This is a genomic window from Ferdinandcohnia jepli, assembly GCF_047246645.1.
Lineage (GTDB): Bacteria > Bacillota > Bacilli > Bacillales > Bacillaceae_L > Ferdinandcohnia.
Window position 1 is genome coordinate 1 of record NZ_JBFOKR010000002.1, and the last position, 57,671, is coordinate 57,671.

The following is a 57,671-nucleotide window of genomic DNA, read 5'->3' on the forward strand; positions in this document are numbered from 1 at the left end:
GCTACGCATCGTCGCCTTGGTGAGCCGTTACCTCACCAACTAGCTAATGCGCCGCGGGCCCATCTGTAAGTGATAGCTAAAAGCCATCTTTTAATAGGAGACCATGTGGTCTCTTATGTTATCCGGTATTAGCTCCGGTTTCCCGAAGTTATCCCAGTCTTACAGGCAGGTTGCCCACGTGTTACTCACCCGTCCGCCGCTAACCTTTGGGAGCAAGCTCCCAAAGATCCGCTCGACTTGCATGTATTAGGCACGCCGCCAGCGTTCATCCTGAGCCAGGATCAAACTCTCCGAAGAAAGTATTGATTGCTCAATAGTTTGTTACTTGAATTAAACGTTGACGCTTGTATTGTGTTCAGTTTTCAAAGAACTTTTTAGTCACTTCTCAAAAGCGACTTTATTAATATAACATTTTCTAATACCTCAAGTCAACATCTATTTTTAAAAGATGTTATTCAATGAAACATTGTTTCTTAGTCAATCACTTTGTCGCGATGACTTAACCTATAATACCAGTCCCATATAAAAGTTTCAAGGTTTTATACCTAGGTAATTATTGGAAAACAGTAGATAATAAATTTCTAATATAATTTTTAACCAAGCATTAATAAACCCTTCACTTTCAAACCACAAGTTCCATAGCAGTTCTATAACTCCAATGCTTATCTTCAATCTTTCATTCAACAAAAAAAGAGATTCACCTGAAATAAGATGAATCTCTTCTATAATAATAAGTTTTTACTTTTGATAACGTAATACTGGCTTTCTTGCAGCCAACGTTTCGTCAAGTCGTTTAACCACAGTTGTATGCGGAGCCTCTTGAACGATTTCTGGATTTTCTTCTGCTTCTTTTGCAATTTGGATCATTGCATCGATAAAATCATCCAATGTTTCTTTAGATTCAGTTTCTGTTGGCTCGATCATCATACATTCCTCTACATTAAGTGGGAAGTAGATTGTTGGTGGATGATAGCCAAAGTCTAGTAAACGTTTCGCTATATCTAACGTACGAACACCTAATTTCTTTTGACGTCTTCCAGAAAGTACGAATTCATGTTTACAATGCTTATCGTACGGAAGGTCGAAATGTGGTGCAAGACGACGCATCATGTAGTTCGCATTTAACACAGCATATTCTGTAACAGCCTTAAGTCCATCTGGACCCATTGAACGAATGTAAGTGTAGGCACGGACATTGATACCAAAGTTTCCATAGTATGGTTTCACGCGTCCAATTGATTGTGGACGATTATAGTCGAAGTGATAACCTTCTTCTGTTTTTACAAGAACTGGTTTTGGAAGGTAAGGAATTAAGTCAGCCTTTACTCCTACAGGACCAGAACCTGGGCCTCCACCACCGTGTGGACCAGTAAATGTTTTATGCAAGTTAAGATGTACTACATCAAAGCCCATATCTCCTGGGCGCGCCTTACTAAGAACTGCATTTAGGTTCGCACCATCATAGTAAACCTTACCGCCAGCTTCATGGATGATCTTTGTCATTTCGAGAATGTTTTCTTCAAATAATCCAAGTGTATTTGGATTAGTAAGCATGAGAGCAGCTGTATCAGGACCAACAACACGGCGTAAATCTTCAAGGTCAACTAGACCATTTTCATCAGATTGAACTGTGATCGTTTCGAAGCCTGCTACAGTTGCTGATGCTGGGTTTGTTCCATGTGCGGAGTCTGGAACAATTACTTTTGTACGTGCAGTATCATTATTAGCCTCATGGTAAGCACGAATCATCATTAATCCAGTCCATTCACCATGTGCACCTGCAGCTGGTTGAAGAGTTACTTCATCCATACCAGTAATTTCCTTTAGATGCTCTTGCAGGTCATACATAAGTTCCATTGCACCTTGTACTGTTTCTTCTTCTTGTAATGGATGTATATGAGCAAATCCACTATAACGAGCTACATTCTCATTAATTTTCGGATTGTATTTCATCGTACATGAACCAAGTGGATAAAATCCAGAGTCTACTCCATGGTTACGCTTTGATAATGCTGTATAGTGACGCATAATATCTAACTCAGAAACCTCTGGTAGTTCAGGTTCTTCTACACGTATATAGTCTGCAGGGATAACTTCATTAATATTTACTTCAGGTATGTCTAATTCTGGCAAGCTATAACCAATTCGACCCGGCTTGGATAGTTCAAAAATTAATGGTTGATCTTGCTTATTCATTGCCATCCCCCAATTCTTTTACAAGTGTGTCAATTTCTTCTTTTGTGCGAAGTTCAGTTACAGCCACTAACATATGACCTTCTAATTCTGGATAATCACGGCCTAAATCGTATCCGCCAATAATTCCTTTTTGAATAAGATGAGCATTTGCTTCTTTTACAGACTTACCTAAGTTAACCACAAATTCATTAAAGAACGGTCCATCAAAAGCAACGTTAATGCCATTGTTAACAAATTGAGTTTTTGCGTAATGAGCTTTTTGAATATTGTTTGTAGATATTTCTTTTATACCTTTTTTACCTAGAGCAGTCATTGCTACTGATGCAGCAAGTGCATTTAAGGCTTGGTTTGAACAGATATTTGATGTCGCTTTGTCTCGACGAATATGTTGTTCACGTGCTTGTAGTGTTAATACAAATCCGCGCTTTCCATCTTCATCAACTGTTTGACCTACTAAACGACCAGGAACTTTCCGCATTAATTTAGTTGTTACAGCAAAATATCCACAGTGAGGTCCACCAAATGCAGCTGGAATACCAAATGGTTGCGCATCCCCTACTACGATGTCAGCACCAAATTTCCCAGGAGGTGTTAACGCCCCTAATGCTAGCGGATTGCTTGATACAATAAACATGCTCTTACCAGTATGAGCAACTGCTTCAATTTCTTTTAGTGGTTCAATCTGGCCAAGGAAGTTTGGATATTGAACAATAATAGATGCTACATTTTCATCCATTAAATCTTTTAAAGCTTCGATATCTGTTACCCCATTTTTAGTTGGGATTTCAACAACTTCGATATATTGTCCTTTTGCATATGTTTCTAATACTAAACGGGATTCAGGATGAACCGCCTTTGAAACAAGAACTTTTTTATTTTTTGTATGTCCTGTTGATAGCATCGCTGCTTCTGCAAGTGCAGTACCACCGTCATACATGGAAGAGTTTGCAACATCCATACCTGTTAGTTCACAAATCATCGTTTGGAATTCAAAGATCGCTTGAAGCTCTCCTTGAGAAATTTCCGGCTGATAAGGTGTATAAGCTGTATAGAATTCAGAACGAGATAGAACATGGTCGACGATAACCGGCATGTAATGGTCATATACACCAGCACCTAGAAATGATGCATGTGAACGAAGATCAGCATTTTTAGAAGCAAGTACTGATAGTTCTTTCATTAATTCAGGCTCTGACTTAGCTTTCTTAATGTTGTATTCTCCTTTGAATCGAACACTTTCAGGAATATCATTAAAAAGTTCATCAACAGTGGATACTCCGATTGCTTGAAGCATTTCATTTTTGTCTTGTTCCGTCATTGGTAAATAACGATGTTTCATGAATGTACCCCTTCCCTAAATAGGATATTAGTAAACCATTATTTTTTTGGACGTTTGTAAAATGGCGTTGCCACTACTACAGCTTTAAGACGCTTTTTACGAACCTGTACTTCAACTTCAGTACCAAGCTCTGCATGCTCTGCTTTTAGTAAGACTAAACCAATATTCTTTTGTAGCGTTGGAGATTGAGTACCAGTTGTTACTTCTCCCACTTGTTCTTCGCCTACAAACACTTCATAGCCGTGACGAGGAATCCCTTTGTCGATCATTTCAATACCGACAAGCTTCCTAGGAGCACCTTCTTCTTTTTGTTGCTTAAGAACAGCCTTACCGAAAAAGTCATCCTCTTTGTTAGGTTTTACAGCAAATCCAATACCAGCTTCGATCGGAGTGATATCCTTTGATAATTCTTGGCCATAAAGTGCAAGATTTGCTTCAAAACGAAGTGTGTCACGTGCACCTAAACCACATGGTAAAATTCCTTCTTGCTTCCCAGCTTCTAAAATCGCATTCCAAATTGTCACAACATCTTCTGCTGCGCAATATATTTCAAAACCATCTTCACCTGTATACCCTGTTCTAGACACCAGTGAACTTTTTCCGGCAACTTCTACTTCATCATTAAATTTAAAGAACTTGATTTCACTAAGGTCTGTTGTTGTAAGCTTTTGTAAAACGGTTTGGGCTAAAGGACCTTGGATAGCAACTTGGGCAATTTCATTGGAGATATTAACAACTTCTACATCTCCAAACACATGCTGCGTCATCCACTCAAAGTCTTTCTCAATATTTGAAGCATTTACAACTAATAGGTAGTCGTTGTCTGCTTTTTTATAGATTAATAAGTCATCAACAGTTCCACCATTTTCATAACACATTGCGGTGTATTGAGCTCCGCCGTCTTTTAAAAGCGAAACATCATTTGTCATCATTTTTTGTAAATATGCTAAGCTACCAGTTCCCTTTACTGTGATTTCTCCCATATGAGAAACATCAAAAAGACCTGCTTTGGTACGAACTGCTTCATGCTCTTCTTTAATACTAGAAAACTGAACAGGAAGATCCCATCCACCAAAATCAATCGTTTTTGCACCAAGCTTTTGATACTCATTAAATAAAGGTGTTCGTTTTAATTCAGACAATCTGATTCCCCCTTACATGATTGTTAAAAAATTCAGACTACACAAAAAAGGACAGATAGACTCCACATATGTGAAGTCTCTGTCCTTGCACCTGAAAGTTTACCTCGTGTTATGTATGATGAGGCTTTCCCCTTTGGTGGCCAACACTTTAAATGAGTGGCTCTCTCCAGAGTTGCGTCGAACAAGAGTCTTTTTGCCTGAGAGATTCACAGTTACTGCTTGCTCCTTCGGCGCTACAAATTGTAGTCTCTCCCCTTGTTGTCATTCGCGATATTCATATATTTCATTTTTTTGGTAATACTAACGAAACAGCTATTGAAAATGACCCATACTAAGCTTATTCGCTCGGTATTTAACAAATTAAAGCGGTTTCGAAACTACTATCATCCTACCATTTACGAGCGGTTTCGGCAATAAATTATTTAGCTAACATTACTGTATTTTTATAGTCAAACGTTCGTATTTTGGAATCACTTATATTTTTTACTACACTCAACGAGGAAAGGACTGTGAAAGTATGAATGTCGATTTTGAATTTGATCACTCGTGGAAAGGTGACTTTTTACAGAGAATTGACGAAGACGGTCCTTGGGCAAACTGGGAGCTTTTTAAGCTTGCTTATGAAGTGGAAAAGCATCAGACCATACCTGAATTTGAAGGGTTACAAGCGCCTAAGCATTTACCACAACTTACACCACTTCCACATCAACTTGAAGTTGCAAAGCAAGTCGTTGAAAAAATGAATGGAAAAGCTATTCTGGCTGATGAAGTTGGGCTTGGAAAAACAATAGAAGCTGGCCTCATTTTAAAAGAATACATGATTAGGGGATTGGTAAAAAAGGTTTTAATCCTTGTACCAGCATCCCTTGTTTCACAATGGGCAATGGAATTAAATCAAAAGTTCTATATACCTGCTGTCCAACAAAAGAAAAGTTATATGTGGGAGCAGTATGATGTAGTTGTTTCTTCTATTGATACTGCAAAACGCAGCCCACACCGAGAAATCGTATATGAACAGGATTATGACCTCATTATTATCGATGAAGCTCATAAGTTAAAAAATAACAAAACCAAAAACTATGAATTTGTTCAAAATCTAAAAAAGAAGTTTTGCTTATTGTTAACAGCAACTCCTATTCAAAACAAAATTGAAGAGATTTTTAATCTTGTATCCTTACTTAAGCCAGGTCACTTAGGGAATCAGTCTTATTTTGATGAACTATATGGAAAGAAAAAGAAATCCATTGAAGACCATGAGCATTTAAAGGAATTAGTGAATAAGGTGATGATTCGAAATCGCCGTGATGATACAGGGATTGAGTGGACGAAACGTAGGGTTGAAACTGTACCGATTGAATTCTCTGAAACTGAACAGGAATTATATGACGCAATTACAGCCTATCGTTCAAGCTTTTCACCATTTGCTTCAAGCATGTTCTCTATTTTAACTCTACAAAGAGAAGCGTGTAGTAGTCGTGAAGCCGTTTATTTCACACTGAAAAAGATGCTAGAAAAAAAGAATGAAGACGGTGTTCAGGTCCCTCAGGATTTGGTTATGGGACTTATGAAAAAAGTAGAACAGGTGTCTCAAAATTCTAAGGCAGAAAAAGCAGTTGAATTAATTAAACAAATTAATGATAAGGTTATTATTTTTACAGAATATCGGGCTACACAGATGTATTTACAATGGTTCCTTCAACAGAACGGAATATCATCGGTCCCTTTCCGTGGTGGCTTTAAGCGTGGAAAGAAAGACTGGATGAGAGAATTATTTAAAGGGAAATTTCAAGTGTTAATTGCAACTGAAGCAGGCGGTGAAGGTATTAACCTGCAATTCTGTAATCATATTATTAATTATGATTTACCTTGGAATCCGATGAGACTTGAGCAACGGATTGGTCGTATTCACCGTCTTGGACAGGAAAAGGATGTTCATATTTATAACTTCGCCACAAAAAATACAGTTGAAGAACATATTCTGAAGCTTTTATATGAAAAAATTAATTTATTTGAACGAGTTATTGGTCAGCTAGACGAAATTTTAACGAGATTAGATATTGGAAACATTGAAGACCATATCCAAGATATCCTTCTACGGTCTCGTAGTGAAGGAGAAATGAAAATTAAGATGGAAAACTTAACTTCAATTATTAGTTACGCTGAAGAAGATGGTGGTGAACAGCATGCAGCAACAGGAAATCGTTAACTTTCTCGAAAAATACTTTGTATCCAACCATTGTGAAATTCTCGAGAGACAACAAGGTTATATGACAGTACAGTTAACAATTGATTTGGATAAACAATTGATGAATCGACCTTTTTATTGGACGTATGTAGAAAAAACAGGTGGAACACCAAATCCAATGAAACTCACTTTAATCACCGACCGAGACAAAACAGCAGATGATGTGAAAGGTGACTTCATTCATTTCGGGGCACCACGCTTGCACCAAATTTTCGAATCAACAAAACAACTTGCAAGCTATATCAGGTTGTATCAACAGACAACCCCAATGATGCAGGGAAATACCCCGCTTTATCCATGGCTAGGCTTAAACGTGAAAGTTTCCTATAAATGTGACCGTAAACGCGATATATTACTGTCACTTGGGATTCAGCTTATTAACGGCAGTATTGTTGAAGAATTCCAAGAAAAGCTTGATAAGCTTGATTTAAAACCAAAGATTCCAGATTTAACATATACAATGTCACCGCTCATAAAACCACAGAGTGGCCTGAATCGTCTGCAACAATATATCCGTGGTTTTGTTGAGAGCCAAGAACATACATGGGCAGATGATGCTCGCAAGCGTTGGGATGAGGACTTGGCCCTATTAAATTCATTTTATGAAGATGTCGAAGAAAAGCCCGAAAGCTACAAAATTGAAAAAGAAGCATTACGTGAGCAGTATGAACCAAAAGTTATTGTCGAAATCATCAATGGTGGATTGTTCTATTTATGTCAAAACGCCATATAAATCTAGCCTATCTCTGTTTTAGGGGATAGGTTACATTTTTTTGTGGGTTATTTTAGAAAAAACGTTCGACAAATCACTTATAAATAGTTGGAAAAGCTACAAAAACAGGCATGACTTTCGACCTGTTTGTTAACTTCTGCTATTCAAAAGTTTACAAAGACTAGGTCGAACCTCCTTCATTTCGAGGTAATTCTACATAATAGCGGATAATAAACGCTTTTTCTTCAACAGAAATGGGAATTGCCTTAAGTTTTAAAAATATTTTGACATCGACATCCTTCTACAGAATGTTTTTATTTGTTCATTTATACTTCTAAATGTAATACCAAGGTTCTATACATATATAGACTATCGTTTTAGGTCAGTCAGCTGGGTTTCGAACAGACAAAGGCAAACCTATTGAAAGATGGGGACGCAAAGTCACAGGTCTAAGGTTGGAGTTTATTTCAATTACGATGGCTGGACTGCCTGGAATACTAATGTATTTTGGGAGGTTAATGAAAAGTATGATGAAACGAATTAATGAGGAACTAGATCAGGAATGGGTTGACTTAATTTTGGAAGCACTAGAAATGGGAATTAGTGAAAATGAAATTAAAGCGTTCTTTATTGAAAAAGCTGACGGACTAGATACGATGATCGGTTAAGTTTACATCTTGCCACTCCGTTTCTGTTATCACGGTGCCTTTTTCGTGAAAAAATTGTTGAAAATCGTTCGTCATACAAAACAAACTTCTTCATTATATGTTATAATCATATATGAAGGAAGGTGAACGTAATGATTGGCCAACGTATCAAAACATACCGATTACAAAGGAAACTATCTTTATCAGAATTAGCAGAGAGAGCTGGAGTAGCGAAATCATATTTAAGTTCTATTGAGCGCAACCTCCAATCAAATCCTTCTATTCAATTTTTAGAAAAAATCTCTTCCGTACTCGGAGTTTCAGTTAATATACTACTCCATGAAGAAGGTCACGAAGCAAAGATAGAAGAGCTTGATTCTGACTGGGCCCAGCTTGTTCAGGAAGCAATGAAATCAGGAGTCTCAAAGCAAGAATTTAAGGAATTCCTTGAATTTAACAAGTGGAAACAATCTAACAAATAAAATAGCACTTCAGGAAGATGAAATGGGAAGTTCATCTCTTGAGTGCTTTTTTTATTTATAACGGAATGTTAGGCTTTTTCCTTCTAGGGTTATCAGGGATCCGTCTAAGTAATCCTCCAAGTTTAGAGTATATATTTTTGTAATAGCTCCTGTGAATAATATAAGAAATCACGATAATACCTATTGTATTCTTCACCAGGTCAAAAGTAGACGTAGATCTAAATGGCACATAATATTGATGTATCTCATCTAATACGCCATACAGAAAAGCTATCAAAAAGGCTCCGATCTCCTTTTGTATATTTAAATTTCCAAATGTAAGAAACGCAATAATTAACAGGAAATATAGAATTGCAAATTCAAATAAATGGCCTATTTCAAGTATTGCACCAAGAAACAGAAAAACAGGTATGCCAATTTTTGAATGCATACCCTCAAACGAGCTTGGATTAAAGGTACTAGACTGAACCCAGATCCAAAACATATACAAAACAGGTAAAATTCTCAAAACAAAGCAAAGAGCTAATTTTATCATATAATACCTACCTTTAATATCTAAAACATTCAAATAATATAATCATTTTATACATATTTTGTAATGAGCATACATTTAACTTTTTACAAACTCGCCCCCATTTGCTTTCCAAGCAAATGACTAAACATTCCTCGTTTGTCTTTGGCTAATTGGTGAAAACCACCTTGCTGAATCACTTCTCCTTGATCTAATACAATTACCTGATCAGCGTTACGAATAGTAGATAAACGGTGTGCAATAACAATGATTGTCATTTTTCCTTTTAACCGTTCGATTGCCTCTTGTATTTTCGACTCGTTTTCGGTATCTAATGCACTTGTCGCTTCATCCAAGACTAATATAGAAGGATTACGCAAAATTGCTCTAGCTAATACTATTCTTTGGCGTTCTCCGCCAGATAGTCGAATACCACGGTCACCGATAAGAGTATCAAGTCCATTCGGAAGCTTCCGCACAAATTCAGCAGCAGATGAGAACTCAAGTGCCTCCCAAATCTGTTGTTCACTTGCGTTTTGATTAATAATTAATAAATTATCTCTAATGCTTACATTAAATAGGAAAGGGTCTTGAGGAACATAACTAATTGATTTTCTCAATGCCATTACATTTGAACTTGATAATGGTTGACCATCAATCAAAACCTTCCCAGATTCATGTTGGTTCAGCCCCATCAATAAATCAATCAGAGTACTTTTCCCAGCCCCAGATCGCCCAACTACTGCTGTCATTTGGTAGGAAGGGATATAAATATCTATCCCTTTTAATGCATATTTTTGATCACCCTCGCTGTATTTAAAAAACACATTTTTACATTCTATACCTATAGCAATTTTGAGTGGCTCTTGCTCAATATCTTCGACTATTTCTTTAGCTTCCAAACAATCCTGTTGTAGTTTAATAACAGCTTTAAGCGCTGGTGTTATTGTTGCCATTTGCTCCAAACCAGCTTGAATCCCAGTAATACGTGGCCATAACCTAGAGAAAATTGCAACGATCAGTAATAATTGCGCAACTTCGGTATTGAAAAATGTTACTGAAAAGTATATAAATACAGCTATTAGAATGATGGAGGCAACTTTATAATTAAATTGGGATAACGATTTGAGCTTAGAATAATTAATTTGTTCATCATGTAGCTGTTTCGTCATAGAACTATACCAATTAATCCGTGATTCTTCCAAATTGTTGCTCTTAATCTCTTTTATACCGTTAAAACTATCCGTGATTCCAGCAAGGTAACTCTGGCCGAACTGCCAATTCAGTTTACCTAATGCTCTTGATTTTTTAATAAAACTATACGAGCAGAGAGTTAAGAGAAAACCACTTAAAAGAACAAAGAGTGTAATCTTAGGTGAAAGGATAAAAGCTACGATAACTTGTATTGTTGTAAAAATAATAGCAGTTATAAACTGTAGGAATGTATTTGTTCCTGCACTAGCCTGTGCAATCTCGGCTGTTAAAGAATTAATAATATCTGACTTTCTCTTTTTTAAAAAAAAGTTCCAGTTTGAATATAATAATGCACTATACGTTTCAATTCTGAGCTTTCTGAAAAATCCATGTTGAATTTTTGTATTTTGAATGGTTAGATACCGATGGATTAGGTTTTGGAGAATTCCTACCACCACAAAGATTATAAGAATAGAAGTGAAACTTAGTGTTTCTACTATTCTATTCAAATACTCAAAAATAAACGAGGCAGATGAAAGATTACCAAAGTCCATACTTATAAGCCCACTAGAGGTAATTAATGGGATTAGCATGATAATCCCAATACCATCTAGTAAGCTAATAATCATCATAGCTAGGAGGTTTACATAGAGCTTCTTGCCAGCAAATGTACTTAGTTTTTTATAAAAATAGAGAATATGTTCCACTTTTTAACCTCCAATTAATTCAAGGAATACTTCTTTGTTCTCCTCCAAAGTAAGAGAAACGGTCGTAAGACGAAATATAAGAAATGCAATCTATTAGGTAGTGGCAAGGTTTCAACATCAGTATAGTACGGATAGAACGTGCTAAGAGTATGGATTACCTTTTGTCTAAGGGTCATTAATGATAACAAATGTTTTTTATGATAGTCTGAAATTTCTTGGGGTAATGGTTCAGAGTGTAAGTTGACCATTTTTTCAATATAGAAAATGGCCTGTTGCGCTAATGTGAATGGTCGCTTTCCTGTTGTTAAAGGCTCCAGTTGATGAGATAAACCTTTACTACCAAGTAATTGTGCGCTTAAAACCAATGCTTGGCCTGCAATATGGTTACATTTATATTTTCTTACATGGCGAGTTAGTGACACCCAATCTATGTCTTTCTTTACAATTTGTTGAATATCTGTAAGCCATCTAAGACGAGACCAACCATGTCTTGCTCCGTGAGTTACAAGAAATAAAAATAAATCCTCTATTCCTAAAATATAGACAGGAAAACTTGTTGTTGAGTAGATTCTTTTTCTCTTCCATAAGTCGGAAAAGCTGGGTTCCATACTTGGAGCTGGATTTAATCTCCAATGAATTTCAAGTTTGATACCCTTAGATGGATGAAAGTAAGTAAAATGATGGTGTCTCCATTTCCAGTCATTCAAAACCGATTGAATGTATTCATCTTTCTCATATCCAGCTCGTAAGATAAGTTCCTCAGCCTTCTGCAGATCTTCAATTGGAATAAGAACATCTAAATCCCCGGATGTACGCAGGGATAAATCACCATACAAATCTGTAGCAAGAACTGGCCCTTTTAAAAATAGAGGATGTATCTCATTTTTTAGAAATAGTTGACTAACCTGTTCCATCTCACCGCATAATTGCAGCATCTTAAACGTATTATTTCGATAATAATGCGAAAGTTGTTGCATGATATTATCTGGAACAAGCTTTTCTTCAAGACTTTTCAATTTTGGAAAGATGAATGGATATACTCGATGGTGAAGAGCTAATTCCATCAATAGTTCCCAATCAATATTATCAAACAAAGCTCTCTGATTAGGTGGAAGGGTTACCACATCTTCCCACTTACAAATCTCTAAAAGAAGTAGAGTTTCACGTGGTATATTTGTTAAATCAAGTTGATTTTTGATATTCATTGTTTTCTCCCTGTAATCCAGTAGTACTAATTCGTTTCGCAAATTTACCCACTACCGTGAATTTCTCCATACCGTCAGCACCGGAAACATAGAAGGTTCCACTGCGTAACCAAGCGTGTGCGATCATGTTTCCATTCTCATCCCTTGCTGTTCCTAAATAAAGCGTACTTTCAATTTTTCGACGTTCTAACATCTTCATACCTGCAATTGCTTTTACTAAACACTGACTCTCCCAAAATGTATAACCACTCATAATATGAATGGCATTTGATATGTTTTTTAGATTTTTGATATCATCTTGTTTCTTGAAATAAGAGGTTTCCTGCATCGGATCTCCTAATGAAGGAACAACCTTTGAAAAAGGTATTGCTTTTAAAAAACGGGCCCAAGCCAACATAAAATAAGCTTCTATAAATAGAGTTTTCGTACGATTATTAGAAGATAAAAATAGTATTAGACTTTTTAAAAATTTCATATCATATCCTCACATTGTAGAATTCTAATTCGTAATCTCAATTAGACCTTCCTTACTAAGACTCTCTAGAAAATCAACTACTTGTTCCTCACATTCTTTTGAATCTACATCGAAACTAGTAACTAACTGGGTTACTATCTCTTGTACTGATAACGGTTGAGACATTAAATCCCAGATTTCCCCACCAATTTCACCTAGATTAAAATATTTCCCACGGGTAACACTTAACATTACCTTTTCACCACCCATGTCGCTAACGATATTTCCCTTAGCTTGAGTTACCACTGAATTTACAGTAATATCTTGATTTGTAATCATTTAAGTTGACTCCTTTTTAATTGTTGATAATATAAGATCCGCTAAATCGTGTGCAGTGAATTGAGTTGTTGGCCTTTCAAGTCTGTATACATCTACTTTACTCGCAAGATTAGTCGTTGTATGAAAATGCCAATCAAATAACCCTAATGGTTCAAGAAGAAAATTACGATAGGTATGAGTAAACAGGGTTTGTAATCGTGCAAGGTTTTGAACCTTCTCCATTTGAATATTTTCATCAGCTGTTTTTACCAATTCAATAACACCTGCAAGTGGCAGTTGTTCATTACAAAACTGATTAACAACCGGAACCGCAAATTTAGTTTCTCGATCAACTACCGGTCTTAGATTACTAGATTCCATTCCAAAGTTATCCAAGCTCTGCTGCCACAGCTTTTGCTGAGGATAGGCAGGTGTCACCATTGGGATGTTATCCTCGTTAAAGGAAACAGGGATTACATCATCGCTAATTAATTTATATCCCTTGTGTAAAAATGCAGCCGCTAGTGTTGATTTACCTGCACCTGAATCTCCAACGATTGCGTAGGCTTTACCGTTGATTTCGATGGCACTGCCGTGTAAGGATAGGTATTTCCGTTGTGTAAGCAAAGTCCCCATACAAGTACCAAGTAAGTAAAGCCTTAATTGATCTTCATTAACATCTTTAAACTTATTAATAGTAATTTGATTTCCATTTAGAACAGAAAAAATTGCAACATTTGGCACTCGAAAGATAACTAGGTCTTCATTTATTACAAAATTATCACATATTGATGATTCCTGTTCATCAGAAAAACCTAAATCTTTTACTTCGATATCAGTCGAAGTATAATCAAAATCTTCTTTTTGCAATTCAGGGAATGCAATTTCACTTAATATGTTTAAGCCAAAAGCTATATAGCCTATTTTTCCCTTATTATTTGTCATAGTTCCCCCGAGAGTGTAAATATTTTTACCCCTTAGACAACAAAAATCGTATAAGGGGTACCCTTAACATAAACTTCCAAACTAAAAGTGCTTAATCTTAACTTCCTAACAGATCAGGATGAACACATGCCTTGTTTATCTTCCCGTCAGGATTAATGTTCGGATGTTCACTAGTGCAATAGCTATCCGATACTGCATTTCCGTCTCCACCCATTGTTAAACCAATTTCAAGAACCTCTATTGACGGCTTGCTCCACGCTTTTTTCATTCTATCACCCCCTTTCTAGTTTAAACTTTTAATAAAACGATAGAAAACTAGACACCTAGTTAAGGCTCTAAAGTCAGTATTAAAAATATATTCTGGACGAGGTATATTTTCATATTTAGAAACAACATTTTTTACTATAGTTTGATTAATATATTTACCTATTCTATCGTCAGTAGACACTTGATGGAGTTCATCGATAAACTGTTTCCAAACAGGTGTTAGTCTGTGTATCAGATCAGCGGACTGAATACCACGACTTTTATTATTAAATCTTACTTTTTCTGGAAGGACACCCTTAGTTGCTCTTCTAATTAAAGATCGATCCAATCCTCTTTTTGAATATTGGTCCTCCGGGATAGACAAACAATATCGAATCACCCTTAAATCATTAGTGGGATCTCTCTCCCACAATGAGTTTCTTAAAGATAGCTTAGTAGATGCTGTTCCTGTTTTATTCCAAAAAAATAACTTCTCAAAGTGTTCATCTCGAATATTGAATAAGTTATTTCTGTTTCTATGGTCATTATTAAACCCAAATGAATCAAGCTTTTCATAAACATTTGTGCGTTTCTCTAAGGAATTGCTTATTAATTTTGGAAATTCATCTGTACCAAAGGATTTCTCGCTCATAAGAAACATATTTAATATAGGAAAACCTTTTTTTATAACTGCTGGTAATACATTTGATTTCCCTGTGGAGAAGTTTTTACAATATAAATCCAATTCTTTATAAAGATGAATTAATTTCATTTTTCTCAACAATTTCGCGTAATAGTTTAAGTTAATTTCAATTGAACCCCAAGAAATAGAAAAATTACCTCTAGCACCATTTAATAGAATTTTTGTACCATTTTTTGCTGAATACTCATTTATTCCACTTAACCAAAAAGAGTTTTCAAAGAACTTGTATGGCATTTCATTAATTTGCAGAAAACTTTCTATTTCTAAAAAAGCGTTTTTCCCTGGAAAGTCTAAGTAATGATCATTTATATTACCTACAAAATTTACAGTTTCCTTAATAAATGGTCTCTCATCAGATACAAAGTATTTTGATGTCCAATCTTTAAAATTACTTTCAGGAATGAAACTGTATGTATTTAATTTTTTATTACGTTTTTTAAGTGCCCTTGCTGCAAAGCTAACTACTGCCCCAGAATCAAGACCTCCACTTAATTGCGAGCCTACTTCACCGTAAGTTCGAAGTCTATCTGTTACAGATCTGTTAAACACTTCTTTAAATGCTTCTTCGTATTCGGCATCTGTTTTAAACTTTATCTTCTGTCCTACTACGACATTACAATAACGAGAAAGGTTAATTTTATTATTAGTAATTGTTATGGAATGTGAAGGTGGAATTTGTTTGATATGCTTATATACGGTTGAGTTAGTATCGATTGCATCAACCATACTCGGTATCGTAATAAATTCAGCTATCCATTCTTCATTTAGCTCCTTGTCAACATAGGGTAGTGTGAACAAAGATTCGATTGTTGTTGAAAATGCTACTCTTGATTGGTCTGAATAGTAATATAGTGTTCGTGACCCTGAAAAATCTCTTGCACCAAAGAGTTTTCTATTTTTTTCATCCCAAATTATAAAAGCAAAGTCTCCAATTAAGTGTTTCGGTACCTCTTCTTCCCATTTACAATATCCCATTACAATTAATTGGGCATCCGTTATTGTCTTTCTTTTACCTACGTCTATGTTGAGTTTTTCAAAAAGTTCAATTCGGTTATCTATAATAGCATCTGATGTAATATAAATTTGTCGTTCATAGTCATACAAAGGTAATACTTCTCCAATTGACTCCGGAGTAATCCATTGACCATGGCATCCTAAAAAGATATTGTCCTTATGAAATGTATGTATCATGTCTGCGGGATATTGAAGAAATGTTCCCATCATTTTCTTTGTTTGTACTGGAGATATTGGTTCTTCGTTTAGATTGTATATTCCAGCAATTGCACTCATAATTACCTCCAACTAATCAAAATGTCATTATATAAAAGGTTAGAAATAACATTTCAAATCTTTTAATTATTAATAAGAATTGCCATCTCTTCAAATTTATTAAGTTGATATTCTTTTATAAACTCTCTCATATGAACTAAGTGATGTTGATGGTGCTCCACGTTTCTTGTATGAGTTTGTATAATATCTATAACATTATTTAAATTGAATGATTCTTTATATTTAGCCATCATTCCGATGACTAGCATTTTTACAAGTGAATAGTTAGCGATTAACAAACAATAAGCATTAAACACGTCCTTTTCTTTATCAAGAGGAAACAAGCTTTTAAAACAATAATTAACTAAATAATTCTCTAATATATACTCATGTTTAGAAAAGAAGTCTGTATATGTTCCTTGATATATTTGTTTATATAAATCTATACTATCTTCTCCAAGGTTATCATTTGTATAATTAAGACCCTCTAAGGATTCTAGTATGCATGTTAGATACCTCTGATCTTTAAGCCCTGTAAATAGTCCCATATCTATGAATTTTCTTCCAATCTCCATTTGTTTTCTAACAGAAGTTGGCAAACCACTGATTCTTTTTAAAATTCCATCACTATCTATTAAATTCAAATACTCTTCAATTAATCCTTGGATTCCCGATTTATCATTAGTAGCAATGTATTCTTTTACTTGTTCAAAAAACAATCCCAGAATGAGCAGCCTAAAAGATAAAGTTAATTTTCTATTCTGCAGTAGTTCAATTGAAAATGAACGAAGTTCAATAAAATATTGACCAACGTGTGTTGATTTCTGACTCTCAGTATTTAAGTTATAGTAAATTAAATGTCTCACTTCATTTGATTCATCTTTTTCTACAAATGATATTCCGTTTTTATTTAATAGAGCTAATCGAGCAATTTCGGGACATGACAAAGTACCAGAAGTTTCGAAATTTCCATTTATGACGTTAGTAACTCTTGGAAAGGTTGCACAGAGATTTGGTAGGTAACTTTCCCCTCTTTCAATATGGACACTACAAAGTTTATTGTCATTTAATAAAGGGCAGTAGGATTCAGAGTTTAATGAAAGTTCTGCAAATCGCTCTTTGCTAGGTTTCTGATCAATTTTTCTCATATATTGTTTTAGAGAAGCCTTTAAGTCACCATCTTCAAGTTGTTGATACTTTTCATATGTCTTCTGATCAATGGTGATTCTCCAACCTGAGCAACAGGTATCTTCACAATTAGATCCTATACACGAAAATTCTTCTAGATATTGTGGGGTAAGTACAGCTCTTGTTTCCAATTCAATTTTCCTCTCCAAAAAACTTATGTGTTTTTTTAATAATTAGTTTAATATCGAAAAAAGTTCTGTATAAAGAACAATAAGAGTATAAAAAATATTGAAATAATACGATAAAAAACTTAAATATTTTTCTTTATTAAGAACAACTTATATGTAATTTATCATCTTTATACCACTCCGTCAATCCAAAGATTATAAATAGACAACAAAATATTATGTGTCCTCCATTTACTAATACTAGCACACCAATTTTTTTAGGTAATTGTATAAAGTCTAGTATTACTGCTTTCACGTCCTACACAAATATTTTCTTTGAAATCTCGATCTCCTTATAATCAATTATAATTTTTGGCCAGAGTGAAAAAAACGTTGTTCTCCCTGGAAAAGACAAACACACATTATAATGCCTAGATAATTAAATTTATATTGTCCAAACCTGCAGCTATACTATCTACAAAAAGATATATTTGTAGTAAAACGTCGAAGGTTTATTCTTTAAAACGAACAAAATGTGGTATAAAATATAAAAATAGAAGTAAATAGTTAAAATTTCAACATAATAAATTCATTTTCCACGTTCTATAAAAATTACACTGATTCTTAATTTAAAATTATATTTTCAAAGCACTTTTATAGCTTCATGGTTTTTATCCATACCGAAACAATTCTATTTTCAGAAAGGAGTCTGAATGAATAAGTTATATTCAAATTTTGCCAAAGCTGACAAGTTCTTAGAAGGGAATGTATCAATTTATTTAGATTTAATTCGTGGTATTTCAGCAATATTAGTAGTAATGGAACATTTAAGTTCAAGGCTGTTTGTGGGATATGGAAATGTAGAAAATCCAAATTTACTTGTACAAGGTCTATATCTTCTAAATATTCTTGGAGGTCCTTCAGTAATTATATTCTTTGTATTAAGTGGACTGTTTATTTCAAGATCTGTACTTAAAGCAGTTCTTCAGAGTAAATGGACATGGGAATCATATTTGATAAATCGATTATCAAGACTTTTAGTTGTATTAATACCAGCATTAATCCTTACATTTATTTTGGATAGTATTGCTATGAATCTATTTAATTACCAGGGTTATGAAACTCTCTTTGAAAATTCCATAGAATTTGTAGGCAACTTATTTTTTCTCCAAAATATCTTTGTTGGTGTTTATGGATCAAATGCACCTTTATGGAGTTTAAGTTATGAATTTTGGTATTATATGCTTTTTCCTCTGATATTCTTATTGTTTACTAAACAAAAGATAATTTTAAAGGTGTTTTATTTAATGTTAGCGGTGTTAATTATTTCAACAATTGGGACACGTATGAACTCATATTTTGTTATTTGGTTAATTGGTGTAGCAGTTCTTTTCTTCCCAAGAGTATCAATGAACAATCGTAAATTAATTTTAATCTCATCTCTCTTCCTATTGTTAGTATCTATAACTGTTAGACCATTGGTAATGACAGGTAGGTTATTTACCAATGGTTGGACAGAAGATTTATTTTTCGCAGATCTTTTTGTGGGATTAAGTTTTGGCCTATTTATTTACACATTGGTATATGTAATGCCAAATAAGTTAAAAAGAATTGAACTAAAGAGATTTGGAAAATTCTCCAGGATTCTAGCTAGTTTTTCATTTAGTCTTTACTTAATACATTATCCAATTATAAACACGGTTTACGGTTGGGGAGCTATGAAAGGATATAATGGCCTACAGCCCAGTATAGTATCATTTGGGATCGAGCTCGTACTAGTGACAATACTTTGCATTATTGCATATTATTTTTCAAGGTTTACTGAGGCTAAGACTTCAAACATACGAAAATTTGTTATATCACTTTCATTAGGTCTAAGGAAAAAAGTGGAAATAAGAAAAGGGAATATTGCAGGTTAGCACTAAAAGCACCGGGAACGGTGCTTCTTAAATTTTATTTATGTGGAGTAATAGTAATAGAATGGCCATTTGAATTATTATATCATTCATGAATACCCAATTAATTTCATTTACGTCAAATACCATTTAATAATAGTAAAGTATTTTACTTGCCCTTAAGAGTTAAAACATTAATTTCTGGAGTATTCAAAAAACGAAAATTCAAATATGGTCTTGCATTACTACTTCCAAGCCCTGCACTTACATATTGTTTAATATTTTTATACTCCCATAAACCTTTAACCCTATCTTGTGGAGGAAAAAAACCGTTATTTTCATCCCAAGCTTCAGGAACAAATACAGCACCTATAAACGGTAAGCGAATCTGACCACCATGGTAATGTCCAGCAATAATTAAATCGTAATTCATAAGTGTGTTTGCTGAATCTGCCGCAATACTGTCAATCCTTGCGTCAACTATTGGGTAATGATTTAACGCTATTATTACATCCATATCTTTATTATATTTGATTGCTTTTATCTTCTGATACAATTGCAAATAATATTCTAGATGTCCTGTATATGATAAACTCTTTGATTCAATTTTCTTATTGGTAGATTGGATATACGAATCATTAAGAATTGATATTTCGAAGTTAACGAAATGGACTTTTGAATTTCTAATTTCTACAGACTGAAAGGATTCTAATAGTTTTACTCCACGCTTTTCCATCTCTTTTATAAAATCTACTTTTAAAAATTGCCCTTCCTTATTTACATAGTAGCTCTGTGGATCTGTGTTACCGGGCACAAAGTATGCTACTTCTTTATTTTCTATTCCATCCAGCAAATTATAAAAAGTGCTGTAATTTTTACTAGTTTTGCTAACCAACATATCTCCTGTGAATACAATAGCATCGTATGGTACTGAATTTATCTTATCAATTAATCTTGCTTGACTCTTTCCAAACACCTCTTCATGTAAATCTGACACTTGGAGAATCGTATAGCCTTCTAATTCCACTGGTAAATTATCGATTACTATTTCTTGCTCTACTATTTTGATTCGTTTATTATCCCAAATTGTATAAACTGTTATGGCTATAATTGAAATAAAAATAGCAATCAAAAAATACCCTCCTGCCTTTTTCATTGTATTCACCACATTTTCGTATCATTCTTAGAAAATTGTTTTAGAAAAATTAATACTTGAATATGTAATTTATCAAAAAGCCCCGATAACGGGGCTCTTACCTAATGATATTGTACTTTGGTGTATTGTTTGATGCCTTCGTAACCTTAACTATCGACACCCCAGGTTAAATCACTAAATCGGGTATTCGCTGGAAATGAATCATCGATAAAGTCACCCGGATTAGTGTTCGCCATCGTCTTACTTATCTCCAATACTTCTAATTCTGGTTTTTCCCATTCCTTTTTCACTTTTTCACCCCCTTTCAGGTAAATGTGTTTATGAATCGATACAGAACAACGCTTCGCATTAGATTTCTAATATCCGGATCTGTAGCAAATCGAGGAAGAGCTCCTTCTTCTGCTTTTAATAGACCCTGTTTAAATACTCCACCATCTATGTATTCTTGCATTCTATTGTCTAAAGCAAGTTCCCTTGCCTCTTTTAAAAATGAGGTCCAATATGGTTTCATACGATGGACCCAATCAGCACCCTGAACTCCTTTATATCGTTGGTTCAGTCTAACTGTATCCGGTAAATAGTTCTTTGTTGCCCTGCGAATAAGGGCACGGTCTAAGCCATTTTGAACATATTGCTCTTCAGGTATAGACAAACAGTACCGGATTACTCGTATATCATTTGTTGGATCACGTTTCCATACAGAGTAACGTAGTGATAGTTTAGTAGATAAGGTATTTGTCGCATTCCAATGGAACACTTCCTCAAAATGCTTTTTACGGTGCTCAAAAATATTAGTAGTTGAATACCAACCAGTTTCATCTATACCATGTTGCCTAAGCTTATCTAAAACACCGGTCCTCTTAGCGAATTTGGAATTAATTAGACTTGGTACATAATATGGCTTACTAAATAATTGATCAAGGAATGGAAATGCTACTCTTGTAATCACGGGAAGCCTTCGCATTCTTGCTCCACCTACATTTTGACTATAGTAATTTAATTCTTTGATAAGACGACTCCAACGTAGTCCTTTTAAGAGTAAGGAGTAATAATCTAATGCAGAGCCCCAAGAAATACTTAAATTCCCTCTACCGCCACTTAACAAAACACCTACATTCTCTTTGTGAGCTTTTTCGAAAATCCCCTTTATCCAGAAAGAGTTTTCAAAGAACTTATATGGCAGCTCATTTGTCGCGAGAAAATCATCAATTTCCATGTATGGATTACGACCGTCAAAATCTAAATAATGAGATTTAATACCTCCTACATACTCCACGGTTGACTTTATTAAGGGCGTCTCATTAGGTAACAAATACTTTGGAGTATAGTCCTCAAAGTCATTTGACGGAATATAACTAAACGTATTAAGCGCTTTTTCTTGAAGGTCTTTTGCTGCAAAGCTAACTACTGCTCCAGAATCCAAACCACCGCTCAAGTGAGACCCAACACCCCTAAAAGTTCGTAACCTTGAACGGACCGCTTTTTGAAAAACCTCCTGAAAAGCTTCAACATATTCATCGTTTGCTTTTAGCTTTAGCTTTTCTCCTGTAGGAACGTAACAATATCTATTAATAGAAACTTTATTCTCTTTAATTACAATACTATGTGAAGGAGGTACTTGATTAATTCCTTGATAAGCAGTATTGGAAGTATCAACTGTATCTACTACTGTTGTGATAGCTAAAAACTCAGCTAGCCAACTTTCGTTTAACCTCTTATTAACATAAGGCAACATTAATAATGGCTCTATTACAGTACAAAAGGCAAATCTCTTATCGTCGTTATAATAATAAAGAGTTCTACTTCCTGAGAAATCTCTCGCACCAAAAAGCATTTGCTTTTTCTCATCCCAAATCATAAAGGCAAAATCCCCTATCAGGAACTTAGCAGAGTCTTGTCCCCACTTCAAGTAAGCCAATAGAATTAATTGGCTATCTGAAACTGTTTCCCTTTCGTATCTACTTACCTGTAATTTCTCGAATAACTCATCTCGATTGTCAATAATTGCATCAGCAGTTATCGTAACTCTACTTTCTGAATCGTAATATGGTAGCCTTTCATTTATTGATTCTGGAGTAATCCACTGTGCATGACATCCAAGAAATACATTATCCTGGTGCCAAGTTTTAATATCATCTGCTGGAAATCTCTGAAGGTACTTCATTAAAGTACTACCATTCTCAATAACAGATTCGTTAATACCATTATAGATTCCAGCTATTGCACTCATTTGTTTCCTCCTACATTATTCTTCTATTAAAAAATTTGCCTAAAATATGATTTTGGGCTAGTATTCGCAACTTCTTTTCTTTATTAAGAACGACAAAACTTACAAAATAACTACCTTAAATTGATAGCCTAGTGTACCACTTTATTTAAGTTCAACTTGCATTTCAGTAGTTTCATACCCATTTGGATTATTCACTTGCCATCTCCAAGAGTCTTTACACATATCAATTAGTGTCTTTTGTGCTACCCAATTTAGCTCTCTTTTTGCTTTCGATACGTCAGCATAACTTATCGGACTATCTCCGGGTCTCCTGTCTACAATTTCATATGGGATTTTTTTAAAAGAAACCTGTTCAAAGGACTGAATCATTTCTAAAACACTATATCCAGTTCCGGTTCCAAGATTATAGGCGTTGACTCCATTTGTTTCCAAAACCTGCTCCAAAGCCTTTACATGGCCAATAGCTAAATCTACCACGTGAATATAATCTCTAATTCCTGTACCATCATGAGTAGGGTAATCATTACCAAACACTTTTAGCTTTGATCGCTTACCAATAGCCACTTGTGTGATAAATGGTACTAAATTATTAGGTATTCCATTAGGGTCCTCACCGATTCTCCCACTACAATGAGCTCCCACCGGATTAAAATATCTTAGTAATGAAATACTCCAATCATTATTTGAAATATATAGGTCCTGTAAGATCTGTTCTATCATAAGCTTAGTTCTTCCATATGGATTTGTAGCGTGAAGAGGTAAATCTTCTTTAAGTGGTACGATGTCTTGAGATCCATAAACGGTTGCTGATGAACTGAATACCAAATTATATACCTTATATTTCTCCATCAATTCGCATAAGTTTAATGTTCCAACGATATTGTTATTATAATAGTGAAGTGGTATCTGAACAGATTCCCCAACAGCTTTTAGACCAGCAAAATGTATAACTGCTGTAATTTCATTTTCAATAAATACCTTCTCTAAAGATACCTTATTACACAAATTAATATTATAAAATGTAATATCTACCCCGGTAATTTCTCTTATCCGATTTATCGATTCAATTTTACTATTCGAGAGGTTATCCACAATTACCAATTCAAAGCCTGCCTTTACTAATTCTACACAAGCATGACTCCCAATATAACCTGCTCCACCAGTGACCAATATTTTCATAAACAAATCCCCTTTATATTTGCATATCAAAAAAGAGCCACCTATTTAGGCAGCTCTCCGTTTTGTATAATGTTAATTAGTAATTCCTTATTTGGATAATTTGTTTCAGTATATTGCTTCTTAACCTTTTCAACATCATATGGCACTCTTACAATTGTTGCTTGAATAGCTTTGTCTTGTATGTCAATCATAGCATAGGAAGATTGTGCAAGACCGTCAAACGGTAGGCCAACACTTCCTGTATTTATAATGCATTTTCCATTAATAAATTTAATATAAGGCTTATGGATATGAGCATAGATATAAATATCTGCTTCTGTATCCTTTATCAAAGTATTTTGGACAATTTGGTCAGCTTCAGAGGGTAACACAATTTCAAACAGACTATCTGGTGTAGCGTGGAAGGCGTTTATTTTCTTACCCTCAAACTCCAATGAGAGACTAGTTGGAAGTTTCTCCAAATAATCTATATCTTCCTCGCTCAGTTGCGAAAATGCCCAATTACGTTCTAAGTTCATGATCTCAAGTGCCTGATCAGGGACCTCCCCTTTTCTCACCCCTCGGACCAACCATTCATCTGCATTTCCTTTAATAACTTCTGTATGTAAGGATCTAACCAAATCTAGTGAACTCTTTGGTTCCGGCCCTCTAAAACATAAATCACCTAAGACGTACACTTTTTCAATATTTTTCTTTTCAATATCCTGAAGAACAGCCTCAAATGCTACTGCATTTCCATGGATATCCGAAATAAAAGCTAGTTTCACTTGTTACACCTCTTCTTTTTCTCAATAGTTTACATTATGTATGGACACCTTTTATTCACTATACAAATTATGAATTATATATCAGTTTTATCCTATAAAACGTTGGAATACACGCTATTATATTTACAAAAATGCGATTAAAAGCATAAAAATAACCGCATAATGTTACTTAATCAATCGCTTCTTTCCAAGAAATTGTAGGAGTAGCCTAGACCCGCTGACTACTCCCTATAACAGTTCATTATTTCATGGGGATTATAAGTTTACCTCTTTCTCTAAAATAGGGCACCTTCTTGTTCATGAATCACCTTCATTACCTCATCTTCAGTTGTTAACATCGGCTCTCGGTCCATATCCCGAATCCATAATAATCCATCGGGTAATGGGTTTATTTTTTTCTCTAGTGTTGGGAACTTGTTATAAAGAATAATATCCTTATAGATTTCAGGCATATTTAACCCTGCTTCAGTAAAAAAGTAGCAGGTTGTAAAAAAGCGCATATTTATTTCAGTAGGATTTGGAAAATCATTCTGATCATATGTCATATCGACACCATATACACCGTGAGGACGATTATCTATCGCAAGTATTGTATCAAGGGCGACCCTATTCACAATATCATCTGAATATGTCTCGCCAACTCCAGTTATCCCCGTTACCCCCGATAATGTACGATTCCCAAAGCCCCAAGACTTTCGTCTCCGAGTTTGAGCAACAACAAGCTCTCCTTCATACCAAACTGAAAGCCATGTTACAGTTTTATCAGACTGAAGTAATTCTGATGCAGTAAATGTTCCCCATCCGTTATATATATCAATCCAGTTTTTAGCAAACTCATAATCGTTAGTCGGCAATGCTCCTTTTCCACCCGCTCCAACCGTTGATCGTAACCAAATCTTTCCTTCTTGGTTTCCAAGTTGGTGAAAAGCATTTTTTAGATCATCTTGATGATTAATAATCATCGTTTTAGGGACCTTTATCCCGTTTGATTCCCATATACTATAAGATTGATATTTATCTGTGCATGCTTCAATAACACGATGTTCTGGCATAAACAATTTTGTTCCAGTTGAAATGATTTCATCTCTAAACTTTGAAGCTTCCAGTATCTCATGATCATTCATAAAAACTGCTAAACTCGGCTTTTCTTTATTTACTATTTTGAGTAAAGACTGCTTATACTCATTACCAAACGCATATTCATATGGGATGTGCCTTTTTGTTTTTGCTTTGGAGGAAAAAAGATTAAAAGGGTTTCTTGAAATACCAACAATTTCTTCCTTTGTTTTGGATTTATTTAATGATTTAATAACATTTTCTGCTGGAGCCACACCTACATCAGTAATTATGATTTTTTCCATTTTACACCTCTTATTTTGTCTCTACATATTCTTACTAATCCCTTTGTATCGTTCCATACTATAATGTTCCTTTGCGCCAATACCCTCTTTTTTAATTACTTTTTTTATGGTTAACAGTAAGATTTTAATATCAATCCAAATTGATTGATTCTCGACATACCACAAATCCAAATCAAATTTTTGATCCCAATCAATTGAATTTCTACCATTAATTTGTGCCCAACCCGTTATGCCAGGCTTTACCTCATGTCTTCGTGCTTGCTCTTTTGTATATAAAGTTAAATATTCGGTTAGCAATGGTCTAGGACCAACTAGACTTAACTGACCCTTTAAGACATTAAAAAGCTGAGGCAACTCGTCTAAACTGTATTTCCTTAACCAAATTCCAAATCTAGTTAATCGATGCTTACCTGGTAACATTTTTCCAGTAGAATCTCTTTTGTCAATCATTGTTCTAAATTTATAAATCGTAAAAGGTTTTCCATGAAGACCTGGACGGATTTGTTTGAAAAATATAGGTGACCCCATACTTATTAGTATAATAATTGCAGTAGCGATCATAATTGGAGAAAAAAGAAGCAACAAGAAAATCGCTCCAATTATATCTAGGATTCTTTTCATTTTTAAAGTTCACCTCCGAAATACAGCATTTACCTAATATCTGTTATACGATTTAATGGATGATTGTAAAAGAAGAAGTATTGCCTTCTCTTATCAATATAAGTAGGTTCAAGGATTTTGATTGTTTTACCATGTATGGTTTGTGCTGCATTTTTCTCAAGGTACCTTCGATAATTTGAAGAGTAGTGTTGATCAATATAATTATAAGAAGAAATCAATTCAAATTGCCTTCGGCTATGATGATGAGCATCAGACGCAACAAAATGAACGAGCTCATGGTCTAATAAATGAAGAGAAAAATGCTTTAGCCTTTTCCCATATGTCCCATTAATACTCCCTGCAGTAACTTGTATTAATATCCCATTTTTTACCCAGTTATAGATTATTGAAGGATTCTTTCGTAATACTCGATTCCTCTCTGGATGAGCAATGATAGGAATAAAGCCCACTTTCTGCAATTGCTTTAACACTTTATCTGTCCGTTCCGGTAAGTGGTGACATGGTGGTTCAATTAACATATAAACACCGGTACTATTTAATGAAAGAAAGTCCTCAAGTCTCTCCTCAATATCTTGTTGTATTTGCTCATGCAAATGGAATTCAATACCAGGATATATAGTTAAAGGTATAGCATTCTTCTTTAATAACTCATTAGCCTCTTCTACTAGATTCATAATATGTACAGGATTATTTTCATAGAAATGATCTTTATGTTGATGTTTATGGTGTGGTGTTGCAATAACATCCGTAATCCCTGTTTCAACAGCTTGTTTAGCAAGTAGCAGCATCTCGTCCCAGCTTTTAGGACCATCATCTAAGCATGGTAAAATGTGGTTGTGAATATCAACGATCATAGGAAGTCTCCCATCTTAAATTAAAATTACATTTATCAAGTTAAGAAAGAACTTTCAGGAGACGGCATTTTTCTGACCATCTCCTTATAAATACTTAAATATTAATAGGGGCTCTGCTGACAGTCTCATACCAAGCTGATAAAGCTAAACTTTCAGGCAGTTCTACATCTTCAAAGGTAATAATCTCTCCTTCACCTACGTTACGTTTCAATACTGCATGTACAAGCAATCCTATTGGTACATGATTTTGATTCGTAGCAATATTTACTGCTTCTCCTCTTACTTGAAAGCTCCCAATCCCTTTTTCTATTATTTCTCCCGCTTGAAGTGAGCGTTTGGCGACAGCTGCTACACTAACGGTTGGATGTTCTCCATTATTTAATAGAACTCCCCCTCCATTAATGACCCTTCTAATTGTCTTCATGATTTCTAAGTGGCAAAGGTGATAGTTTTGGAGAATGGTATAAAATGGACCATCTCCCATTTTATAATATCGTAATGTATCCTTTTGACGGATATCATGTTCAGCTGTTATGAAAACTCCTGGAGGAGCTTTTGGAGCTAACACAAATTCACAAATTGGATGTCCTAACCGATTTGCTTCTTCAGCTAGCTCTGCCCCTGTTTTATTTAAATCATCTGAGCTAGGTGCTATCAGTCCATCAACAGCAATACCAGCTCCAAGACCATTTGCAACTAATGCCTGTTCGATTTGAACCTTAGTACCATCTGTAAAAGAGGTAGTCATATCAAGCCTTACTCCATTTCTGTTAGACCAATATTGCATATCTTCCAGTTTAGGATCTACATTAAGAAAGCCTTTAATATTACCGTAAACTAGTGGCTTAAAGCCCATCTGCACCACATTTTCATGCAGGGAAGCCAAGCATCCTGGTTGATCACCTTCTGCCTCTGTAATAAATCCTCTCCTAGCAAAATAAGAACCAGTCGTTACTTGAAGTTCAGCATTCATCGTAATCACTGGGATTGACGCCTTGATGGCCTTATCAATCACTTCGGTCCCGTAAATGACATCTCCACTACATTCAACTACCATGTCACAATTCTCAATGAATTCTTCAACTGAATTTGTTAAGACTTCAGTGATAGGATAATCATTCATCGACTGAATATCACGGCGGGTTAGCACCTTTGATAGTTTCAAATCAGGTTGTTTATCAATTTCAATTGCCAATCCTTTACCTATTAAACCTGTGCCTGCTATACCAATTCTCGTTATCTTATCCACTATATTTTCCTCCATTGCAGGTAGAAATTCTTAATAAAGAACAAATGGTTTTAAAAAAGTCCTTCTTACTTTATTGATATTAAATCGTTAAAAACTTCATCTTTTTCTATTTCTAATATACCACCATACATATCAATGTTCTTAATAAGATTATGACACTCAATTAACTTTTTATACCAGTTAAGAGTAATTGTTTGCTCAGTCTTTTGAAGTACTCCTCCTTCAAGCTTTTTAAAGATTTCAAGAGCACCGCCAGCTGCTGTATATTTAGCCTCCCAGTTCAATGTTTGGACTATCTTATCAAAATTTACACGATAAGAACGATGATCCGGATTACCATACCATTCGATCTTCACATCATTGGGAAGCGCTGATGCAATTTCCTCTGCAAGTGGACCTAATTGATAATTATTACGGTTTGAACCAACGTTAAATATTTCACCATTTATTCTATGAGCTTCCGCTTCTAAAAATAGACACATCACATCTGTTGTATCTTCAACGTGTACCATTGGTCTCCATTGTGATCCATCTCTCATTAACGGGATAACTCCTTTTTCCCATGCACCATATGTCATTCCATTTATCGCTAAATCAAATCTCATCCTTGGTGAGTAACCATAAACCGTCGCCTGTCTCATGACAACGACAGTAAACTCATCATCAGCTAAAGGTAGAACTTCTTGTTCGGCTTTTTCATTTGCCTTTGCATAAACTGTTAACGGATTCGTAGGTGATAACTCATCTACACTAGCTTCTTTATCCTGGAATCCATAAATACTACAAGAGGAAGGTAAAATGTAACGCTTTACTCCCATCTTTTTAGCAAAAGTAGCAGTATTCACTCTTGAAACATGATTAATTTCATAAGTAACCTCTTTAAATAGCTCTCCACTTGGGTCATTTGAAATAGCAACTAAATCGATAACTGCATCCACATTAGTAAAATAAGATTCTTCTAATCTTCTGCAATCTTCTTTAATAATTGTTAAATTGGGGTGAGGTTGAAGCTTATCAACTCCAAAAAAGAAACGATCAACTGCCTTAACGTTATATCCCTTTTCTAACAATTTTGGTACTAAAACACTACCAATATATCCTCCAGCACCAGTTACTAGAATTGTTTTCATTCGTATTTTTCCTCCTCACAAAATGTTTTCTTTTATATCTTTCCTTTTACCTTGTTTCTCCATAATCTCGTCAACAACATATCGTGAAAAAGGAAATGCACAGGTGAATCCTGGTGAGACTGCATTTAATACATGAAAGGATCTATGATCACCTTCCACTACAAAATCCTGAACTAGCTCTAAAGTTTCTTTATTTAAAAGCTGTGCTCTTATACCAGGTCTCATGAAGTCTCCAAAACCTTTTTCATCAACCTTTTTTACCATCTTTAAAGAAAGAGCAATAAAATATGATTTCATATACTTCTTCATTTCTTCAAAAGCAAGACTGCGAAAATTAAAAGCATTTTTTATAAATAACTTCGCTTCATAAAATAAAATTTGATAGAACTCATTAAACTTAAAGTTTTTAAAGCCACTATAGTTTTCTCGCCAAAAAGCAGGAATTGCTGTTGGCCCGATTTTAATTGATTCGTCTACAGTTTTTGTAAAATGAACGCCTAAAAAAGGATTAGCAAGATTAGGTACCGGGTAAACATTTGTTTTAACATCAGTTTTGTTTTTTTCGTATTTTAAATAGATTCCCTTAAAAGGAATAATGGTGTACTTCTCTCCAAATTGAAAATCTTTAGCAATTTTATCTGCGTATAGTCCTGCAGCATTAATAAAATAGTTACAAGTAAATATACCATTATTAGTATTAATTCCTTCATTTGATTTCCCTCGGTAATGGGTATTACAAAAGATGTCTACTCCCTTTTTTATTACCTCTGCCTTTATTGTTAGACATACCTCAGTTGGATTTACAGATGAGGTTGTTGGGGAATAAAGAGCTTTTTTATAGGTCTTCACATTTTGGTCTACCAAATGAACTTCGGATTCATCTAACCAACGTAAATCTACACCATTCTTTTCTGCCCTCTTTTTTAATTCGATTAACCCCTGTACCTCAGCTTCATTTGTGGCCACTACCAGCTTCCCACACTTATTTATTTTCAGGCCATTCTCTTCACAGTATTTTGTCATCTCTTGGTTACCATCTCTTGTGAACCTTGCCTTTAAGCTATTAGCAGTATAATAGAATCCAGCATGTAAGACTCCACTATTTCTTCCGCTTGAATGCTGTGCGATATCCGATTCTTTCTCTAAAATACAAATTGATTGATTTGGAAATCTATTTTTTAATTCCCTTGCAATAGATAAACCGATTATGCCTCCACCAATGATAAGGTAATCATAGGATTTCATGACCTGTACCCACTTTATCCTTATAATAAAAATTTACTTCTGCATCATTTAACAACGGTTGTTTTGCGTCCTTATCTGACAAAATAGGATTCTCAGTTGGCCAGTCAATACCCAGTGAAGGATCATTCCAAAGTATTCCTTTATCATGTTCCGGTGAATAATATTCATCAACCTTGTATTGAACATGAGTATTTTCTGTTAGTGTACAAAAACCATGTGCAAAACCTTTAGGAACTAGCAGCATACGGTGATTTTCTTCACTTAATGTAACACCTACCCACTGCCCATATGTTGGTGAACCTTCTCGAATGTCAACAGCTACATCATATATCGCTCCTGTAATTACTCTTACTAACTTTGTCTGACCCTTAGGATTAAGCTGATAATGAAGACCACGTATTACATCCTTATCTACTGATAGAGAATGATTATCTTGGATAAAATTAAATTCTAACCCCAACTCTTTGAATCTTTTAAAATTAAAGCTTTCCATGAAAAAACCACGATTATCCTTAAACACGTTTGGCTCAATAATCTTTACACCATCAAGTTTTGAATCGATTATGTTCATCACGTTTCCCCCAGATATATTTAGTTAACTATAATATTGATTATTTCACTAGTTCGACTTCAGCCTTATTGAAATTATTCATAGCTACTAACCTAAGTAAATATTGACCATATTCACTTTTCTTAAGAGGCTCAGCTAACTCTAGTAGCTTTGCTTCTGAAATATATCCCTTATTAAAAGAGATTTCCTCCAAACAAGCCACCTTTAACAGCTGCCTTTTTTCAATGATTTCGATAAATTGTGAAGCCTCAAGCAATGATTCGTGTGTTCCAGTATCAAGCCATGAAAAGCCACGACCTAACAATTCAACTTTTAATTGTTCTCTTCTTAGATATTCATTTAGAATATCTGTTATTTCTAATTCCCCTCTATTGGATGGCTTTACTTGCTTTGCAATCTCGACAACTTGATTATCAAAGAAATATAAACCTGTTACAGCATAGTTTGATTTTGGAAAACTTGGCTTCTCTTCAATAGACAATACTTTTCCATCGGGATTAAATTCAACTACTCCAAATCGTTCCGGGTCCTTAACATGATAACCAAAAATGGTTGCACCATTTAATTGCGTACTTACTCTTTCAAGAGTTGAAATGAATTCATGGCCATAGAAAATGTTATCACCTAAGATAAGAGTTACATCATCATCACCAATAAATTCCTCTCCAATAAGAAATGCCTCCGCTAACCCATTTGGTTTTTCTTGGATAGCGTAGGATAATTGGATTCCCAACTCCGAACCATCACCCAATAATTGTTTAAAACGTGGTATATCCTCTTGTGTTGAAATTATTAGAATATCCTTAATGCCAGCTAGCAATAAAACTGACATCGGGTAATAAATCATTGGTTTATCATAGATTGGCAATAGTTGCTTAGAGATAGATCTTGTTAATGGATATAACCGTGTACCACTTCCACCTGCTAGTATGATTCCCTTCATCGTAGGACCACCCCAATTTTAAATAATTAAAAAAACACCTCAAATTAACTGAGGTGCTGCTTTTCACTTATTTTTATTTTTGTATCTCGAATAAATTCATACATAGCTGGATGTATTCTAAAACACACACACATAAATTTTTGTCTGGTGCTTATATTTTTTAATTTCATTAAATGTATTAAACTATTATCTAAGGTTTGTTTTAACTTTCTTAACTCTTTATCTATGCCCTTTAAATTAGATTTAGCCACATAGTAATACCAAAAGAATACCTCCATATAATGCTTAAGTGCTTTTTGGTGTAACTCCAATTCATTCTTATTTCTAAAAAATTCCTCTCTGCCTTTTAATGCATACACTCTTCCAAATTTCTTAGTGGAAAAGGGTGAATTTATCTGACTACCTTTTCTTTGAACATAGTAATATAACTCACTTTGAATATAAGTGACTTTGTTGCTCTTATATAAAAGCTTATGAGCTACAGTTTCATCATCATAGATGTTACCATGTTCATATTTTATATCATCAAATAATGATCTTTTGTAAAGTTTATTCCAAGGATAGATAAATGTATCTTTATCCATATTCTCATAAATGAAATGTAAAGCTCCTTTATTACTAAAATTTTGGACACTGTAATTAAAAGAAAACTTCTCTTTATCTACTGACTGTTCTTCTTCGACACTAAGATAATCGCAAACTACGATATCGGATGAAAACTCGATTGCATTTTTATAAAGTTCTTCAAACATATATTTATTAATATAATCATCGTTATCAACAAAACCGATATACTCCCCTTTAGCTATCTCAAGACCAGCATTTCGTGACGAACCAATTCCACCGTTTTCTTTATGAATAACTCTAACCCTGCTATCTAATTTTGCATATTCATCGCAAAGCTCTCCACTTTTATCTGTTGATCCATCGTTGACAAGAATTACTTCGAAATAAGAGAAGGATTGGGATAATATTGATTCAACGCACTTTGGTAAATAGCTCTCAAGATTGTATACTGGTACTATGATGCTTAACTTACTTTTCATATAACACCTTCCTAAGATTGCAAATAAATCTGCTTTTTATAATACCTTATGGAAATTACTCAAATGACATTAAGCTGTATTTTTCACCGATTTTGATTCCTTCAACCTTTTTCTTTCACTAATTTTAGAAGCTACGATTCTTCCATACTTAATAGTAGGAGTTTCAATTAATCTCCATGCAACTGTAGATATTACAATACTTAAAAAAAAGCCAACTAGACATATAATCCATAATGGAAATATTCTATGAAATAAATAGATGGTTACTAAAATTACCGGTAAATGGTATAAGTACAAGCTGTATGATATCTTTCCTAGTAGCAAGATTGGTTTTATTAATAGAAATTTTCCTATTCTAATAGAACCTAATGCACTAATTATTAATCCTATTGATCCTAACGCTATAAGATATTCGACAAAAATATAGAAATACGTTGATAATATATTAATATTTGTAATTCTGTGCAATGAATGAATAATTATTTCTCCAAGGTTATATATTAAATAGGAAGAAATAAGGAAAGTACACTTTATACTAATATGAAGTTTTTTAAAGAATGATATTATTTCCTTTTTATATTTTGCAAGAACACCACCCAATATAAAAAGAGAGGTATAGTGGATAGTAGCAAAGTAAGTAACATTATATCCGTTAGATACTTGTAATTCGAAAATATTATTGATACCCGCTATTGAAGACAACCCAAAACATGTAAAAATACTTATCTTCCAGTTATAACGTCTAATAAATAATACAATAAACGGAAAAATTATTGATATTCTTAGTTCATGAATCAGAGACCAAATTACACCATTGAAAGTGTTAGAGTGAATATTACCTAGAAAATAGATATGCTCTAGTATCAACTTCACAGTAATAGGTGTGCTCCACAACATATCCCAATCTTTTACTAACTCAACTTCATCATCCATAAATATTTGGGATAGAACTATTGCTACTGTGATAGCGAAGATATATGGATTATATATTCTAAAGACCCTCTTAACTAAATATGGCAGGAAAGTTATTTTTCTATGCTTTAAAAATGGCAAAGATAATACAAAACCACTTAAAACAAAGAATAGCATTACCGAGCTATGACCATTATCAATTCCAAGATATCTTATAAGGTAAATAGCTACAGGAGGTAATGTAAGTAAAACAAGCGGTAAATGGTTAAAGACAACTACTAATGCAGCTAAACCCCGAATTGAATCTAATTGTTCGATACGATTGTTCATTATTTTATTCTCCCTAAAAACTTTGAATCAAAATTATTAATCCAGCCAACCTAACATGAAATTAATTCATAGCTATTATCATTGATGGGATAAACATCATTATTTTATAACTTCCTGCTTAGATTATTATTCATAGATAGTAAGTTTAAATTTGGTAATTTTCCTAGTAATCTTAAATCAGTTATATTATTGTTACTGATATCCAATTTCTCTAGACCTAAAAAATACTGTATCCCATCCAAATTTGTTATGTTCTTATTACTTAAATCTAATTCTTTTATGGATATTAAATCTGAAATAAATATACACTGGTCTGGCTCGATAGAGAATAAATCCCTAATATACTTTTCAAAATTCCGATCAATGAAATTTGCAACCCCACTTAGTTCTGCTGTCGTATAAAATTCCAAATCAACTTTCTTTGCTTCGTTAATAATAAATTCGATAATCTCCGGAGATGTACGCCATCTTTGTTCATGCTTTTCCATTTCCCACCCAAACCTTTCCCAACCAACGTCTTCAGGCAAAAGTGAATGACATGTTAAAATTAAATTACTTCCAGATTTTTTTACGAAATTAATTACTTTTTTTATATTTTTTTTGTTAATTAGATAATGACTATCTATACAAATAGATGGGGCAAATCCAGTTAAATTATTTTGAGATAGGTAATTTCCTCTTAAATGACCTCTTGCTATCCGAAAATATGTGGGGACTATTTCCTCTAGTATCGAGTCGTTATAACGGAAATAAGGGAATGCAAAAGTGACAGGCTTTTTAAATTTTTCACCTGTTACAGAGTGTGCTTGTTTATTTAACCAATCAAATAGTGCTATTATTTCATCCTGTATCCACTTTTTTACTCCTAGTTGATTTACATAATCTACAGCATTTCTGTGATTATATCCGTGATGAGCAATTTCATGCCCATAAGATTGTAGATCAATCAATAAATCAATTTCAGATTGAGATAGCTCCCTTTTCCCTTCATAATGATGAAAAGCATTAACATTAAATGTTACTTTTACATCATAAAATCCAAACAATTCCCTTCCATATTTATACCAATCTTGTACACGAAAGCTGTCATCGAAGGAAAAAACAATTCCGGGTTTATTTAAATAAGGGGTAAACTCAGATGCTAATTCTTTACTTCTTACACCATTCTTCTTCATATTACGATACAAGACTTGCCAATATCTCCAGTCTGAGTACTGCCTTTTTAATTTGTTATATATTATCATAAGAATGGTGCACCTCTTCATTTAAAAATGTTACAATCCTTAACTATATGTTTTAAAGATCCAAATAAAAAAACATAGCTTTAAAACTTTAAATAACGGGCATCTAACCCACCCTCACATCACATCATTGACAACTTGTGTCTAAGGTAATCTTACCCACAATATGACCGAGTGCCTCCATAGATATCGGGAAGGAGACATCACCGAATTATTAAGTTTGAATTCTATTCTCAATAAAGAACAATGTTTCAAAAAATAAAACTTACTTTTATATCATCATTTCTAATCCATTTACCAATTAAAGAAGAAATACCGATACGCCTACTTATCCACAACCGTAAAAAGTTCCTCCAGGTTTAATATTATTCGTTTTTGATACCCTTAATATGATTTATGATTCTAGAAAAGTCCCTTGCAAATCGTCTTGTTTCAAATTGCTTTAATTTTAAATTAATATCTTCTAAGTAAAAAATATTCATATATTTTTTACTATCGTTTTGAAAGTATTTGATCAAACTTCTATTTTTTGAAGATATAAGATAATTAATAATTATTTTTTTGATATCTAAAAAAAATATATCTCCATATGATGAAAACCTTCTCTTAAATTTTATGAAATCATACATCGGAGAACGAAAACCACAAAATTCCCAATCTATTAACACAACTTCACCATTCGATTCAAGTAAATTGTCTTGTTTTATGTCTCCATGGCTTAAGGTAAGTTGCATATTCTCTTCTGGTGAATTTCTAATAAATTCTCCATAATTAGATAAAAGGAATGTTTTTACATATTGATATTGCTCATTTGATATTTTTTCAGTATTTCTATTCAGTACATCCAACGAATCATTAAGTTGTTTTTCAACATAACATATAGAGTTTATTTCTTTCACTTTCGATTTTGTTAATAAATTTACAAACAAATCTCCTAGCTTTTGTTTGCAGTATTTGTTGTTTATATTTGTAAGGTTTGGGTGATGCCCATTATAAAATTGACCTTTAATAATCTTGTTTATTTGATCGATTTCGAGTATTTTTTCATACATTAAACTTTCAGTCCTATATTCAAGACTTTCAAAAATAATTGATTCGTTTTCTTCAGTGTAAACTGTATAGATAATATTATCTTTCATGTTTATAACTTTATAATTGTTATAACCCACTCTTAATGCAATTTCTCCATTGACTCCTATTGTTTTTTCATTTGCCCCATTCTTCATATATAGAAGCAGATACTTCATAACAACTCTAAGTCTTTTAAAATGATTTTTTGGCATTAATGGCTTACATCGGTATAAGAGTATTGGTAAAGAAATTACAGAAGTATTTTTATTTATACTTATATTTTTATTCAAAGATAAATATTGGGACATTGTTATTCACCTAATCCATGAAAATATATTAATTACATACTTGAGAACATTCTTGTTTGTTCTAAATTACTAGTAGTTGAAACTAGCTTACCATTACTGATTTTGTATACAATATCACAATTCTCAATCGTACTTATTCTATGAGCAATTATAATAAGAGTTTTTTCGCCTTTTAATCCATCAAATGCTCTCATAATATCTTTTTCAGTATCATTATCTAGAGCTGAGGTTGCTTCATCCATGAATAGAATTTCAGGGTTATTATATAAGGCCCTTGCAATTCCAATTCGTTGTCGCTGGCCCCCTGAGAGTCTAACTCCTCGTTCTCCAACATTCGTTTCTAATTTGTCAGGTAGTGATTCAACATATTCTTTTAACTGGGCTTGTTCCAGAGCTCTCCAGACATCTTCATCCTTTATTTGGGTACTTTCAACTCCAAATGCCACATTTCCTCGAATTGTATCATCTGATAAATAAATTGATTGAGGAATATAACCAATTTTCTGCTGCCATAATGCTCTTTGTTCAAATAAATTCTTACCATCAACCATTACCGATCCCTTTTCTGGCTCGAAAAGCCCCAATATAATATCTACAATTGTTGTTTTCCCTGCACCAGATTCACCAATAAAAGCAACGGACTTACCAATCGGAATACTTAATGATACGTCATTAACTGATAGGTTCTTTTGGTTAGGGTACCGGAAAGATACATTTACCAATTTTATTTCTTTAGTAAATGATCTTTTTCCAAAGACTGATGGTAATTTTGTAATATAATTATCTTTCATTTCTTGGCTAACTATTTGATCTCGATTCATGAATAAGTCCTCATATATTATAGATAAAGCCGGTTCATTATAACGAATATTAGTTATTAATCCAACAACTCTATTTATAGATGGCATGAGTCTAAACGCTGCCATTGCAAATAACGCCATCGTTGATACCAACTCTGTAGTATCAATTTCTTGGAAAACAATCATCATCATCATCAATAACACGATTAAAACTAATACGGTCTCAATAAATAGTCTTGGTACTAACTCTAAGATTCTCATGAATATACTATTTTTAGCCATAATTTGATTCTGTTTTGAATAGGCATTAACGAAAAAGTCTTCTTTTCCGGTTACCTTAACTTCCTTACTAGCTCCTAAACCTTGATTAACCCATTTAATCAAAACAGCCCCAATTTCCCTTTGTTCCTGACCTAACTCACTAATTTTTTTTCGAAAGAATTTAAAGAATAGGAGAACACATCCTCCTAATAAAAATGTTACTATTATAGTTGCTATTGGCGATGTCACTATTAGCAATACTAGTATAAAAGAAATTATTAATATTTCTGTAAGTAAGTGAAAGCCAGACATAACTATTCCGTTAAAAACTTTTGATACCTCTCTATTTACATTCCGAAGTAGGGTAGCGGAATTTCTTTGTAAATGAAATGAGTATGGTTTCGTTAAATATTCTTTAAATAATCTTCCAGACATTTTTACTTGTTGATTTAATATAACTCTGCTTTGTGCATATTGGAATAAAAGTAAGTATAAATTTTTCACAATAAAAACTATAAGTAAGGTCACTACAGCAGATATTATAAAACTAGTGGTTGAATTAAAATTAAACAAGTTATATATATACGATAAACTAGCTTGTTCTTGAATAATTGAAGGATTTGTAACAATTCCTACAAATGGGACTATCAATCCTATTCCTAAAGTTTCGAATAAAGCAGCAATGATCATCATAAATAAGAGGATTACTAATTTTTTCTTTTCGTTTTTATTTATTAACGTTAGCAATTTTATTATTGCATCCTTCATTATTTTCACAACCTTCGTATAAATAAACTCTGTCCAGTTAAGCAATTAATAATAATTTTCTAAATAACCCCAATAATATTTGTTCTTTACAGTATAGTTCTTTATAAAGAACAAATCAACATATTTTTACTAACTTTACGATACTTAACCTACATTGTTCATTACATTTATTTTTTTTCTAACGACCTCAAATAATTAAGAGCTGGTAATAAACAAAAATTAATATTCTGCTCAAATTCTTCACGACTCATTACAACAAACCATACAACAATAAGGAGATATGTAAAGAATAATTTTTCAATAACGTCTAACTTTCCCCCGCTATTTTTGTCTATGAGGAATAACTTATTTACTTTCGAAAAGGAGAATTTGTACCTACCAAAAAAACCAGCTAAATCACTCCATCTCGGACCAACCCTCATGTGTCCCCAATCTATAATAAATAATTTATCCATCGATTTATCATATAAGAAATTCCCAAGACTAAAATCACCGTGTTGTACACTATAATGATGCTCTGGTTTAATCAGGTGATATGCTTGATTATCAACAATTATAGATTCGAGGTCTTTTATTAACATCAAAGATTTACTTGAATATTTAAACTTCAACATATGTTCAAACATGGATTTAAATATTTTTCTATTCATATTTTCTTCGTTAATAAAAAAAGAATTATCAAGAAATGACATCATTTTATTAGGTGTTATTTCCTCTAATCTAGCTGTTGGAATCTCAAATAGTTTATCTAAATCCTTATATGTCATAAGACTGATAGTTTCATTTATTTTAATAACATCTTTTATTATTCTCTCATCGATATGGGGAATAACACCTGAGATTTTTTCCATTGTTATTAAACATAATCTATCTTGTTCTATAAATCGAATATTAATTATTTTTGGCAAAAAATATTGAATTTCTGAATATAACCTGCTAATTTTTGAATAAAACAATAACTCATTTTTACTTGCTTCCAATGAAGCTATCTTGGTGATTAATTTATTACCATTATTACTTTGTGAATGTTCAATAAGACCTAAATTTTGCCATCCCCCTAAATATTGATATTTAGAAGCGATAGGATGGTCTGAATTAAGATCAGTTTCAATCATTTTTATTATTTCTTTCAAATTTATTCTTATCCCCATCCCTCTCTGTAAAGTATAAAATGCCATTTCTCTATTTTCTGTTTGTTGATAACACTTTGCTAATTTTAACCGATAATCAACATTATTTGGATGTAGTTCCACAAGACTTTTAGCTACGTTGACTGCCTTTTCCCATTTTTTTAGTTTTAAAAGTCTATTTAACTTTTTATTTCTTTTCCAAACTAAGATCCTTTTTAAAGAAACTTCTATTCCTTCATTACTTAAAGTTTTATAGGTTTTATATAATAATTGCATTCTTCTCCCTCCAGACTTGGAGACCCATAATGATTACTTGTTTCAATAATTTCAAATATCAGAACTATTAATTTTAAATTTATAGTTAAATATTCGACATACTTAAACTATCAACAATTTCAACCTTTAGATAAGTTATTAATTATGATTTTATACATAATTGGATGAACTTTGGTAGCAGCTAATAAAAGCTTTACTTTATTTGGGTATTCTTTAAGTCTAACCGTTTCACTAAAATGTTTATTTAAAATAGCTGCTACTTTATAATAATTGTCTTTGTACCTATTGAAATCATCACTTTTTACGATTAAATTTAGTACTACCATTGCGCTGTTTGCAAGTTTTAAAGCAACCATCTTTCCTACCTTAGGGTAGTTAGAACTTATAAAGTTTGACATATTCTCATAAATTAAAACTCTATCAATACTTATGTTTTTCAAGGCTCTTTCCATAGTACTGTCTTCACGTTTTATATAATTATACTTTGGAGCTCCTATGCAACAAACTTTCTTACTACGATGAATTAACTTGTATGTAAAGTCGGTATCTTCATACATTATCCCTTCTGTAAATCGTAACTCATTAAATAATTCCCTTTTTATCAACTTTGTCCACACTACTTCATCATATAGATCTCCTTCTATCAAAGCCCTCATTGCTTGATTTCTATTATGAATGATTAACGAGTGCCCTCCATTTGTTATTCGTCTATTAGGATAATGAATTATACTTGAACAGTTTGCAATATCACACTTATTTTCTTGGCAAATAGAATATAATATTTCATACATATCTGGTTCTATCCAATCATCACTATCAACAAATCCTATGTAATCACCTCTAGCTATATCTAGTCCCCTATTTCTTGCAGAAGCCTGCCCACCATTTTCTTTATGAATTACTTTTACTCTAGAATCCATATTTGCAAATTCATCACATATGTCTCCACAATTATCAGGTGAACCATCATTAATAAGTATCAACTCAAAATCTTTAAATGTCTGTGTCAAAATAGAGTCAACACACTTTTGCAAGTACTTTTCAACCTTGTATACTGGAACAATGATACTAATCTTTGGATTCATCTTTCTAGTCCTTTCTAACTTATAAAATTTGAAAAGCTATTGTGCGTTGTTTTAAATACTATATTTTCCTTTGTTACTCGCTCTCTCTCATACTTATTTTCTATTAGATGCTTTAGTTTCTCGTACAGTTTTACTTCATTAAATTCGACAACAAAACCAGTTTGACCATTATCAATTTGTTCACTGGCTCCTGTGAAATTTGTTGTTACAATTGGTTTGTTTAATATTTTTGCTTCTGCTAGAGTTAAACAATACCCTTCGTGTCTAGATGTTTGGACATATATATCTGCATTAGCTATATAAGGATAAGGATTTATCTTTGCACCAATCAGGATGAATTTTCCATTTAAATCATAGGAATTTATCAAGTTTTCATATTCTTGTTTTTCCTTACCATCCCCTACACAATACCAACGAACTTCATAGCCCTCATAATGTAACTTTGCTAAAACTTTAATTGCTAAATCTTGACCTTTTTCTCTCGAAAGCCTTCCAACAGTAACAATTTTTATTCCTTTATAGTCAACATCAAAATCGATACTTTCTTTAGCCATAGTTTCTATCAATTCATTCGAAACAATATTATAAAATACATGTGCTTTTTTATTTAAATTAGGAAATTTTTCAATTAACCGGTTTCTTGCTTCTTTTGAAACAACTAACAACTTATCAAATCGGTGATATAGTTTTTTGTAGAATTTTTCATTGATCTTATGCTTAGAGATGTCGAAGTGTATACATGAGATTTTCTTCATTGCATCAACTTTATTTAAAATGTAAAAATCAATTAAATCGGTTGGTCCTTGAAAAGCCACTGCAATATCGTAAGATTTTTTATAATTGGGTACTTTCCTTAATATTTCTTTGTAATAAAAATATCGATTGTCAAACTTTCTATCGATCAAGTATGAAATAATAAAATGAAGCATTTTTAAATACTTCTTTGATTTAAAATAACCTTTAATTGTTATGTAAGGTGACTGCATTATTATGGGTTTTATTTCATGAAACCAGTTTGTTTCCTCTATTTTTACCCAACTGGGAATAGAATCTAGAAACCCACCTTTTTTCTCTAAAAGCAGTATTGTCACTTCGAATTTATCTCTTGGTATAATTGATAATAAAGAGAGTAATGACTTTTCAACCCCCCCAATATTCATACTTGTGACCATAAATAAAATTTTTTTCATTTTTCCCCCTAGAGTAATAGATTAATTACCAACAATTTTGTAAAGTTTATCTAATTCAGAAACAGTGTCTACAGTTTCTTCTTTTAGATTGTTAGTAAGTTGAATCCTAAAATCCGTATCATCCAATAGGTTTTTTATTGCCCTGTACAACTGTTCTTGATCACACTTAACTATTAAACCAGTTTTTTTATCAGATATTTGTTCCGAACCAACAAAGTCAGTAATTACAATTGGTTTGTTAAATGCTCTTGCTTCTGCAAGAGTAATACAATACCCTTCGAACCTAGATGGTTGAACGTAAAGGTCACACTCTTTAAAATATGGATAAGGATTTTTTATATTTCCTAATAATAAAAGGTGATTTTCTAGATTATATTCATTAATCAATTTCTCAATCTCGAAGCGACTGTTCCCTTCACCAACACAATACCATTTAACATCATATCCTTCTGAAATTAGTCTTGATAATATACCAGGTATTAAATCCTGACCCTTTTGTGCTGTCAATCTTCCAACAGTAAGAATACGAGTACCCTTAAATTGATCGTTAAACCCTTCACCTTTACTTGCCTCCGAAGCCATCAAATTAGAGGAGAGAATGTTAAAGAATACCTCAATCTTTTCTCTTAATTGGGGTAGCACGTTTTCTAATTGCTTCTTCGCTTCTTCTGAAACGACGTATACTTTATTAAAGTTGGGGTATATTTTCTCGGCAAACTCTTTATTAAAATTAATTTTTTCTAAATCGAAATGAATCCATTGAATTTTCTTTTTAGAATTAATCTTATATGCAATAAAATAGCTTATGATGTCCATTGGCCCAGCATAAGCTACAGCTATATCATATTCATTTTTCAAGGTGGGAAAATTTTTAAATATATAATTATAAAATTGAATTCTATTTTTAGTAACTTTTGAAATTAAGTGTAATACAGTAATATAAATCGCGCTTGTAACTTTACCTTTCAACAAAAGATTTTTAGCAGTAATGAGAGGTGGGTTGTTTATTTTGTCTTTTATATTAGCAAAGCCATTTAAGTATTCAACTTTAATTCCACTTGGTATATCATTTAAAAAGACACCATATTTCTCTAACATTAAAACCGTAATATCATATGTTCCATTTGGTATCTCACTTAACATATTTAGTAGAGCCTTTTCTGTTCCACCCAAATTCATATTTTTCACCATAAATAGTAACTTTTTTTTCATTTTGCTATGCACTCTTTCCTAATTTGAATAATCAATCAATTGGTAAAATCTTCCTATTTCTTCAACATTCCCTTTCTGCTCTTTATTCAAATAATTAATAATACTTTCTTTCAATTTGGTATCTTGTATCATTCTTATTATTCCATCTGCTACTGCTTCTGAATCCATATCTACAACAAGACCATTTTTCCCATCCACCATTTGATTATAAACAGCATCAAATCTAGTTGTAACAACAGGTATATTCAGCATCCTAGCCTCAGCTATCGCAAGTCCAAACCCCTCAAATCTAGATGTTTGAACATATATATCCGAGTTCTTTAGATATGGGTATGGATTTGCCTTCACACCTAGTAAAATAAAATTCTTAGATAAATCATTATCGTCAATATAATTTCTAATATCTCTTTCTAAAGGCCCCTTACCTATTGCATACCATTTGAAATTTATTCCTCTTTCCTTGAGCCTCTTACATGCTTCTAATGCAATATCATACCCTTTTTGATTGGCAAGTCTTCCAATTGTAAGAATTCTTATACCATCAAAGTGATCATCATAACTTTCCCCTACATCGGCCATCTTCTTAATAAAGTAAGGATTATTTATATCGTAAATCACCTTCATTTTTTGAGAATAATCAGGAAATGTCTCGATAAATACTTCTTTTGTTGACTCTGATACTGCAATAATATTGTTATATTGATCATAATACTTTTTTTGAAATCTTTTTTCTTGTTCATCTAATCGATAACTTACATTGACCCATGCAAATTTCCTCTTAGCTTTTACTTTTTCAGCAACATAAAACGTTGGAACACCTTGGGCATAACTAATAGCTATATCATATGCTTTTGGATTACTCTCAATTACTTTTGAAACACTTTGCCAATAAATTCTGGCTTTCTGTGAATTACTGTATTGTTTCTTCCTTATTTCAGTGGAATAGTTAGCCCTAGAAGATAACATTTTAAAATCAAATTTCTTAACAGAATGGAACAGAGCCTCTTTTAAGCTTAATTCGGTAAATCTAGTATATTCCAATGGTTTTAAGATGTTTACTTCTTTCGGAACCAATTCCTCTAAAACCTTTCCATGTGCAAATAGCATTAGATCTACTGTATAATTTTTATAATCTAACATTGATAATAGTGTTACTAAACTTTTTTCTGCACCAGCAACATCTAATGAGTCAATTGAAAATAAGAGTTTCTTTTTCAAATTAATCTCCCTATCTTATAATTTATAACTCTAAATCTGGAAAAAGGTTCTAATCCTACCTGCGTTTATTGAGCCTTTTAAGGTAATTATAATTACCAATAATCTTAGGTTATAATTCAATAATGAAATTAGGTATTTATACATTAATGACAATGACTCATTCCTGATAATCTCACCGTAGTATTTTCTAACACAGCTTTGAATCATTTTTAAATATTTTTTCCTCTCGTCCTTATCGACAACTTGATTTAAAACATAATAAACATTATCTACACACCAATAACCAAAACTTGTAAATACAGTCTCGGAAAGCTGCGGATATTTCTGACTCATGTAACGTAAAATCTCATCCCAACCCAAAAAAGCATCCAGTCTTTTTTCATTGAATGTTGAAGTTAATATACTATTTTCTCTTTTTACGTACATATATCCAATGTAGTTTGTGTACACAGCTTTATTGGCATTAGCAAATAATTTATAAGTAGTTGATAGGTCTTCATGAATACGTCCTTCTGGGAATTGGATATTTTTAAAGCAGCTTTTCTTAAAAAGTTTATTGCATAATGAAAACCTATAAAGTGCACCTTTAAAAAGCTCATTCATGGAATCCAAATGATTCAATTCTATTACAAATTCTTTCTCACCACTATTAATTAATGTTCCATTAACTACTCTTCCTAACTTACAAATCGAGATATCGCTATTCATTTTAGTACATATTTCGTATAGACTGCTATACATTTTGGGGTCAATGTAGTCATCCCCATCTATGAATCCAATGTACTCACCTTTGGCTGCATTTATCCCAGCATTTCTTGCAGAGCTAACTCCCCTATACTCCTTATGAATAACTCTTACTCTGTTATCTTTAATTGCATACTCATCACTGATTTTCCCACTACCATCCGTGGAACCATCATTCACAAGAATGACTTCAAAATCGGTAAATGTTTGATCTAGTATACTATCAATACAATCTCTAAGGTATTCTTCCAAATTATATACTGGAACAATAATACTAATAGCAGGTTTCATAAACACCTATCCATTCCCTTATAATTTAATTTTCTCTTTTACAATCGTCGATGACACACCCTTTGTATACGGAAAATAAACAATATCAACTCCAACCTGTTTAAATTGTTCTTCAACTTGTTGAAAGAGATAATTACCTTTCCAATCATCGCCAACGAACATCACATCAAAACCAATATCTTCCCAGGCGGTGAATTTATCTCTGTTTAGCTGAGGTACAACTTGGTCAACATATTTTATACCTTCTACAATCGCAACTCTTTCCTCATGTGGGATAACCGGTTGTTTGTTCTTATAACTCATAACCAATTCATCCGTACTTACTCCAACTATTAGATATTCGCATTGTTCTTTCGCTCTTTTTAAGATATTTAGATGCCCCACATGAAACAAGTCAAAAACCCCAGTCGTATAGCCAATTTTATACTGCTTCATAAACTTCCCTCCCTTGCTTCCTAAAACAAACCTGCTTAATTTCTTTTAAGAGATGTTCACTTGCTTTACCATCTTCAAACGATCCAATATTGATTAAGAAGTTACGTAATTTACTTCTGTATAGGTCGTAGTTAAAATTCTCGATTTTCTTTTCCATTTCCTCATTGCTTGTTGCCGCAATAAAAGGTAGATCATGTATATCAAAATATAACTCTCGGTCGTTTTGTATGTACTCATTCATATCTGGTACATATAAAAAGCACGGACGATTTGTTATCGAAAAGTCGAACATCAGAGAAGAATAATCTGAGATTAATACATCTGAGATTGCTAATAATTCCTGAATATCATCGTATGAAGTAACATCTATCACATTTGATGCTTTCTCAATGAAATCCTTAGAAGTAGCTATTAAATGTGGATGTAGCTTTACTAGTAAGGTCCATTCTCCTTCAAACTTTTTTTGTAAGGATTTTAAAACCCTTTGAAACTCTAAATTATTAACTTCAACACTATTATTCTTTCTAAACGTTGGTGCATATAAAACAATCTTTTGAGCTCCATTGATGTGTAAACTTCTTAGAATTTCATTTTTTTTTACAGAATTTAAAAACAAAGCATCATTACGTGGTGTACCGAATTCAAAGATCTTTCCACTATACCAAAATGCTCTTTTAAAAATATCTGTACTAAACATGCAGCCCGATAATAATAAATCGCATTTTGCTGAATCTCGTTTAGCCATTTTAATATAATCCTGAGGTAGTGAGGTTTCTGCGTCTTTTTCAATTTGCTTTAATCGAAGTGAGCTATGCCAGGTTTGGATGTAATACTGTTGTTTTCTTTTTACATATAAATCAGTTGTTCTAAAATTAGTAATGAGTACTTTTGATGTACATAATTCGTATAAGTATTTAATAGACATCATCTTCACTTTGCGGACACCTAATAAATGATGTTTTGATTTCATATCAGTAAAAGCCCAAACAAGATCAAAGGTATCTGCTGGGTAATGCTTAAGAATATATTCAGTAATATATTTTGGATTGCAGCCATATTGACTTCCGTAATAGCTAAAAAGCATAATTTTATTATGTTTTATAGGAAAACAATTAAAAATATAAATGATGACGAGGCAAATATATTTTTTCAGTTTATTCAAATGCGAATCCTCCTTTCTATTTTGATATTTCAAATCGTTCAAGAGCTCTAGGCTGTGAGATAATATGAAACTTTCGTAGTACCTTTTTCAAAATAAGGTACAGCATTTGCAGTGTAGGATGTATCGAGAACAAAAATAATTGTGTCTTCAATTGGGTATCATCCTCTGCTGCTATTGTGAAACTAGAATAATGCTCCTTTATATAACCTAGAATCTCTTTCCTATGTACTCTGCTATCCTTTTTCCAATTTATTGATAGCAGATTATAGTGTATAAGACTGGTTCGTAGAATGTTTTTATAAGATTCTTTCAATAATTCTTTATAGTGCTTCTCAATGAATGTATGTCGAACCTTTAACCCTTTTAAAATATCTAAATTTCTAGGACTATACGTTGCCACAATGCTATCACTTCGTTGTAAATAGTAGTACATTGGCTGATGAATCATTAGGTACATCTTCACTCTATGCATGACAAGATGCGACCAAAAGACATCCTCAAATAAGACACCCTTTTTAAATGGGAGATCCTTGATTAACTCTGTTTTATAAAGCTTTCCCCATGCAAAATTCTTCACCTTTTCATTTATGACCAATTCTGTCATAAGTGTATGGTTGTCAAGAATAGTAGGCGTATCGTCTTTTGAATAGTACCTGTTATCGTATAGTAAATAATCTTCATAGGCATAATAAAAAGCTGATTGTACAACATCAGCTTTATACCTCACACTATTGGAAACAAGAGTTTCAATGATATTGGTCTCTACCCAATCATCACTATCTATAAAAAACGTATACTCTCCAGTAGCATAGTTCATCCCAAAGTTCCTAGCGTCCGATAACCCACCATTTTCCTTATGTAAGGCAATGATTCGTGAATCACTTTCAGCATAAGAATCTACAATTTCCGCACAACTATCAGGAGATCCATCATCTACTAAGATGATTTCTAAGTTTTTATATGTCTGATTAAGTATGCTATCCACACATCTATGAATATATTTTTCAACCTTATAAACAGGAACAACAACACTAACCTTGGGTAACATGTATTGTTCCCTCCTATAGAATTTGATATAAATTTTCTAATTCTTTAGTATTGGTAAAGTTTGTTTTATTGCAGTTAGTAACAAGCTCACTTCTTAGTCCATTGTCTAAATAAAGCCTTTCAATTCCCTCAGCAATGCCTTCAACTGATAATTCACAAATTAACCCATCATGGCCGTTTCGAACTTGACTATTTGCTGTAGGATAATTAGTAATCATAACCGGCTTAGATAATATCTGCGCCTCTCCTACCGTTACAGCTTTCCCTTCATACCTTGATGGTTGCACATAAAGATCAGCTGCTTTCATGAAAGGAAATGGATTAATTTGTTTTCCTAATAAGATAAAGGAATCCTGGAGTTCATATTTATTAATTAAGTGTCTAATTATCCTTTCGTCTCCACCATAACCTACGACATACCATGCTATGTCATCATATCCTTTGTCTTTTAATAGCTTTAATGCTCTTACTGCATTGTCGATTCCTTTTGCATGAGAAAACCTTGCTACAGTGACTAACTTGAACCGACGATCGTGGATCATAGGATTCTCAATTTCTTCTTGAGCCAACGAGATTACGAGTTCTGGGGACGTTATATTTTCAACAATCTTTACTTTTCGTTTCAATACTGGATACTTTTTAATAAATGAATTCCTACATTCCTGTGAAACCGCAACGATGTAATCAAACTTTTGCCACATTTGTATATCCAATTCTTCATCTGTATTAACAGTTGAGAAGTCAGTATGGATCCATGCTATTTTTGTTTTTGCATTGACTTTTTCTGCAACGAAATAATGTGGCCATAAATAGCTAATAGCAACATCATAGTTTTTTTCTAGCTTTGGTAAAAATGGTAATGAGTACTTCCACATATATTGCATTTGCTTATACCCTTTTTCTGGTGACTTATCAAATATCGCCTTATATTTTGAAAAGAGCCTTGTCATTACAATTGGAAGATGACCCTTTTTCATAATTTGACCGATAGACATTCTAAATGTTTTATATTTTTTTTGCTCATCTAATAATGTAGGTGTATCCGGAAGCAAATTCATAAAATCACCAGAATGACTGTATAACATTAAATCTACCTGATAATTGTTGTAGTCAAAATTATTTAGCATGCTTATTAAGCTTCGTTCTACGCCACCTACCTCCATATCAAATGAAGAAATTAATACGTTCTTCATATGTCCCTCCCAAAAACTAAACCTCATATAGTTTCATTAATTTAAAGATTCCCTTTTCGAATTCGTATCCACTTTTTTTAAAACCATTTATTATTTTTCCTTTTTCTTCTTCCCTTTTTCCAATAATTGAAAGAACTTTATTAGCCCAAACATCAGCACTATCTTCAAGAGAAAGCTTTGAAACTAAATTGATGTTTAGGTCTGCTTCTGGTTGAACTGCTTCAGAAACTATACAAGGCACTCCACTTGCTTGTGCCTCTAACAGTACGAGTCCTAAACCTTCATAAATTGAAGGAAATACAAAAACATCCATACTATGTAACATTGTTGGTATATCACTTCGTACACCAACAAATACGATATGATTTCCTAAACGTTCTGTTTTCGCTCGTTCCTCGATTTGGTCTCTTAAATCTCCATCACCTACTAAAAGAAGCTTCCATTTCGGGTCCTTACTAACTATATGTTTTAAGATGTCTAATAGAAATCTGTGATTCTTCGCTTCAATAAATCTCCCAATGTGGCCAATAACCTTGTATCCCTGTAGTCCTGCTTCTTCTTTAAAATGCTCCACTCTATCTTGTTCAACTTCTAGAAAATGTGCATAATCTATTAGATTAGGAAAAAAATGAAAAACTGGCTTATTTACTCCCTTTTGTCCAAACAAATAATGTCCAGCTTGTTTGCTGCATGCTAAATAATGTGTTGAAACATTCATAATAATATTTCTCATCAGTCTTATATACACTTTTCTAATGACACTATCTGAATGATCTAAGGTAGTATGAGCATGAGCAATTCTTATTGGGATACCAGCTAGCTTTGCGGCAATATTAGCAGTCCCACAATGAAACAATGTGTGAGAATGTACCGCTATATAGGGACCGTTTCTTCTTATAGCCTGAACGATTTGCTTAATGGATTGTGTATTTGTTAGTTTTATAACTTTACCACCCAATCGACTGATTTCCTCATCATAATGAGCATCCTGATGGCTATAAGAGATAAAATCGAACTGGATTTTTTCTCTATCAATATTTCGATATATATTCATTAACATTGTTTCAGTTCCTGCTCGATTCATAGCACCAACTATATGAAGGATTCTTTTTGGCTTATTCATACTGGTAATTCTCCTTATAGCCCAACTGGATGCTTTAATGCTAACGTTCTTTTTATACAATCAATAACTCTCATTTGGTCTTCTTCGGTCATGTTCGTTCCTGAAGGAAGACAGAGTCCGTTTTTAAATAAATGACTAGAAACATCTTCTCCTTCTCTGTGTGAATAGTATTTCGAATTTTTATATAGAGGTTGAAGGTGCAGCGGCTTCCATACAGGTCTTGCTTCAATATTTTCATAAGCCATGTTTTCTAAGACCTCATTCACAGAAATCCCAGCCAAATCCTCATCGATTGTTAAAGCAGTTAGCCATCGATTTGAGTAAGTATCTTTTAACTCAGGCATAAACTCAAATCCTGGAAAATGAGAAAACTCATTATAGTACTTATTAAAAATATCTCGTTTGGCTTGAACCCTTTTATCTAAAACCTCTAGCTGGCCTCTTCCAATCCCTGCTAAAACATTACTCAAACGATAGTTATAACCAACTAAACTGTGTTGGTAATGTCTCGCCTGATCCCTTGCTTGAGTTGCTAAGAATCTAGCTTTTTTTATGGCAGCAGAATCTTTTGATACTAGCATTCCCCCCCCAGAAGTCGTGATAATTTTATTTCCATTAAATGAATAGACCCCAAACTTTCCAAAGGAACCACTTGGTTTCCCTTTATAGGTGGAACCTAGTGACTCGGCAGCATCCTCGATTATTGGTACCTCGTATTGGTTACAAAGGTTCACAAGTTCATCCATTTTAGCACTCTGTCCATATAAATTAACTATTATTACCGCCTTTGGTAGCTTTCCTTTCTCCGCAGCTTCTCTTAATGCCAACTCAAGAGCTAATGGAGACATATTCCAGGTTTCTGGTTCCGAATCAATAAAAACCGGCTCAGCACCTTGGTAAATAATAGGGTTCGCACTCGCTACAAAGGTTAGTGTTGAACAAAAAACAGTGTCACCTTGTTTTACTCCTAATAAAGAAAGAGCCAGATGAATTGCTGCAGTTCCTGAACTAACTGCTGCCGCTTCACTGACTCCTACGTATGATGCAATTTCCTTCTCAAAAAAATCAACATTTGGACCTAATGGTGCTATCCAGTTAGTATCAAATGCATCTTTAATATACTTCCACTCATTTCCACTCATATGAGGTGAAGCTAAAAAAATCTTAGACTTATTCAAACAATGCACCTCCTTTTGCATTCCTTTTTCTATTGCAATACTTTCCGTTCCATTTTTCCACGATAAGCAGGAAAGTAGTTCCCTTCAATATCATAAAAACTAGTTAACTGCTTCATTACCAAATCATATTTTTCTTCATTATGAATTTTTTTTCCGATATAGTAGTCAAAATGATGATGGTCTGTAAACGAAGCTTTATAATTAAATAATCCATCATTCTCCCGATAACCTCCACCAAGGTGAAGCTTTTTAGCTCCTTTTAACTTACAAACTTCAATCATAAAATCGAATAAAAGATTGTTTGGCCGGTATTCAAGAAACCGCGTTCTTGAAGCACCTAAATGGTAATGTGCATATTCTTGCCCAATTATGACCATCGCTCCAGCAATAATCTCATTATCTAATTGGGAAAATAGTAGGAGTGTCTCACTAATATCAGTAAGTTTTATTTGTTCATGAAAATATTCATCAGAAAAGTAATAAAACTCGCTTGCAGTATTTCGATCCATTGTTTCTTTGTACATTTGTATAAAAATATCTATGTTTTCTTTTGTTGGTGTAGCAATGAAACAAGCAAGGTTATTTTTATTTGCTTTTTTAATATTTCTTTTATTTGCATCTGTATAGCTCTCTCTAATTTCGTGCAGTTGTTTAGTTAAGTCAACTGCAGTCGTCTTTCTAATATATTCTATGTCCATTACCTGACTACAAAACCTGTAATTCTTATAAAATGGGTGGAATCGAATTGTCTCAGTGATAATATCTTGGGAGTGGCAATAACTACAAAAAAGAGCGTAAAACTCTTCAAATGATTTTGAATTCCCTTCTAGAATTGGCCCACCGTATCCATATGGAGTAACAATATCATATAAAGTAAGATTTACATTAGGTACTTTTCTAACTATAAAAGGATAAAAGATTTTACAGTCGTTATCTTCATAATACGCTGCAAAAAGAGTACCGTTCTCCTGTTTGGCAAACAGGTGGCCGTATTCGTATGAATAATAGCTATCCATTTTTTCAAATCCTTTTATCAGATTTTTCCATGTGGGATAGTCGTTTACAATTTTAAATATAGACAAACTCAATCACCCCCTAATTAAATTTCAATCTGAATGCATTATTAATAAGAATTCTTTTCTAATTTCTTCTATTAAATCAACCGTATCAAGTTCCTCAGCTGCATTTCCAATTTCATAGATATGCATTAATAAATCTTGTAGTTTCTGTTGAGTTAATTTATCCGATATATCCATACTGTTTACCTCTATATTTTTTCACATATTAACCTATGAAAAATGTAATATATTCACTTCGATAATTAATATTCAAACTTAAAATGCTTTCATAATAGTAATAGATAAAATAGCAAACTACTATGCCATAATAGACTAGCCCTTGTTCTCTCTCTCTAAAAAGTTTTACGACCCAAGACATCAATATTAACGAATACAGACTAAAATAAATGGAGAATCTAGCAAATATCCAGTTTTGAGTTGAAATAATCATGAACATAAATCCAATAATAGCCATATTTATTATTACATCTGAGTTCGGAAATATTGTGCGAAGCTTTTCTCTTCCAAAGTAAGCTATAACAAGAGGCACAGCATCAACAACAACCCTTAATACATTTGCTCCACCTTCTGTAGAATCTTTGTATGCTCCGTAGGTAGTTTCCTCTATGGCCGAAAAAAGAATGGCCGAAAATTGTTCAAAGCCTATTACAATTACAATCGAAAAAAGTAATAAAACCAAAGTTGCCTTTGACCACGCTTTATAACGAACAATAAAATAAATAGGAATCATGACTAATGCACTTTGATGAAAGGTTGATGCTAATAAAACAACTAAAAAGTAAGCCTTCCAGTTTCCATCGATAAGAAATTTTGTGGCTGAAAATAAAATTGCAGCTGCTAATACCTGTCTTATCCCATTCATTGATACCAAAAATAAGCCACCAGTAATATATACATATAGACTAATCTCAAGCATTCTTGAATATTTATATAAAACCCAGACTATTAAAACATTCGTTATTAAAGCAGTAGTAAAAATCATGATCTGCGGATCTTCTGAGATTTGTTGAAGATACCTCTGAAGAATGCCAAAACCTATATCCTTTTGGGAAAGAATATACTCCCAGGTAAACACATTGTTAATATAGATATGTTTGTAAAAATAGGTATCACCTATATTTGCACGTAAACCGGATACTGCTACTAATGAAGCCATCGCAACTAATATAAAAAATTTATTTGGTTTTATAGCAACGTCGAAATTATTTGTTGCTAGAACAGGTGGTGTAAGATACCTTGCTAAAAATGCAAAAATAAAAACTATGGCAAGATTAATCCATAGAACTGTCATAGCGATATTCCTTTCAATCGTACAGAATTTAATTATGATATGGTCTTACAACCGGCTTCGTTTTTATTAATACATAAGTGGCTAAACATATACCTAATGGAATGGCTAAAATGGTAAGAGGTTTACTTGGTGTCTCTTTCAGAAATTCAGTATTTCTTATTAATAGACTACTTGAAACATAATGAATTGCCTGCCGGAATTTAAAAGACAAGCTAACAAAAGGCAACTTCATAAGTTCTTTGCGATAAAAAATCCATCCTTTTGGATTTTTTCGATATTGATTAAGCATATTTAGAGATGAACCGTCTGGCAAGTATTCAACACAACACAATACTTCGTTCATAACTAACATTTCGTACTCTTTATCAAGCATGTAGTACTTGTAAGCTAAGCCTACATATTTTTCATTTTTAAATGTAGGATACGGGTAGTTTTTTGTTAAATCCGTCCGGTACACTAGTTTTTTATCACCTGTTACACCATATTTGTAATAAAGATCAAAAAGCGTCGAGGAGTCTATGTTTATTGGTAGCTTTGAACCAATTATCGTCCCATCTGTGTAAGAATCTAAACCAATTAACCCGCTAACCTGGTCGCTGCCATGTTTCCTCCAAAATGTAATAATTTTATCAACAGCATCCTCTGGCATATAGTCATCAGAATCAATACACACATTTAACTCAGTATCTATTAGTTCGTAAGCAGTATTATGCGCTCCATGCATACCTTGGTTGCTTTGCCAATGGTAGATTATTTTAATCTTATTATCGTTTATCCAACCATTTACAATTTCTTTCGTATTATCTATCGATCCATCGTCGATTATCAACCAAACAAAGTCTTTACAAGTTTGTTTCACTAGACTTTCATAGCAATGATGAAGGCAGTAGGCTCGATTAAAAGTTGGGGTAAAGATTGTTAAAGTTTTCAACACGAGATCCTCCTAACTTTAAATATAAGTTTTGAATCCTTTCTGCCGTTTGTTTAATGTCATATCCCTTTTGCAAAAATGAGGATTTATCACATTGTCTTTGATCCTGTTTTTCTATTAATTGAATTATTTTTTTCACCCATGGATCAATTGAAGAAATCGGAAGAAAATCTACTAAATCATTACCTAAGTCAACTTCAGTTGTAACTTCCTTTGAAACAAGGCATCGAAGGCCAGAACCTTGTGCCTCGACCAGTGTAACTGGTAATCCTTCATGGAAAGATGGAAAAATGAATAAATCAAAGCTTTGCAGTATTAAATGTATATCTGGCCTAACTCCCAAGAACAAAACCTTATTTTGTAAATGTAATTCTCTCACTTTATCCTCAATTTGGGTTCGTAACCTACCATCTCCCACAAGAACCAATACAGAGTTTGGATGACTTTTATTCACTTCTGCAAATACATCAATAATAAATGAATGGTTTTTTTGAAAATTGAATCTCCCAACATGTCCAATTACTGTAGTATCATCTGAAATGTTAAACTCGTTTCTTACTTTTTGTCTTTTTTCCTCTGAAAATAGAAATTGTTCATAATCAATACCGTTCTTTATCACAACAGCTTCTTTAGACTTTTTACCATATAGCCATTGAGCAGCTGCATTTGAACAAGCAACAAAATGCGAGGAATGTGAGTAAATAAAACTACCAGCATAGTTCTTATAAAGCTTAGCCAGTATGCCACCTTCACTTTGTGTATTGTGACTATGGGCAATTCGAACCGGAATTCCTGACCGCTCTGCTGCCCTCAGTACAAGACCACTCATTTTATCCATGTGGGAATGGACAATTATATATGAGCTGTGGTTTTTAAAAAACTGATTCAATGCCTTTACGTAGCCAAAATGTCCAACTTCTGTTAAATAGGGGATCCTGTAAACCCTACCTCCTAACTCCTGAATTTCTTTGTCAAATACACCTTCCTTACATGTAAGGAAGTCAAATTGCACCTTTGTACGGTCCATATTACGATATAAATTCATGATGAGAGTCTCTGCTCCTCCACGATTCATATTTACTACAACATGTAATACTCTTAATGGACCGCCCACTTTCTTTCCTCCTCTGCGTTCATGTATCTTGTATAAATAGCAATTTTTTCATCTAGGACATTATCAATTCCATAGGTACTTTCCATTAACGTCCTACTAACCTTCCCAAGTCTATTCCTTAGATATTCATTCATTGCTAACTCCTTTAACTTTTCACCAAATCCTACTATGTCATCAGGATGTAATACCCAGCCATTTTCATTGTTACTCACTAGTTCTCTATGTCCTCTATTATCCGTTGCTAAAATTGGCAATCCGCACGCCATTGCCTCCATTACATTAACTGGTAGACCTTCACGCAAACTGGAAGCCACTGCAATGTCACTTATTTTTAATAACATATCAATATCATTTCGTAAGCCTAAAAATTCAACTTGGTTAAGTAAACCCAATTTAAGAGCAAGTAGTCTGCATTCTTCTAATA

The 57,671-nt window shown here is 33.3% G+C and carries 53 protein-coding genes, 1 rRNA gene and 2 riboswitches (1 of these 56 running past the window's edge); of the genes, 5 read left to right on the forward strand and 49 right to left on the reverse strand.

What is annotated here, in order from left to right:
• The 4 genes from AB3M96_RS02005 to gcvT form a co-directional block, all read right to left on the reverse strand.
• Positions 1-297, reverse strand: a 16S ribosomal RNA gene (locus AB3M96_RS02005); the annotation flags it as partial.
• A 441-nt stretch (positions 298-738) separates the two neighbouring features.
• Positions 739-2,196 (reverse strand): aminomethyl-transferring glycine dehydrogenase subunit GcvPB, encoded by a 1,458-nt coding sequence (gcvPB, locus tag AB3M96_RS02010; protein WP_412965893.1) that lies wholly within the window; start codon positions 2,194-2,196, stop codon positions 739-741.
• Positions 2,189-3,535: an aminomethyl-transferring glycine dehydrogenase subunit GcvPA gene (gene gcvPA, locus AB3M96_RS02015; RefSeq protein ID WP_412965894.1), complete on the reverse strand. Its 1,347-nt coding sequence runs from the start codon at positions 3,533-3,535 to the stop codon at positions 2,189-2,191. The genes gcvPB and gcvPA overlap by 8 nt, the downstream gene beginning before the upstream one ends.
• Before the next feature lie 38 nt (positions 3,536-3,573).
• On the reverse strand, positions 3,574-4,677 hold the full coding sequence (gene gcvT, locus AB3M96_RS02020; RefSeq protein WP_412965895.1) for a glycine cleavage system aminomethyltransferase GcvT: 1,104 nt from the start codon (positions 4,675-4,677) through the stop codon (positions 3,574-3,576).
• A gap of 175 nt (positions 4,678-4,852) precedes the next feature.
• Positions 4,853-4,942, reverse strand: a riboswitch (glycine riboswitch).
• Positions 4,943-5,194: 252 nt separating this feature from the next.
• On the opposite strand from gcvT, the gene AB3M96_RS02025 reads away from it, so the two are divergent.
• The 4 genes from AB3M96_RS02025 to AB3M96_RS02040 all read left to right on the forward strand — a co-directional run bounded on the left by AB3M96_RS02025 (position 5,195) and on the right by AB3M96_RS02040 (position 8,763).
• The gene (locus AB3M96_RS02025; RefSeq protein ID WP_412965896.1) at positions 5,195-6,883 is read left to right on the forward strand and encodes a DEAD/DEAH box helicase; all 1,689 of its coding nucleotides are present in this window, start codon (positions 5,195-5,197) and stop codon (positions 6,881-6,883) included.
• A complete protein-coding gene (locus AB3M96_RS02030) occupies positions 6,861-7,655 on the forward strand; it encodes a YqhG family protein (RefSeq protein WP_412965897.1) in 795 nt (264 codons plus the stop codon). The genes AB3M96_RS02025 and AB3M96_RS02030 overlap by 23 nt, the downstream gene beginning before the upstream one ends.
• A gap of 379 nt (positions 7,656-8,034) precedes the next feature.
• A riboswitch (cyclic di-GMP riboswitch) is annotated at positions 8,035-8,127 on the forward strand.
• A gap of 34 nt (positions 8,128-8,161) precedes the next feature.
• Positions 8,162-8,302 (forward strand): anti-repressor SinI family protein, encoded by a 141-nt coding sequence (locus AB3M96_RS02035; RefSeq protein WP_412965898.1) that lies wholly within the window; start codon positions 8,162-8,164, stop codon positions 8,300-8,302.
• A 131-nt stretch (positions 8,303-8,433) separates the two neighbouring features.
• Positions 8,434-8,763 carry a helix-turn-helix domain-containing protein gene (locus tag AB3M96_RS02040; RefSeq protein ID WP_412965899.1) on the forward strand — a complete coding sequence of 110 codons (330 nt, stop codon included), beginning with the start codon at positions 8,434-8,436 and terminating at the stop codon, positions 8,761-8,763.
• A gap of 55 nt (positions 8,764-8,818) precedes the next feature.
• Here AB3M96_RS02040 and AB3M96_RS02045 read toward each other — a convergent pair whose 3' ends face one another.
• The 9 genes from AB3M96_RS02045 to fliB all read right to left on the reverse strand — a co-directional run bounded on the left by AB3M96_RS02045 (position 8,819) and on the right by fliB (position 17,634).
• Positions 8,819-9,247: a VanZ family protein gene (locus tag AB3M96_RS02045; RefSeq protein ID WP_412965900.1), complete on the reverse strand. Its 429-nt coding sequence runs from the start codon at positions 9,245-9,247 to the stop codon at positions 8,819-8,821.
• Positions 9,248-9,381: 134 nt separating this feature from the next.
• Positions 9,382-11,175 (reverse strand): ABC transporter ATP-binding protein, encoded by a 1,794-nt coding sequence (locus AB3M96_RS02050; protein WP_412965901.1) that lies wholly within the window; start codon positions 11,173-11,175, stop codon positions 9,382-9,384.
• Positions 11,176-11,189: 14 nt separating this feature from the next.
• Positions 11,190-12,380 carry a nucleotidyltransferase domain-containing protein gene (locus AB3M96_RS02055; protein ID WP_412965902.1) on the reverse strand — a complete coding sequence of 397 codons (1,191 nt, stop codon included), beginning with the start codon at positions 12,378-12,380 and terminating at the stop codon, positions 11,190-11,192.
• Positions 12,358-12,855, reverse strand: a complete 498-nt coding sequence (locus AB3M96_RS02060) for a lasso peptide biosynthesis B2 protein (protein WP_412965903.1) — start codon at positions 12,853-12,855, stop codon at positions 12,358-12,360. Before AB3M96_RS02060 ends, AB3M96_RS02055 begins: the two co-directional genes overlap by 23 nt.
• Positions 12,856-12,879: 24 nt before the next feature.
• Positions 12,880-13,173: a lasso peptide biosynthesis PqqD family chaperone gene (locus AB3M96_RS02065; RefSeq protein WP_412965904.1), complete on the reverse strand. Its 294-nt coding sequence runs from the start codon at positions 13,171-13,173 to the stop codon at positions 12,880-12,882.
• Positions 13,174-14,097, reverse strand: coding sequence for an HPr kinase/phosphorylase (locus tag AB3M96_RS02070; RefSeq protein ID WP_412965905.1), 924 nt, complete (start codon positions 14,095-14,097; stop codon positions 13,174-13,176).
• A 97-nt stretch (positions 14,098-14,194) separates the two neighbouring features.
• On the reverse strand, positions 14,195-14,365 hold the full coding sequence (locus AB3M96_RS02075) for a paeninodin family lasso peptide (protein ID WP_412965906.1): 171 nt from the start codon (positions 14,363-14,365) through the stop codon (positions 14,195-14,197).
• A 15-nt stretch (positions 14,366-14,380) separates the two neighbouring features.
• Positions 14,381-16,336: an asparagine synthase-related protein gene (locus tag AB3M96_RS02080; protein WP_412965907.1), complete on the reverse strand. Its 1,956-nt coding sequence runs from the start codon at positions 16,334-16,336 to the stop codon at positions 14,381-14,383.
• Positions 16,337-16,398: 62 nt separating this feature from the next.
• Positions 16,399-17,634, reverse strand: a complete 1,236-nt coding sequence (gene fliB, locus AB3M96_RS02085; RefSeq protein ID WP_412965908.1) for a flagellin lysine-N-methylase — start codon at positions 17,632-17,634, stop codon at positions 16,399-16,401.
• A gap of 689 nt (positions 17,635-18,323) precedes the next feature.
• Here fliB and AB3M96_RS02090 point away from each other — a divergent pair.
• A complete protein-coding gene (locus AB3M96_RS02090) occupies positions 18,324-19,529 on the forward strand; it encodes an acyltransferase family protein (RefSeq protein ID WP_412965909.1) in 1,206 nt (401 codons plus the stop codon).
• A 145-nt stretch (positions 19,530-19,674) separates the two neighbouring features.
• Here AB3M96_RS02090 and AB3M96_RS02095 read toward each other — a convergent pair whose 3' ends face one another.
• The 36 genes from AB3M96_RS02095 to AB3M96_RS02270 all read right to left on the reverse strand — a co-directional run.
• Positions 19,675-20,637, reverse strand: coding sequence for a metallophosphoesterase (locus AB3M96_RS02095; RefSeq protein WP_412965910.1), 963 nt, complete (start codon positions 20,635-20,637; stop codon positions 19,675-19,677).
• Between the two features lie 170 nt (positions 20,638-20,807).
• On the reverse strand, positions 20,808-20,951 hold the full coding sequence (locus tag AB3M96_RS02100) for a paeninodin family lasso peptide (RefSeq protein ID WP_412965911.1): 144 nt from the start codon (positions 20,949-20,951) through the stop codon (positions 20,808-20,810).
• Positions 20,952-20,965: 14 nt separating this feature from the next.
• Complete coding sequence (locus tag AB3M96_RS02105; RefSeq protein ID WP_412965912.1) at positions 20,966-22,891, reverse strand: asparagine synthase-related protein; 1,926 nt, start codon at positions 22,889-22,891, stop codon at positions 20,966-20,968.
• Between the two features lie 141 nt (positions 22,892-23,032).
• Positions 23,033-24,070: a UDP-glucose 4-epimerase GalE gene (galE, locus tag AB3M96_RS02110; protein WP_412965913.1), complete on the reverse strand. Its 1,038-nt coding sequence runs from the start codon at positions 24,068-24,070 to the stop codon at positions 23,033-23,035.
• 41 nt (positions 24,071-24,111) lie between these two features.
• Positions 24,112-24,837, reverse strand: a complete 726-nt coding sequence (locus AB3M96_RS02115; RefSeq protein ID WP_412965914.1) for a metallophosphoesterase family protein — start codon at positions 24,835-24,837, stop codon at positions 24,112-24,114.
• Positions 24,838-25,112: 275 nt separating this feature from the next.
• On the reverse strand, positions 25,113-26,198 hold the full coding sequence (locus AB3M96_RS02120; protein ID WP_412965915.1) for a carboxylate--amine ligase: 1,086 nt from the start codon (positions 26,196-26,198) through the stop codon (positions 25,113-25,115).
• A 21-nt stretch (positions 26,199-26,219) separates the two neighbouring features.
• Positions 26,220-26,819 (reverse strand): sugar transferase, encoded by a 600-nt coding sequence (locus AB3M96_RS02125; protein WP_412965916.1) that lies wholly within the window; start codon positions 26,817-26,819, stop codon positions 26,220-26,222.
• A gap of 29 nt (positions 26,820-26,848) precedes the next feature.
• The gene (locus AB3M96_RS02130) at positions 26,849-27,673 is read right to left on the reverse strand and encodes a tyrosine-protein phosphatase (RefSeq protein WP_412965917.1); all 825 of its coding nucleotides are present in this window, start codon (positions 27,671-27,673) and stop codon (positions 26,849-26,851) included.
• Positions 27,674-27,767: 94 nt separating this feature from the next.
• A complete protein-coding gene (locus AB3M96_RS02135) occupies positions 27,768-28,922 on the reverse strand; it encodes an SAF domain-containing protein (RefSeq protein WP_412965918.1) in 1,155 nt (384 codons plus the stop codon).
• Between the two features lie 65 nt (positions 28,923-28,987).
• Positions 28,988-30,052, reverse strand: a complete 1,065-nt coding sequence (locus AB3M96_RS02140; RefSeq protein WP_412965919.1) for an NAD-dependent epimerase/dehydratase family protein — start codon at positions 30,050-30,052, stop codon at positions 28,988-28,990.
• Positions 30,053-30,067: 15 nt separating this feature from the next.
• Entirely contained in the window at positions 30,068-31,297 is a 1,230-nt protein-coding gene (gene lhgO, locus AB3M96_RS02145) for an L-2-hydroxyglutarate oxidase (RefSeq protein ID WP_412965920.1), read from the reverse strand.
• Positions 31,284-31,868, reverse strand: coding sequence for a dTDP-4-dehydrorhamnose 3,5-epimerase (gene rfbC / locus AB3M96_RS02150; protein WP_412965921.1), 585 nt, complete (start codon positions 31,866-31,868; stop codon positions 31,284-31,286). Before rfbC ends, lhgO begins: the two co-directional genes overlap by 14 nt.
• A gap of 40 nt (positions 31,869-31,908) precedes the next feature.
• Positions 31,909-32,811: a glucose-1-phosphate thymidylyltransferase RfbA gene (gene rfbA, locus AB3M96_RS02155; protein ID WP_412965922.1), complete on the reverse strand. Its 903-nt coding sequence runs from the start codon at positions 32,809-32,811 to the stop codon at positions 31,909-31,911.
• 44 nt (positions 32,812-32,855) lie between these two features.
• Positions 32,856-33,857, reverse strand: a complete 1,002-nt coding sequence (locus AB3M96_RS02160; protein WP_412965923.1) for a glycosyltransferase family 2 protein — start codon at positions 33,855-33,857, stop codon at positions 32,856-32,858.
• Positions 33,858-33,926: 69 nt separating this feature from the next.
• Positions 33,927-35,099 (reverse strand): acyltransferase family protein, encoded by a 1,173-nt coding sequence (locus AB3M96_RS02165; protein ID WP_412965924.1) that lies wholly within the window; start codon positions 35,097-35,099, stop codon positions 33,927-33,929.
• Positions 35,100-35,203: 104 nt separating this feature from the next.
• Positions 35,204-36,274, reverse strand: coding sequence for a polysaccharide deacetylase family protein (locus AB3M96_RS02170; RefSeq protein ID WP_412965925.1), 1,071 nt, complete (start codon positions 36,272-36,274; stop codon positions 35,204-35,206).
• A gap of 431 nt (positions 36,275-36,705) precedes the next feature.
• The gene (locus AB3M96_RS02175) at positions 36,706-37,719 is read right to left on the reverse strand and encodes a phosphotransferase (protein ID WP_412965926.1); all 1,014 of its coding nucleotides are present in this window, start codon (positions 37,717-37,719) and stop codon (positions 36,706-36,708) included.
• Between the two features lie 32 nt (positions 37,720-37,751).
• Positions 37,752-39,548 (reverse strand): ABC transporter ATP-binding protein, encoded by a 1,797-nt coding sequence (locus AB3M96_RS02180; RefSeq protein WP_412965927.1) that lies wholly within the window; start codon positions 39,546-39,548, stop codon positions 37,752-37,754.
• 167 nt (positions 39,549-39,715) lie between these two features.
• On the reverse strand, positions 39,716-40,954 hold the full coding sequence (locus AB3M96_RS02185; protein ID WP_412965928.1) for a phosphotransferase: 1,239 nt from the start codon (positions 40,952-40,954) through the stop codon (positions 39,716-39,718).
• A gap of 119 nt (positions 40,955-41,073) precedes the next feature.
• Positions 41,074-42,039, reverse strand: a complete 966-nt coding sequence (locus AB3M96_RS02190; RefSeq protein ID WP_412965929.1) for a glycosyltransferase family 2 protein — start codon at positions 42,037-42,039, stop codon at positions 41,074-41,076.
• Positions 42,040-42,053: 14 nt separating this feature from the next.
• Positions 42,054-43,229 carry a glycosyltransferase gene (locus AB3M96_RS02195; protein WP_412965930.1) on the reverse strand — a complete coding sequence of 392 codons (1,176 nt, stop codon included), beginning with the start codon at positions 43,227-43,229 and terminating at the stop codon, positions 42,054-42,056.
• Positions 43,230-43,250: 21 nt separating this feature from the next.
• A complete protein-coding gene (locus AB3M96_RS02200) occupies positions 43,251-44,441 on the reverse strand; it encodes a glycosyltransferase (RefSeq protein ID WP_412965931.1) in 1,191 nt (396 codons plus the stop codon).
• An 18-nt stretch (positions 44,442-44,459) separates the two neighbouring features.
• Entirely contained in the window at positions 44,460-45,659 is a 1,200-nt protein-coding gene (locus tag AB3M96_RS02205) for a glycosyltransferase (RefSeq protein ID WP_412965932.1), read from the reverse strand.
• 30 nt (positions 45,660-45,689) lie between these two features.
• Complete coding sequence (locus AB3M96_RS02210) at positions 45,690-46,694, reverse strand: glycosyltransferase (RefSeq protein WP_412965933.1); 1,005 nt, start codon at positions 46,692-46,694, stop codon at positions 45,690-45,692.
• An 18-nt stretch (positions 46,695-46,712) separates the two neighbouring features.
• Complete coding sequence (locus AB3M96_RS02215; RefSeq protein ID WP_412965934.1) at positions 46,713-47,129, reverse strand: FAD synthase family protein; 417 nt, start codon at positions 47,127-47,129, stop codon at positions 46,713-46,715.
• The gene (locus AB3M96_RS02220; protein ID WP_412965935.1) at positions 47,116-48,291 is read right to left on the reverse strand and encodes a CDP-glycerol glycerophosphotransferase family protein; all 1,176 of its coding nucleotides are present in this window, start codon (positions 48,289-48,291) and stop codon (positions 47,116-47,118) included. The genes AB3M96_RS02215 and AB3M96_RS02220 overlap by 14 nt, the downstream gene beginning before the upstream one ends.
• A gap of 16 nt (positions 48,292-48,307) precedes the next feature.
• Complete coding sequence (locus AB3M96_RS02225; RefSeq protein WP_412965936.1) at positions 48,308-49,339, reverse strand: glycosyltransferase family 2 protein; 1,032 nt, start codon at positions 49,337-49,339, stop codon at positions 48,308-48,310.
• A 13-nt stretch (positions 49,340-49,352) separates the two neighbouring features.
• A complete protein-coding gene (locus tag AB3M96_RS02230; RefSeq protein WP_412965937.1) occupies positions 49,353-50,531 on the reverse strand; it encodes a glycosyltransferase in 1,179 nt (392 codons plus the stop codon).
• 16 nt (positions 50,532-50,547) lie between these two features.
• Entirely contained in the window at positions 50,548-51,654 is a 1,107-nt protein-coding gene (locus tag AB3M96_RS02235; RefSeq protein ID WP_412965938.1) for a glycosyltransferase family 1 protein, read from the reverse strand.
• A gap of 14 nt (positions 51,655-51,668) precedes the next feature.
• A complete protein-coding gene (locus AB3M96_RS02240; protein ID WP_412965939.1) occupies positions 51,669-52,853 on the reverse strand; it encodes an aminotransferase class I/II-fold pyridoxal phosphate-dependent enzyme in 1,185 nt (394 codons plus the stop codon).
• 8 nt (positions 52,854-52,861) lie between these two features.
• Positions 52,862-53,914, reverse strand: coding sequence for a GNAT family N-acetyltransferase (locus tag AB3M96_RS02245; RefSeq protein WP_412965940.1), 1,053 nt, complete (start codon positions 53,912-53,914; stop codon positions 52,862-52,864).
• A gap of 24 nt (positions 53,915-53,938) precedes the next feature.
• Positions 53,939-54,088 carry a YwzD family small protein gene (locus tag AB3M96_RS02250; protein WP_412965941.1) on the reverse strand — a complete coding sequence of 50 codons (150 nt, stop codon included), beginning with the start codon at positions 54,086-54,088 and terminating at the stop codon, positions 53,939-53,941.
• A gap of 28 nt (positions 54,089-54,116) precedes the next feature.
• Positions 54,117-55,202: an EpsG family protein gene (locus AB3M96_RS02255; RefSeq protein ID WP_412965942.1), complete on the reverse strand. Its 1,086-nt coding sequence runs from the start codon at positions 55,200-55,202 to the stop codon at positions 54,117-54,119.
• A gap of 28 nt (positions 55,203-55,230) precedes the next feature.
• Complete coding sequence (locus AB3M96_RS02260; protein WP_412965943.1) at positions 55,231-56,133, reverse strand: glycosyltransferase family 2 protein; 903 nt, start codon at positions 56,131-56,133, stop codon at positions 55,231-55,233.
• Entirely contained in the window at positions 56,099-57,247 is a 1,149-nt protein-coding gene (locus AB3M96_RS02265) for a glycosyltransferase family 1 protein (protein ID WP_412965944.1), read from the reverse strand. The genes AB3M96_RS02260 and AB3M96_RS02265 overlap by 35 nt, the downstream gene beginning before the upstream one ends.
• A protein-coding gene (locus tag AB3M96_RS02270; RefSeq protein WP_412966191.1) for a glycosyltransferase family 4 protein crosses the window boundary here: on the reverse strand, positions 57,232-57,671 show its end. Its footprint extends 724 nt past the window's final position; the window shows 440 of its 1,164 coding nt (coding positions 725-1,164); its start codon lies off the right edge, out of view — the gene reads right to left on this strand; it ends in the stop codon at positions 57,232-57,234. The genes AB3M96_RS02265 and AB3M96_RS02270 overlap by 16 nt, the downstream gene beginning before the upstream one ends.

Coding starts and splice junctions, on each gene's coding strand:
- gcvPB (WP_412965893.1), bottom strand. CDS start 2,196: ATGAATAAGCAAGATCAACCATTAATTTTTGAACTATCCAAGCCGGGT.
- gcvPA (WP_412965894.1), bottom strand. CDS start 3,535: ATGAAACATCGTTATTTACCAATGACGGAACAAGACAAAAATGAAATG.
- AB3M96_RS02025 (WP_412965896.1), top strand. CDS start 5,195: ATGAATGTCGATTTTGAATTTGATCACTCGTGGAAAGGTGACTTTTTA.
- AB3M96_RS02030 (WP_412965897.1), top strand. CDS start 6,861: ATGCAGCAACAGGAAATCGTTAACTTTCTCGAAAAATACTTTGTATCC.
- AB3M96_RS02035 (WP_412965898.1), top strand. CDS start 8,162: ATGATGAAACGAATTAATGAGGAACTAGATCAGGAATGGGTTGACTTA.
- AB3M96_RS02040 (WP_412965899.1), top strand. CDS start 8,434: ATGATTGGCCAACGTATCAAAACATACCGATTACAAAGGAAACTATCT.
- AB3M96_RS02045 (WP_412965900.1), bottom strand. CDS start 9,247: ATGTTTTGGATCTGGGTTCAGTCTAGTACCTTTAATCCAAGCTCGTTT.
- AB3M96_RS02055 (WP_412965902.1), bottom strand. CDS start 12,380: ATGAATATCAAAAATCAACTTGATTTAACAAATATACCACGTGAAACT.
- AB3M96_RS02060 (WP_412965903.1), bottom strand. CDS start 12,855: ATGAAATTTTTAAAAAGTCTAATACTATTTTTATCTTCTAATAATCGT.
- AB3M96_RS02065 (WP_412965904.1), bottom strand. CDS start 13,173: ATGATTACAAATCAAGATATTACTGTAAATTCAGTGGTAACTCAAGCT.
- AB3M96_RS02070 (WP_412965905.1), bottom strand. CDS start 14,097: ATGACAAATAATAAGGGAAAAATAGGCTATATAGCTTTTGGCTTAAAC.
- AB3M96_RS02075 (WP_412965906.1), bottom strand. CDS start 14,365: ATGAAAAAAGCGTGGAGCAAGCCGTCAATAGAGGTTCTTGAAATTGGT.
- AB3M96_RS02080 (WP_412965907.1), bottom strand. CDS start 16,336: ATGAGTGCAATTGCTGGAATATACAATCTAAACGAAGAACCAATATCT.
- AB3M96_RS02090 (WP_412965909.1), top strand. CDS start 18,324: ATGAATAAGTTATATTCAAATTTTGCCAAAGCTGACAAGTTCTTAGAA.
- AB3M96_RS02105 (WP_412965912.1), bottom strand. CDS start 22,891: ATGAGTGCAATAGCTGGAATCTATAATGGTATTAACGAATCTGTTATT.
- galE (WP_412965913.1), bottom strand. CDS start 24,070: ATGAAAATATTGGTCACTGGTGGAGCAGGTTATATTGGGAGTCATGCT.
- AB3M96_RS02120 (WP_412965915.1), bottom strand. CDS start 26,198: ATGGAAAAAATCATAATTACTGATGTAGGTGTGGCTCCAGCAGAAAAT.
- AB3M96_RS02125 (WP_412965916.1), bottom strand. CDS start 26,819: ATGAAAAGAATCCTAGATATAATTGGAGCGATTTTCTTGTTGCTTCTT.
- AB3M96_RS02130 (WP_412965917.1), bottom strand. CDS start 27,673: ATGATCGTTGATATTCACAACCACATTTTACCATGCTTAGATGATGGT.
- AB3M96_RS02140 (WP_412965919.1), bottom strand. CDS start 30,052: ATGAAAACAATTCTAGTAACTGGTGCTGGAGGATATATTGGTAGTGTT.
- lhgO (WP_412965920.1), bottom strand. CDS start 31,297: ATGAAATCCTATGATTACCTTATCATTGGTGGAGGCATAATCGGTTTA.
- rfbC (WP_412965921.1), bottom strand. CDS start 31,868: ATGAACATAATCGATTCAAAACTTGATGGTGTAAAGATTATTGAGCCA.
- rfbA (WP_412965922.1), bottom strand. CDS start 32,811: ATGAAGGGAATCATACTAGCAGGTGGAAGTGGTACACGGTTATATCCA.
- AB3M96_RS02160 (WP_412965923.1), bottom strand. CDS start 33,857: ATGAAAAGTAAGTTAAGCATCATAGTACCAGTATACAATCTTGAGAGC.
- AB3M96_RS02165 (WP_412965924.1), bottom strand. CDS start 35,099: ATGAACAATCGTATCGAACAATTAGATTCAATTCGGGGTTTAGCTGCA.
- AB3M96_RS02170 (WP_412965925.1), bottom strand. CDS start 36,274: ATGAAGAAGAATGGTGTAAGAAGTAAAGAATTAGCATCTGAGTTTACC.
- AB3M96_RS02175 (WP_412965926.1), bottom strand. CDS start 37,719: ATGTCCCAATATTTATCTTTGAATAAAAATATAAGTATAAATAAAAAT.
- AB3M96_RS02180 (WP_412965927.1), bottom strand. CDS start 39,548: ATGAAGGATGCAATAATAAAATTGCTAACGTTAATAAATAAAAACGAA.
- AB3M96_RS02185 (WP_412965928.1), bottom strand. CDS start 40,954: ATGCAATTATTATATAAAACCTATAAAACTTTAAGTAATGAAGGAATA.
- AB3M96_RS02190 (WP_412965929.1), bottom strand. CDS start 42,039: ATGAATCCAAAGATTAGTATCATTGTTCCAGTATACAAGGTTGAAAAG.
- AB3M96_RS02195 (WP_412965930.1), bottom strand. CDS start 43,229: ATGAAAAAAATTTTATTTATGGTCACAAGTATGAATATTGGGGGGGTT.
- AB3M96_RS02200 (WP_412965931.1), bottom strand. CDS start 44,441: ATGAAAAAAAAGTTACTATTTATGGTGAAAAATATGAATTTGGGTGGA.
- AB3M96_RS02210 (WP_412965933.1), bottom strand. CDS start 46,694: ATGAAACCTGCTATTAGTATTATTGTTCCAGTATATAATTTGGAAGAA.
- AB3M96_RS02215 (WP_412965934.1), bottom strand. CDS start 47,129: ATGAAGCAGTATAAAATTGGCTATACGACTGGGGTTTTTGACTTGTTT.
- AB3M96_RS02225 (WP_412965936.1), bottom strand. CDS start 49,339: ATGTTACCCAAGGTTAGTGTTGTTGTTCCTGTTTATAAGGTTGAAAAA.
- AB3M96_RS02230 (WP_412965937.1), bottom strand. CDS start 50,531: ATGAAGAACGTATTAATTTCTTCATTTGATATGGAGGTAGGTGGCGTA.
- AB3M96_RS02235 (WP_412965938.1), bottom strand. CDS start 51,654: ATGAATAAGCCAAAAAGAATCCTTCATATAGTTGGTGCTATGAATCGA.
- AB3M96_RS02240 (WP_412965939.1), bottom strand. CDS start 52,853: ATGCAAAAGGAGGTGCATTGTTTGAATAAGTCTAAGATTTTTTTAGCT.
- AB3M96_RS02250 (WP_412965941.1), bottom strand. CDS start 54,088: ATGGATATATCGGATAAATTAACTCAACAGAAACTACAAGATTTATTA.
- AB3M96_RS02255 (WP_412965942.1), bottom strand. CDS start 55,202: ATGACAGTTCTATGGATTAATCTTGCCATAGTTTTTATTTTTGCATTT.